This is a genomic window from Streptococcus saliviloxodontae (assembly GCF_016908655.1).
Taxonomy (GTDB): Bacteria; Bacillota; Bacilli; order Lactobacillales; family Streptococcaceae; genus Streptococcus; species Streptococcus saliviloxodontae.
In genome coordinates this window covers 1-57671 of sequence record NZ_JAFBEI010000007.1, presented here as the reverse complement: position 1 = coordinate 57671, position 57671 = coordinate 1, and the positions used below count along the sequence as shown (strand labels likewise).

At 40.2% G+C, this 57671-nt stretch carries 52 protein-coding genes (1 of these 52 running past the window's edge); 12 read left to right on the top strand and 40 right to left on the bottom strand.

Annotated features, from left to right (window positions below; translation table 11 throughout):
* The 7 genes from smc to yycF form a co-directional block, all read right to left on the bottom strand.
* A protein-coding gene (gene smc / locus JOC31_RS02505) for a chromosome segregation protein SMC (protein ID WP_205016639.1) crosses the window boundary here: on the bottom strand, positions 1–2939 show its 5' portion. Its footprint begins 601 nt before the window's first position; 2939 of the gene's 3540 nt are visible here — the first part of the coding sequence; its start codon is at positions 2937–2939; its stop codon lies beyond the left edge, outside the window.
* 56 nt (positions 2940–2995) lie between these two features.
* Positions 2996–3682 carry a ribonuclease III gene (gene rnc, locus JOC31_RS02500; protein ID WP_205016638.1) on the bottom strand — a complete coding sequence of 229 codons (687 nt, stop codon included), beginning with the start codon at positions 3680–3682 and terminating at the stop codon, positions 2996–2998.
* Positions 3683–3808: 126 nt separating this feature from the next.
* Positions 3809–4192, bottom strand: a complete 384-nt coding sequence (locus tag JOC31_RS02495) for a hypothetical protein (RefSeq protein ID WP_205016637.1) — start codon at positions 4190–4192, stop codon at positions 3809–3811.
* Positions 4193–4403: 211 nt separating this feature from the next.
* The gene (gene sufB / locus JOC31_RS02490) at positions 4404–5822 is read right to left on the bottom strand and encodes a Fe-S cluster assembly protein SufB (protein WP_205016636.1); all 1419 of its coding nucleotides are present in this window, start codon (positions 5820–5822) and stop codon (positions 4404–4406) included.
* A gap of 335 nt (positions 5823–6157) precedes the next feature.
* Positions 6158–6967, bottom strand: a complete 810-nt coding sequence (locus tag JOC31_RS02485; protein WP_205016635.1) for an MBL fold metallo-hydrolase — start codon at positions 6965–6967, stop codon at positions 6158–6160.
* Positions 6968–8305 (bottom strand): cell wall metabolism sensor histidine kinase VicK, encoded by a 1338-nt coding sequence (vicK, locus tag JOC31_RS02480; RefSeq protein WP_205016634.1) that lies wholly within the window; start codon positions 8303–8305, stop codon positions 6968–6970.
* Positions 8298–9008, bottom strand: coding sequence for a response regulator YycF (gene yycF / locus JOC31_RS02475; RefSeq protein WP_205016633.1), 711 nt, complete (start codon positions 9006–9008; stop codon positions 8298–8300). Before yycF ends, vicK begins: the two co-directional genes overlap by 8 nt.
* A gap of 210 nt (positions 9009–9218) precedes the next feature.
* On the opposite strand from yycF, the gene JOC31_RS02470 reads away from it, so the two are divergent.
* The 4 genes from JOC31_RS02470 to JOC31_RS02455 are packed head-to-tail and all read left to right on the top strand — an operon-like array spanning position 9219 to position 12228.
* Complete coding sequence (locus tag JOC31_RS02470) at positions 9219–9992, top strand: amino acid ABC transporter ATP-binding protein (RefSeq protein ID WP_205016632.1); 774 nt, start codon at positions 9219–9221, stop codon at positions 9990–9992.
* Between the two features lie 15 nt (positions 9993–10007).
* Positions 10008–10832, top strand: a complete 825-nt coding sequence (locus JOC31_RS02465; protein WP_205016631.1) for a transporter substrate-binding domain-containing protein — start codon at positions 10008–10010, stop codon at positions 10830–10832.
* Positions 10833–10851: 19 nt separating this feature from the next.
* Entirely contained in the window at positions 10852–11562 is a 711-nt protein-coding gene (locus JOC31_RS02460; protein WP_205016630.1) for an amino acid ABC transporter permease, read from the top strand.
* Positions 11563–11577: 15 nt separating this feature from the next.
* Positions 11578–12228, top strand: a complete 651-nt coding sequence (locus tag JOC31_RS02455; RefSeq protein ID WP_205016629.1) for an amino acid ABC transporter permease — start codon at positions 11578–11580, stop codon at positions 12226–12228.
* A gap of 33 nt (positions 12229–12261) precedes the next feature.
* Here JOC31_RS02455 and JOC31_RS02450 read toward each other — a convergent pair whose 3' ends face one another.
* From JOC31_RS02450 to JOC31_RS02430, 5 genes are all read right to left on the bottom strand, one after another.
* Positions 12262–13713, bottom strand: coding sequence for an alpha-amylase (locus tag JOC31_RS02450; protein ID WP_205016628.1), 1452 nt, complete (start codon positions 13711–13713; stop codon positions 12262–12264).
* Between the two features lie 91 nt (positions 13714–13804).
* Positions 13805–14662 carry an SDR family oxidoreductase gene (locus tag JOC31_RS02445; protein ID WP_205016627.1) on the bottom strand — a complete coding sequence of 286 codons (858 nt, stop codon included), beginning with the start codon at positions 14660–14662 and terminating at the stop codon, positions 13805–13807.
* A gap of 118 nt (positions 14663–14780) precedes the next feature.
* Positions 14781–15995: a chloride channel protein gene (locus tag JOC31_RS02440; RefSeq protein ID WP_205016626.1), complete on the bottom strand. Its 1215-nt coding sequence runs from the start codon at positions 15993–15995 to the stop codon at positions 14781–14783.
* 154 nt (positions 15996–16149) lie between these two features.
* The gene (locus JOC31_RS02435; protein ID WP_205016625.1) at positions 16150–17421 is read right to left on the bottom strand and encodes a 2-hydroxycarboxylate transporter family protein; all 1272 of its coding nucleotides are present in this window, start codon (positions 17419–17421) and stop codon (positions 16150–16152) included.
* Positions 17422–17440: 19 nt separating this feature from the next.
* Complete coding sequence (locus JOC31_RS02430) at positions 17441–19063, bottom strand: malolactic enzyme (protein ID WP_205016624.1); 1623 nt, start codon at positions 19061–19063, stop codon at positions 17441–17443.
* A gap of 140 nt (positions 19064–19203) precedes the next feature.
* Here JOC31_RS02430 and JOC31_RS02425 point away from each other — a divergent pair, with 140 nt between their 5' ends.
* Positions 19204–20124: a LysR family transcriptional regulator gene (locus JOC31_RS02425; RefSeq protein ID WP_205016623.1), complete on the top strand. Its 921-nt coding sequence runs from the start codon at positions 19204–19206 to the stop codon at positions 20122–20124.
* A gap of 130 nt (positions 20125–20254) precedes the next feature.
* Here JOC31_RS02425 and JOC31_RS02420 read toward each other — a convergent pair whose 3' ends face one another.
* From JOC31_RS02420 to JOC31_RS02330, 19 genes are all read right to left on the bottom strand, one after another.
* The gene (locus tag JOC31_RS02420) at positions 20255–20869 is read right to left on the bottom strand and encodes a TVP38/TMEM64 family protein (protein ID WP_205016622.1); all 615 of its coding nucleotides are present in this window, start codon (positions 20867–20869) and stop codon (positions 20255–20257) included.
* Between the two features lie 23 nt (positions 20870–20892).
* Positions 20893–21696, bottom strand: coding sequence for a hypothetical protein (locus tag JOC31_RS02415; RefSeq protein WP_205016621.1), 804 nt, complete (start codon positions 21694–21696; stop codon positions 20893–20895).
* A gap of 200 nt (positions 21697–21896) precedes the next feature.
* On the bottom strand, positions 21897–23456 hold the full coding sequence (locus JOC31_RS02410) for a hypothetical protein (RefSeq protein WP_205016620.1): 1560 nt from the start codon (positions 23454–23456) through the stop codon (positions 21897–21899).
* A 547-nt stretch (positions 23457–24003) separates the two neighbouring features.
* The gene (locus tag JOC31_RS02405) at positions 24004–25533 is read right to left on the bottom strand and encodes a sensor histidine kinase (RefSeq protein WP_239551627.1); all 1530 of its coding nucleotides are present in this window, start codon (positions 25531–25533) and stop codon (positions 24004–24006) included.
* 88 nt (positions 25534–25621) lie between these two features.
* Positions 25622–26308 carry a response regulator transcription factor gene (locus tag JOC31_RS02400; RefSeq protein ID WP_205016618.1) on the bottom strand — a complete coding sequence of 229 codons (687 nt, stop codon included), beginning with the start codon at positions 26306–26308 and terminating at the stop codon, positions 25622–25624.
* A gap of 165 nt (positions 26309–26473) precedes the next feature.
* Positions 26474–27127 carry a hypothetical protein gene (locus JOC31_RS02395; RefSeq protein WP_205016617.1) on the bottom strand — a complete coding sequence of 218 codons (654 nt, stop codon included), beginning with the start codon at positions 27125–27127 and terminating at the stop codon, positions 26474–26476.
* An 8-nt stretch (positions 27128–27135) separates the two neighbouring features.
* Entirely contained in the window at positions 27136–28467 is a 1332-nt protein-coding gene (locus JOC31_RS02390; RefSeq protein ID WP_205016616.1) for a DUF3114 domain-containing protein, read from the bottom strand.
* A 150-nt stretch (positions 28468–28617) separates the two neighbouring features.
* Positions 28618–29340 (bottom strand): hypothetical protein, encoded by a 723-nt coding sequence (locus tag JOC31_RS02385; protein WP_205016615.1) that lies wholly within the window; start codon positions 29338–29340, stop codon positions 28618–28620.
* A 114-nt stretch (positions 29341–29454) separates the two neighbouring features.
* Positions 29455–30303, bottom strand: coding sequence for a DUF3114 domain-containing protein (locus tag JOC31_RS02380; RefSeq protein ID WP_205016614.1), 849 nt, complete (start codon positions 30301–30303; stop codon positions 29455–29457).
* Positions 30304–30437: 134 nt separating this feature from the next.
* Positions 30438–31061, bottom strand: a complete 624-nt coding sequence (locus JOC31_RS02375; RefSeq protein WP_205016613.1) for an ABC transporter permease — start codon at positions 31059–31061, stop codon at positions 30438–30440.
* A complete protein-coding gene (locus JOC31_RS02370) occupies positions 31054–31812 on the bottom strand; it encodes an ATP-binding cassette domain-containing protein (protein ID WP_205016641.1) in 759 nt (252 codons plus the stop codon). The genes JOC31_RS02375 and JOC31_RS02370 overlap by 8 nt, the downstream gene beginning before the upstream one ends.
* 70 nt (positions 31813–31882) lie before the next feature.
* Positions 31883–32800, bottom strand: coding sequence for a glycine betaine ABC transporter substrate-binding protein (locus tag JOC31_RS02365; protein WP_205016612.1), 918 nt, complete (start codon positions 32798–32800; stop codon positions 31883–31885).
* Positions 32790–33425 carry an ABC transporter permease gene (locus JOC31_RS02360; RefSeq protein ID WP_205016611.1) on the bottom strand — a complete coding sequence of 212 codons (636 nt, stop codon included), beginning with the start codon at positions 33423–33425 and terminating at the stop codon, positions 32790–32792. Before JOC31_RS02360 ends, JOC31_RS02365 begins: the two co-directional genes overlap by 11 nt.
* 92 nt (positions 33426–33517) lie before the next feature.
* A complete protein-coding gene (locus JOC31_RS02355; protein WP_205016610.1) occupies positions 33518–35020 on the bottom strand; it encodes an aromatic amino acid ammonia-lyase in 1503 nt (500 codons plus the stop codon).
* Positions 35021–35026: 6 nt separating this feature from the next.
* Positions 35027–36133 (bottom strand): DUF917 domain-containing protein, encoded by a 1107-nt coding sequence (locus JOC31_RS02350; protein WP_205016609.1) that lies wholly within the window; start codon positions 36131–36133, stop codon positions 35027–35029.
* 77 nt (positions 36134–36210) lie between these two features.
* Positions 36211–37869 carry a urocanate hydratase gene (locus JOC31_RS02345; protein ID WP_205016608.1) on the bottom strand — a complete coding sequence of 553 codons (1659 nt, stop codon included), beginning with the start codon at positions 37867–37869 and terminating at the stop codon, positions 36211–36213.
* A 249-nt stretch (positions 37870–38118) separates the two neighbouring features.
* On the bottom strand, positions 38119–38919 hold the full coding sequence (locus JOC31_RS02340) for an ABC transporter ATP-binding protein (protein ID WP_205016607.1): 801 nt from the start codon (positions 38917–38919) through the stop codon (positions 38119–38121).
* On the bottom strand, positions 38913–39914 hold the full coding sequence (locus JOC31_RS02335; RefSeq protein WP_205016606.1) for an iron chelate uptake ABC transporter family permease subunit: 1002 nt from the start codon (positions 39912–39914) through the stop codon (positions 38913–38915). Before JOC31_RS02335 ends, JOC31_RS02340 begins: the two co-directional genes overlap by 7 nt.
* Positions 39907–40836: a FecCD family ABC transporter permease gene (locus tag JOC31_RS02330; RefSeq protein ID WP_205016605.1), complete on the bottom strand. Its 930-nt coding sequence runs from the start codon at positions 40834–40836 to the stop codon at positions 39907–39909. The genes JOC31_RS02335 and JOC31_RS02330 overlap by 8 nt, the downstream gene beginning before the upstream one ends.
* A gap of 222 nt (positions 40837–41058) precedes the next feature.
* On the opposite strand from JOC31_RS02330, the gene JOC31_RS02325 reads away from it, so the two are divergent.
* From JOC31_RS02325 to JOC31_RS02315, 3 genes are all read left to right on the top strand, one after another.
* A complete protein-coding gene (locus JOC31_RS02325; RefSeq protein ID WP_205016604.1) occupies positions 41059–42024 on the top strand; it encodes an ABC transporter substrate-binding protein in 966 nt (321 codons plus the stop codon).
* A gap of 414 nt (positions 42025–42438) precedes the next feature.
* Positions 42439–43935 carry an MDR family MFS transporter gene (locus JOC31_RS02320; RefSeq protein WP_205016603.1) on the top strand — a complete coding sequence of 499 codons (1497 nt, stop codon included), beginning with the start codon at positions 42439–42441 and terminating at the stop codon, positions 43933–43935.
* A gap of 1 nt (position 43936) precedes the next feature.
* On the top strand, positions 43937–44650 hold the full coding sequence (locus JOC31_RS02315; protein WP_205016602.1) for a DUF4811 domain-containing protein: 714 nt from the start codon (positions 43937–43939) through the stop codon (positions 44648–44650).
* Between the two features lie 167 nt (positions 44651–44817).
* Here the strand turns inward: JOC31_RS02315 and thrS are convergent, their stop codons facing one another.
* The 6 genes from thrS to ccpA all read right to left on the bottom strand — a co-directional run bounded on the left by thrS (position 44818) and on the right by ccpA (position 51125).
* Complete coding sequence (thrS, locus tag JOC31_RS02310; protein WP_205016601.1) at positions 44818–46764, bottom strand: threonine--tRNA ligase; 1947 nt, start codon at positions 46762–46764, stop codon at positions 44818–44820.
* A gap of 68 nt (positions 46765–46832) precedes the next feature.
* The gene (locus JOC31_RS02305; RefSeq protein WP_205016600.1) at positions 46833–47153 is read right to left on the bottom strand and encodes a nucleoside triphosphate pyrophosphohydrolase family protein; all 321 of its coding nucleotides are present in this window, start codon (positions 47151–47153) and stop codon (positions 46833–46835) included.
* 8 nt (positions 47154–47161) lie between these two features.
* Entirely contained in the window at positions 47162–47326 is a 165-nt protein-coding gene (locus tag JOC31_RS02300; RefSeq protein ID WP_205016599.1) for a hypothetical protein, read from the bottom strand.
* 291 nt (positions 47327–47617) lie between these two features.
* Complete coding sequence (locus JOC31_RS02295; RefSeq protein ID WP_205016598.1) at positions 47618–48949, bottom strand: glycosyltransferase family 4 protein; 1332 nt, start codon at positions 48947–48949, stop codon at positions 47618–47620.
* 1 nt (position 48950) lies between these two features.
* The gene (locus tag JOC31_RS02290) at positions 48951–49949 is read right to left on the bottom strand and encodes an LTA glycolipid anchor biosynthesis glycosyltransferase, IagA/BgsA family (protein ID WP_205016597.1); all 999 of its coding nucleotides are present in this window, start codon (positions 49947–49949) and stop codon (positions 48951–48953) included.
* Between the two features lie 174 nt (positions 49950–50123).
* Positions 50124–51125: a catabolite control protein A gene (gene ccpA, locus JOC31_RS02285; RefSeq protein ID WP_205016640.1), complete on the bottom strand. Its 1002-nt coding sequence runs from the start codon at positions 51123–51125 to the stop codon at positions 50124–50126.
* 432 nt (positions 51126–51557) lie between these two features.
* Here ccpA and JOC31_RS02280 point away from each other — a divergent pair, with 432 nt between their 5' ends.
* The gene (locus JOC31_RS02280) at positions 51558–52646 is read left to right on the top strand and encodes a M24 family metallopeptidase (protein ID WP_205016596.1); all 1089 of its coding nucleotides are present in this window, start codon (positions 51558–51560) and stop codon (positions 52644–52646) included.
* Positions 52647–52696: 50 nt separating this feature from the next.
* A complete protein-coding gene (locus tag JOC31_RS02275; RefSeq protein WP_205016595.1) occupies positions 52697–53281 on the top strand; it encodes a TetR/AcrR family transcriptional regulator in 585 nt (194 codons plus the stop codon).
* A 63-nt stretch (positions 53282–53344) separates the two neighbouring features.
* Here JOC31_RS02275 and JOC31_RS02270 read toward each other — a convergent pair whose 3' ends face one another.
* The 3 genes from JOC31_RS02270 to JOC31_RS02260 form a co-directional block, all read right to left on the bottom strand.
* The gene (locus JOC31_RS02270; protein ID WP_205016594.1) at positions 53345–54079 is read right to left on the bottom strand and encodes a hypothetical protein; all 735 of its coding nucleotides are present in this window, start codon (positions 54077–54079) and stop codon (positions 53345–53347) included.
* Entirely contained in the window at positions 54076–54987 is a 912-nt protein-coding gene (locus tag JOC31_RS02265) for an ABC transporter ATP-binding protein (RefSeq protein ID WP_205016593.1), read from the bottom strand. Before JOC31_RS02265 ends, JOC31_RS02270 begins: the two co-directional genes overlap by 4 nt.
* 417 nt (positions 54988–55404) lie before the next feature.
* Complete coding sequence (locus JOC31_RS02260; RefSeq protein ID WP_205016592.1) at positions 55405–56292, bottom strand: ROK family protein; 888 nt, start codon at positions 56290–56292, stop codon at positions 55405–55407.
* A 129-nt stretch (positions 56293–56421) separates the two neighbouring features.
* On the opposite strand from JOC31_RS02260, the gene JOC31_RS02255 reads away from it, so the two are divergent.
* Positions 56422–57096, top strand: coding sequence for an NAD(P)H-dependent oxidoreductase (locus tag JOC31_RS02255; RefSeq protein WP_205016591.1), 675 nt, complete (start codon positions 56422–56424; stop codon positions 57094–57096).
* A gap of 18 nt (positions 57097–57114) precedes the next feature.
* Positions 57115–57510, top strand: a complete 396-nt coding sequence (gene gloA / locus JOC31_RS02250) for a lactoylglutathione lyase (protein WP_205016590.1) — start codon at positions 57115–57117, stop codon at positions 57508–57510.
* Positions 57511–57671: the final 161 nt, after the last annotated feature.

Below are 57671 nucleotides of genomic sequence, written 5' to 3'. Positions count from 1 at the left end.
ATCGGACCCAACTCTTTTATGGCACGATGCAAGTCTTTCAATCGTAGCTCAGCAGCTGGCAAGTCTGAGATTGCTTGAACCTGATCTAGGGCCTCTTGATAAGACATTCGGTAATCTTCTGATAAGCTCTGAGAGGACTGACGAAGACTATCTGAGACCTGCTCTATCATCGCTTCTAACTGGGCTTGATGACGGATAAAATCATCGTTTTTGGCGCTTAATTTTTGCAGTTGCTCATCAAGGTCATCCAATTGACCATCAATATCCTCGGACTCAAAACGAATGCGAATCACATCCTGCTCACGCGCTAACTTGTCTGATTTTGCTTGGGAAAGCTGTTGCGTTAGAAGCGGAATTTCTTGTTCAAGATGGGCATTGTCATGCCCATCTAAGGCTTGACTCAATAGATCGAGCTGACGACTTATTTCTTTAATTTCCAACTCTTGACGCAAACTATTGGAACTAGTAAACTTCTGCTCGCTCAGCAGTTCACGCTCTGCCAAGCGGGCTTCTGATAAGGCTTCCCTTAATTGGGCAACCTTTTCCTCGATACTATCCTTGTCCGTCTTTATCTGCTCAATTTCTAAGGTCAGCTGCGTCTTTTCCTCATTGATTTGTTGAAGACTAGCCTTGAGCTCTTCCTGACGCTGCTTAGCCTGTTCTTGATCCCACGAAGACTCACTCTGACTTCTCTGAGAAAGCAAGGTTTGGAGGTCTCCTAAACGTTCAGCCAACTGCTGGTAATGCAATTGTGCTTTTTGCTCTAAGAAGCGAGCATCTTCGCCATCTCTTTTTAGCGTTTCAAGGTTGTGACGGCTCTTATCAAGGAGAGTTTTCTTTTCATTCAGAGCTTTTTCTTCAGACAATTGCTGACTTTCTAGCTCTGCTATTTCCAACAGGAGGGCATCTAACTCTGGCTTGATGAACATGGTGTTATCTTGGCGATTGGCACCTCCTGAGAAAGAACCTCCTGGACGCAACTCTGTACCATCCAAGGTCACAAGGCGAACTTGGTAATGCAAAGCGCGCGCTGCTAGGTTAGCATGATCCACTGTATCAAAGATAGCGGTCACCCCCAAGAGATTTTGAAAAATCGTCTCTAGCTCTGGGTTAAAGCGTACTAGGTCACTCGCCATTCCTTGAAAGCCCTGACTTGAAGTCAAGATTGAAAAGTGATGCTCTGATAAACGACGTGGCTTGATTGTTGTCAAAGGCAGAAAAGTTGCACGCCCTTGGCGAGTCTGTTTTAAGTAGGCGATAGCCTTCTTAGCAGCAGACTCATCGGAGACAATGATATTTTGACCACTAGGTCCCAAGGCAATCTCCATAGCTGTCTGGTAACGTCTGTCAAAGGTCACCGACTCACTGACAGCACCAATGATACCGTCCAAAGATTGAGATTCCTGCAAAATCGCCTTGACCCCTGCGTAGAGATTGCTGTGATTCTTTAAGATTGCCTCTAAACTCTGCTGACGTGCTTTTTTCGTCTTGAGAACATCTAAATGATCGAATAACAGATCTTGAGCCTCTCGATAGTCTTTTTCATGTTGCTGTACAGCTTGGAACTCTGACTGATAAGCATCTAGTAAGTCTTTAACCGATTGCTTAGCAGACTCATAGTCTTTGAGAGCTAGCTTAGCCTGCTCTCTTAGCTCTACCACTTCTTCTCTCAGCTGAGCCAACTCTTCTGACTGATTTTCAGACAATTCTTTGGCCTTGGCCATATCTGACCGCAAGGCCGTCAATTGATTGGAAAGGTCAGCTTCTTCCTGCATCAGAGCAACAAAACGGTCTCTCAAGCCTTCAATAATCTGATCAGGGCTACTTGAAAACTGCTCCAGTTGCTCAGTCAAGCTAGCGATACGCGCTTTTTCAACCTCAAGTGACTGTGTCAGGCTCTCTTGCTTTTGCAAACTTTCCTTGTACGTCGCTTCAAGCGTGTCCTTATCATCAGCTAAAGCATTCATACGAGAACGGTTTTCACTAGCTTTTTCCTTAGATTGATTAGCTTGTATCTGACTAATCTGAATACGACTTTCCAAATCTCCAATCAAACTGGTTAAGGCAACTAAGTCTTCTTGATAGACCTGCTGCTCCTGAGCCACTTTTTGACGGCGTGCTTTGAGTTTTTGATTGTCTCTTTCTAAACGTGAGCGGTCCTTATAGTAAGTTGACAGCTCTGATTTAACGCTTTCCAAGTCTTCTGTCAATTCCTGCAACTTAGCCTTATTTCGTTGAATAGTATCTACCAATAAGTCTAAGTGAAGACCACGACGCTCCTTGTCCAACACTTGAAATTGCTTAGCTGTCTCTGCTTGCTTCTCCAAGGGTTTGACCTGCATATCCAACTCATAGATGATATCTTCTAAACGATCCAAGTTATCCTGGGTTTGCTTGAGCTTAGTTTCCGTCTCTTTTTTACGGGTTTTATACTTCAAAACACCTGCAGCTTCTTCAAAAATCGCTCGGCGTTCCTCAGGCTTACTGTTAAAAATTTCCTCGACACGTCCCTGAGAAATGATTGAGAATGAGTCCTTCCCAAGACCTGTATCTAAGAACAGTTCGTGGATATCCTTTAAGCGAACCTTTTTTCCATCTATGAGATAGTCGCTATCGCCATTCCGATAAATGCGTCGCTCCACATGAATTTCCGAACCAGCGTCGCTGATAAAGGCATCTGAATTGTCCAAGGTTACTCTGACTTGAGCAAAATTGAGGGCGTTACGATGCTCTGTTCCTGCAAAAATGACGTCTGGCATCTTACCACCACGCAAACTCTTAGCACTTGACTCTCCCAATGCCCAACGCAGACTCTCTGTTATATTTGATTTTCCTGACCCATTGGGACCAACGACTGCAGTTACCCCTTGGTCAAAAGTCACCTTCGTCTTATCAGCAAAGGATTTAAACCCTTGCATTTCAATTTCTTTTAAAAACATATTTTGATAGAAAAAGAACTGAATCTCACGAGCTCAGTCCAATAAGTACCCTTTCTCTAAGTCAACTGCTCTAAAGCTTTTTTAGCAGCAGCTTGCTCTGCCATTTTTTTCGAACGGCCTTGCCCCTTACTGAGGCTCTGTCCGTCTGCTGTCACTTCAACTTCAAACTGTTTGGCGTGGGCTGGACCTTCTTCATTAACTACCGTATAAACGATAGTAACCTCACCCTTGGTCTGTAGAAGTTCTTGTAGTTGAGTCTTGTAGTCTTTGACTTGCTCGTAACTTCCAGTCTCAACCTTGGGAATCATCACCTGATCCAAAAAGGTCTGTACTGCATCGACATCCTTATCCAATAGCAAGGCACCTAAAAAGGCTTCAAAAAGATCTCCTAGGATGGTCTCACGGGTACGACCACCTGATTTTTCCTCACCTTTACCAAGTTTGATGTACTGGTCAAAGCCACAGTCTTTTGAAAAACCTGCCAAAGACTCTTCTCGTACAATCATCGAACGTAACTTGGACATGTCCCCTTCGGTTTTAGTAGGATATTTGAGATAAAGATATTGCGAAATCAATAATTGCAGAACCGCGTCTCCTAAAAATTCCAAACGCTCATTATGTGAAATTTTTAGGAGGCGATGTTCATTAGCGTAAGACGTGTGAGTAAAGGCAGTTTCCAAAAGACTAAGGTCATCAAAAACAATACCAAAAGATTCTTTTAAGGTGTGTTGTAAGGCTTCCATCTGATACTCTCTTTCTAAAACTATAATAGCCCTTCTATTATAACAAGTTTTGCCCTAAAAACATACTAGAAACCAAATAAAATAGGTAAAATGCACTCAACATTCTACCTATTTATAATCAGTCCTTCACTTTCGCTTTCGTGATGTTCTTTTTCTAGCCCCTATACTTTTCCAAGGTTGGTAAAGTAAAAGAACTCCTACAGCCAAGAAAACAGTCCAAATCAAGTAAGGAGCCAACCCAATTTCTATACCATAAGGTTTTAGCCATTTCATCAAAATATTGAACAAACCATAGATGACTCCAAAAACAAAACACCCCTTACCTTTAAATACCTCGACAAAAGTAAGACAACAAGCAATCCCTAGCGTCCTCAGATAGTCAAAACTATTAATGGTGAAAACTCCCAAATTCTTACCAAACAAGTTAAATCCTAGATAACTAACTAGATCGACAACTGTTAGCACCAAAAAGAGCAATAGAGCATACCTCAACTTTTCCTTTTTTATCATAAACTCCTCCTAATAGGTTGGAAAGATAACATAAATCACTAAAGGACATCAGCTAGTCATTGCCTTCAAAGGAATACTATTTCTCATCCTATTTTTAGTATAGCACAAAAAGATAGCGGTTTTAATTCGCTAAAAATAAACCGTACCCATGAAGTTAGATAATCCATCTAACAACTAGGATACTGCATTATTCTTAACTCAGTTTATTACATTAGCCCACAGAGCCTTCCATTTCATAGCTAATCAAACGATTTAGCTCGACAGCATACTCCATTGGAAGTTCTTTGGTGAAGGGTTCGACAAATCCCATGACAATCATTTCTGTCGCCTGGCTTTCAGTCAATCCACGACTCATCAGATAGTAGAGCTGGTCTTCTGAAATCTTAGAGACCTTTGCCTCATGCTCTAAGGCAACTTTTGACTGGTGAATTTCGTTGAAAGGAATAGTATCTGATTTGGACTGGTCATCCATCAGGATTGTGTCACACTCAATGTGGCTGACAGATTTTTGTGAATTTGGTCCAAAGGTAACCTGCCCTCGATAGTTAACCTCACCACCTCGTCTCGCTAAGGATTTTGAGATGATAGACGAGCTAGTATGCGGTGCGTTGTGAATCATCTTAGCACCTGTATCTTGGATTTGATGTCCGTTGGCAAAAGCGATGGTCAACATGGTTCCACGAGCACCCTCACCATCTAGAATAACTGACGGATACTTCATCGTGGTGTGAGAACCGAGGTTACCATCCAACCATTCTACCGTTGCATTCTTATCTGCCTTAGCACGCTTGGTAACTAAGTTATAAACGTTATTAGACCAGTTTTGAATAGTTGAATAACGCATGGTCGAACCTTCTAAGGCATAAACTTCTACGATAGCAGCGTGAAGACTTGCTGTCGAATAAATCGGTGCGGTACACCCCTCGACATAATGGATGCTAGCACCTTCATCTACGATAATCAGGGTACGCTCAAACTGCCCTGTCTCTTCATGATTCATACGGAAGTAAGTCTGCAAAGGAATCTCACATTGAACCCCTTTAGGGACATAGATAAAGGTTCCTCCTGACCAAAAGGCAGCATTCAAAGCAGACAATTTGTTGTCTCCTGGCGTAACCAATTTGGCAAAGTATTTGCGGAAAAGGTCTGGATGTTCACGCAAAGCCGTGTCAGCATCGGTAAAAATAATCCCTAATTTATCGTATTCTTCCTTGATGTTGTGATAGACTACCTCAGACTCGTACTGCACCACAGCACCAGCTAAATAGTGTTGCTCTGCTTCTGGGATACCGATACGATTGAAGGTCTCTTTTATCTCTTCTGGAACATCATCCCAAGAATGCTCTGCCTTTTCAGAAGCCTTTTGATAGTAGATAATCTCATCAAAATCTAGCTCTGAGAGGTCTGGCCCCCAATCCGGCATAGGCATTTTATGGAAGGTTTCTAAAGCCTTAAGGCGGAAATCAAGCATCCAATCTGGCTCTTCCTTAACGCGAGACAGTTCACGTACCGCCTCTTCTGTCGGTCCTTTACCTGTTGTAAAAATCGGTTGGACATCATCATGAAATCCAAATTTATAATCATCCAAGGTCACATCCTTGGGTTTTACAATAGTATCTTTATCAGACATGATTCTCCTTTTTCTTTGACAATGACTACTACCATTGTAGCATAAAACACCAGTAAGGTCCTAAAAAGTCGCAATTTTTCCACGACAAACGCATGAAACAGTTATTTCCGAATTATAGTACAGTTTAAAATAGATACTTTTACTGTTATTCCTATAGTAAGACGTTCAAAGCATTTTAGATTTTTTTGAAATACCTGAACTTTGAATTGCAGAAAGCTTTATTTTCACTCTAAAAATCTTTCATGCGTTTGTCGTGCAATTTTTCAACAATTTTGCAATTAAAAAAGAGATAAGATAGCCCTAAACCAATCAGGCAAGGTCCTTATCTCACTTTCTTATATGCGGGTTAATGGCGTTGCTGTATCTGGCGAGGTATCATAAACTTTAAAATCTGTTCCGACACCAAAGTCAGCTTGCATCAGCTGGTTTTCCATGGTCATATGAGCCAATTCTTTGATGTTATTTTCCTTACTCAAATGCCCCAGGTAAATTCGCTTGGTTTTATGACCAATCGTACGAATCATCGCACCTGCACCGTCTTCGTTACACAAATGCCCCTTATCTGATAAAATCCGTTGCTTGGTTTTCCATGGATAGGATCCCGCTCGTAGAATTTCGATATCATGATTGGACTCAATCAAATAACCATCTGCATTTTCAATCATTCCAGCCATACGGTCACTGACATAGCCTGTATCCGTCAACATCACAAAGGATTTGCCATCCTTCATAAATCGGTAAAATTGAGGATCTACTGCATCATGGCTAACACCAAAACTCTCAATATCGATATCACCAAACGTCAACATTTTCCCACGTTCAAACACATGCTTTTGAGCATAGTCTAGCTTTCCTAACATGTTCTTGTCATCCATGATTTTCCAGGTATTTTCATTGGCATAAACATCTAGATTGTATTTTCTTGCCAAAACACCAACACCTTTGATGTGATCGACATGTTCATGAGTCACTAAAATTGCATCAAGGTCTTCTGGATCACGATCAATTTCAGCCAAGAGACTGGTGATTTTCTTTCCTGTCAATCCTGCATCAATCAAAATTTTCTTCTCAGGCGTTTCTAGGTAAAAGGAATTACCTGTCGAACCTGATGCTAAAATGCTGTACTTAAAGCCTGTCTCTGTCACTTAGTCATCTCCTTCTTCCCATTCATCTTCTTCAAGCAAGTCTTTTTCATACGGTAAAACAATGGTGAAGGTCGAGCCTTTGCCATAGTCGCTCTTTGCCCAGATAAAGCCTTTGTGCTGTTTGATGATTTCTTTTGCAATAGCTAAGCCCAGACCTGTACCACCTTGGGCACGACTACGAGCTTTATCCACACGGTAAAAACGATCAAAAATCAAAGGCAGGTCTTTCTTAGGAATACCTAGGCCCTCATCTGAAATCGCAATGATAAGCTGACTATCGGTCGTTCTTACACTCACTGTAATCTTACCACCGTCTGGAGAATATTTGATGGCATTATTGATAATATTATCAATAACCTGAGTCATCTTATCGTTATCAATCTCTATCCAGATAGGCACGACAGGATATTCTCGAATAATCTCATAGGTCTTACCAGCCGCTTCGCTCTGCGACTTGATATGATCAAAACGATTAAGAATAAAGGTGATAAAGGCCGTAAAATTGGTCAACTCAACATCCAAATGACTGGTCGCATTGTCGATACGTGACAGGGCCAGAAGATCCGTAATCATCCGCATCATACGATTGGTTTCATCTAGAGACACCTTGATAAAGTTAGGAGCAATATCCTCTTTAAGCGCTCCCTCATCTAATGCTTCCAGATAAGATTTAACAGATGTTAGAGGCGTTCGTAACTCATGGCTGACATTAGAAACAAAGAGACGACGCTCTCGTTCTTCTTTTTCTTGTTCCGTCGTGTCATGAAGGACGGCTACCAATCCTGAAATAAAACCACTCTCACGCTTAATAAGGGCAAAATTGACCCTAAGACTAATCATCTCGCCATACTCATTGACACGATTCAAGCTAATCTCTGGTGTCTTCGTCAAGAGGTCGTAATACGTATAAGAAGTCTCTTCCAAGAGAGACATAACATTGATAGACAAGGCATCGTCATGACTAAGGTTAAGCTGGCTTTGAGCCATGGCATTCATCATAATGATATTTCCACGACGGTCTGTTGCCAAAACCCCATCGCTCATGTAAGAAAGAATCCCTGATAAGCGGTTTTTTTCTTGCTCTAAATTTTCATGGGTCAATCGAAAAACTTCTGACAGGTCATTTAAACTACTCGCAAGCTCGATCAACTCTGCGGAACCCTTGACACCTGTCGTCTCCGTGTAATCTCCTGCCATCAGCGATTTAACCTGTTTATTTAAGGTTCTGATATGATAACTCGTCAAATAATCACGGACAATTAAGATAAGGAAGATAACAACCAAACATAAAAGTAAGATACCAACCAGAAGGTTGGTAGAAATAAAAAGATTAGTCATAAGATTTCATATAGTAACCAACTCCTCGACGGGTCAAGATGTACTCAGGACGACTAGGAGTATCTTCAATTTTTTCACGCAAGCGTCGAATAGTAACGTCGACTGTTCGAACATCACCAAAATAGTCATAACCCCAAACCGTTTCTAGTAAGTGTTCACGTGTCATGACCTGTCCCATGTGAAGAGCGAGGTGATGAAGAAGCTCAAACTCACGATGGGTCAACTCTACCTCTTCTCCATGTTTTTTAGCCACAAAGGCGTCTGGAATAATCTGGAGATTCCCAATCGTCAATTCAGATGAGCCAGCCTGTTGTGACTCTTCTGCCACAGCAGTCTCGATATTTTCTGTACGACGTAGATGCGCCTTGATACGAGCAAGAAGCTCACGATTTGAAAATGGTTTTGTGACGTAGTCATCTGCTCCGATTTCAAGTCCGATAACCTTATCAAACTCGCTATCCTTTGCAGACAACATGATAATAGGTGCGTGGCTAGTTTTACGAATCTCTTTAGCCACTTCTAAACCATCTAACTCCGGCAACATCAAATCAAGAATCACCAAATCAGGCTTTTCAGCTTCAAACTGCTCTAGGGCATCACGGCCATCAAAAGAGGTGACAACATCGTAACCCTCCTTGGTCAAATTGAACTTAATAATATCTGAGATGGGTTTCTCATCATCAACAACTAATATTTTTTTCATATTTTATACCTATTCAAAATTTTCTATTTGTTACAATTATATCAAAATTAAACCTATTTTTAAAATGACAAGTCTGTATCAATGCCGTAACATTAGAAACTGAATTTTCTGACAATTTATTTGACAGTCATATTTATTTATGATATGATACTATTTATTCATGTTAGAAAAACTTACATTTTGGTAAGTATTAGTTTTTAGGAGGTCATCATGGCACTTATTGAATATAAAAATGTAGAAAAATACTATGGAGACTATCATGCACTTCGTAACATTAATCTAGAGATTGAAAAAGGACAAGTTGTGGTTCTTCTTGGTCCTTCTGGTTCAGGTAAATCAACTCTTATCCGAACAATGAATGCACTTGAATCTATCGAAACTGGTAGCTTGGTTGTGAATGGACACGAAATCGTCAATGCTTCTGCCAAAGAGCTTGTTGAACTTCGTAAAGAAGTCGGAATGGTTTTCCAACACTTCAACCTCTATCCTCATAAAACAGTATTTGAAAATGTCACAATGGCACCTATCAAGGTTCTAGGAATGGATCCAAAAGAAGCGGCTGCTATCGCTGAGAAATACTTGACTTACGTTAATATGTGGGATCGTAAAGATTCTTATCCTGGAATGCTTTCTGGGGGACAAAAACAGCGTGTCGCTATCGCTCGCGGACTCGCTATGAAGCCAGAACTTCTACTCTTTGACGAACCAACATCTGCCCTTGATCCTGAAACTATTGGAGATGTTCTTGCCGTTATGCAGAACCTAGCGGCAGAAGGAATGAACATGGTCGTCGTTACTCACGAGATGGGCTTTGCGCGTGAAGTCGCTGACCGCATCATCTTCATGGCTGAAGGTCAAATCTTGGTGGATACAACTGATGTTCACGGTTTCTTTGATAATCCAACTGAACCTCGTGCTCAACAATTCTTGAGTAAGATCATCAACCACACCAGCGAACGTGTTGAAACAAAGAAAAAACACTAAGCTAGGAGGCCTGCTATGAAACAATTGCAACATTTTTTGACCCTTGTGGTCACTATCACTCTCCTTTTTATTGGTTTAGGGCTAAGCTCTAAGGTAAAGGCTGATGATAGTCTAACAACTTCTGCACAAGTTAAAGCTATTCAAAAAGCTGGTGTTCTAAAAGTTGGTGTCAAACAGGACGTTCCAAACTTTGGTTATTACAATGCCGAAACAAATAACTACGAAGGTATGGAAATTGACGTTGCCAAAAAATTGGCTAAGTCACTCGGTGTCAAGGTCGAATTTACAGCTGTTACCGCTCAAACACGTGAAGCATTGATCGATAACGGCCAGTTAGATGTTATCATCGCGACTTATACCATCACCCCTGAACGTCAAAAAAACTACTCTTTCTCTGACCCTTACTATACAGATGAAATTGGTTTCTTAGTTAACAAATCAAGTCAAATCTCTAAGATTTCAGATTTGAACAATCAAACAGTTGGTATCGCCCAAGGGTCATCAACTAAAGGGGCTTTAGAAGAATACGCTAGTGCTCACAAGCTAACCTTCAACTATGTCCAACTCGGTTCATACCCTGAGCTAGCCGTATCACTTTACGCTAAACGTATTGATGCCTTCTCTGTTGACAAATCTATCTTATCAGGATATGTCAGCAACAAAACTGAGATTCTAGATGAAGGTTTTAATACACAAGAATACGGTATTGCTACTAAAAAATCTAACACTGAGCTCACTGCCTATATTAACGAGCAACTGGCTCAATGGAAATCAGATGGTTCATTGCAAAAAATCTACAGCAAGTATGATTTAAAACCAGCTACATCACAGACTAACTAAGGGACAAAAGGAGATTGATATGTTTGTTTTAGCAACAACCGAAACCGTAAGTCCTTACGCTCTCAGCCGTTGGGCTGACTTCTTTGCCAACTTTGGTGAATTTGCAAAGGGCTTTGCTTATACACTTGGAATGTCCATCGGTGCATTGATTCTCTCTTTGATTTTGGGAGTCGTTTTTGCAGCTATGGCATCATCAAAAAACAAACTACTGCAAATTATTTCACGCTGCTATGTTGAGCTTTTCCAAAATACACCGCTTTTGGTTCAATTCGTTTTCGTCTTTTACGGATTAGCCATTATCTCTAACGGTGCTATCATGATCTCAACCTTCTTCACAGCTGTTATCTGTGTTGGCTTTTACCATGGTGCCTACATTGCAGAGGTTATTCGCTCTGGTATCGAGGCTGTTCCGAAAGGGCAAACAGAGGCTGCACTTTCTCAAGGCTTCACTTATAGCCAGACCATGAGCATGATTATTTTGCCACAGGCTATTCGTACGATCTTACCACCAATGACCAATCAAGTCGTGAGCTTGATCAAAAATACCTCAACGGTAGCTATTATCTCTGGTGCTGATATTATGTTCACTGCCAAGGCTTGGGCTTATGATACCACAAACTATATCCCAGCCTTCTTCGGTGCTGCAGTGCTCTACTTCATCATGTGCTTCCCACTAGCATCATGGGCACGTCGCCAAGAAGAAGCTAACAAAAACGCTTATAAACTCTAAGAAAGGAATTTACCCATGTCTGATATTTTTACAGCAGCAAATCTGATCTTTCTATTGAAAGGTCTTTGGGCAACCCTTTATATTTCCTTTATCGTTATCGTCTTATCAACGATTTTCGGAACTATTCTTGGTGTTATGCGTAATGGTAAGAATCCAATTCTACGTTTAATAGCAAGTATTTACATTGAGTTTGTCCGCAACGTTCCAAACTTGCTTTGGATCTTCATCGTCTTTTTGGTCTTCCAAATGAAATCAACGCCAGCAGGTATCACATCCTTTACCATCTTCACAACAGCTGCTCTCGCAGAGATTATCCGTGGCGGTCTTAATGGTATCGATCAAGGTCAAACCGAAGCTGGTCTCTCTCAAGGTTTCACTCAGGTTCAAATTTTCCGCTATATCATCTTCCCTCAGGCCATTCGTAAAATGTTACCAGCCATCATTTCACAGTTCGTTACAGTTATCAAGGATACCTCTTTCCTTTACTCTGTTATCGCACTTCAAGAACTCTTTGGGAAGAGTCAAATCCTTATGGGTAAATATTTTGAACCTACTCAAGTTTTCACCTTGTATGGATTGATTGCTCTTATCTATTTCATCATCAACTTTGCTATCTCAAGCTACTCACGCCACTTGGCTAAGAGCTGGGAACAAGCTGCAGAATAAAAAGTAAGCTGAGTTCAAACTCAGCTTACTTTTTTATTCTTTAGGAATCCATGCACTCACTGACTTGCTCGCTACAGTGAAACGTCCGTAGCCTGTCTCATCAATGACAACTGGATCTTCTTCTGGATTGAGAGCATTTATAAAGCTTGTCCCAGACCAGTCTTGACCAACATACATGGTCTTCTCTGTGGCTGTGCCATTCGTCAAAAGAACTGCTAAGGCTGTCTGATGCTCCTCACTGCCCAAGCGCGTCCAACCGATGCAGTCAGCTTGATCCAGATAATCTTCTTGCGGGCCATAGGCATGTAACAGACGCAAGTCTAAAAGACTATCCATCTCTTTTTGAAAGCTAGGATTACCGTAGCGCCCCTTAACCCCGTAGTAATCTCCGTAAAATAGGCAAGGTAGGCCTTCTTGACGAAGGAGTATCAAGGCATAGGCTGCTGGCTTGAACCAGTCTGCTACTGCTGACTCTAGCGCCTGCCCACGTTGTGTATCGTGGTTGTCAACAAAAGTTACGGCTGAATCAGGATAGTTCTTGGCGAGACTTCCGTCAAATAAGGTTGTTAAATCATACTGGTCATCTTGGCTGGCTTCAAAGAGATTATGGTGGAGCTTGACATCTACCAAATCATAGATAAAATCCGTTTTTTCCAGATAATCTTCATTAGAGACCTCATCATCATTCCAAAATTCAGCAAAGACATAAAAATCAGCACCGTATTTCTCATGAATATCACGGATGAAATTACGCATAAAGAAGGAATCAATATGCTTGACCGCATCCAGTCGAAAACCTGTAATACCTGTCGTCTCAATAAACCAATCAGCCCAGTCATAGATGTTTTTTACAACCTCTGGGTGTTTGAAATCAAGGTCAGCATACATTAGGTAATCATAGTTCCCATTTTCATCATCAACCAAATCAGCAGCTGCCCAACCCTTGTTGTCACCCTGAATCTGATAAATCCCAGACTTGCCAGTCTTAGCATCAAAGTCCGTTCCAGTAAAATGATACCAGTGCCACTTGAAGTCATTATAGGTATTATGGCGACCAGGAAAATCAAATCCCGTCCAACCTTCAATATCAAAAGGCTCTGAAACCATCTTCGTACGATCTTCTGGATCCACCTCAACAACTGTGAAGGTCTCCTTATGGTCGGCTGCTGCCTTATGGTTGAGAATCACGTCTGCCATAGGCATAATGCCGTTCCTCTTGAGCTCAGCGATAGCGGCTAGGTAGTCTTCTTTGGTACCGTACTTGGTCCTCACTGTCCCTTTTTGATCAAATTCTCCCAAGTCAAAAAGATCATAGATGCCATAGCCAACATCTGCTGAAGAAACCCCTTTGAAGGCTGGTGGCATCCAAACCTTGGTGATCCCCTTATCAGCGAGTCTTTTAGCATCGTCTGCCAGACGAGTCCAGTGCTTACCATCGTTTGGCAAGTACCATTCAAAATATTGCATGAGCGTTTCGTTTGTCATAGTACCATCCTTTATCTTTTATCTTAACCTTTAACACCAATAGTTTAGCAGAAAAAAAAGAATTACGCAAACGTTTGCGTAATTCTTTTTTCTATCCGATGATTTCTTTTAAGGATTCCACTAAATCAAGCGGTGCGTGACCTAGAAGAGCCTCAAAGTCACTGTGAGACACTTCTAGCTGGTGATTGGCAATATCATCTTGGATACCTGCAACAATCGCTTGAACAGGCTCTGGCAAACCTGCTTGAGCCAATGATTGACGGTACTCTTGACTGCTGATCCCACGAGCTTCTACTTCTTTTCCAAGGATTGTGCTTAGCGCTTTTGCCAAATCAGCATAAGTATGCAAGTCTCCAGCCAGTTCATATACGGCATTGCTATCAAAGTCCCCTGTCAAGGCATTTGCTGCCGCATAGCCATACTCACGACGAAGGGCCCAGCCAACTTTTCCTGATCCACCAGCATGATAGAAGAAACCATCTTTTTGAGCAGAAGCGATGATATCTGCTTCATTTTCGATATACCAGTCGTTACGAAGAATCTTGTAGCTGATACCAGATGCTTTAATCAAGGCTTCAGTAACGATATGGTCTGGTGCCAAGATGGCACTTGACTTATCACCATTTGAAATACTGGTGTAAACAAGGGCTGAAACACCTGCTTCTTTAGCTGCTGCAAGGACATTTCGGTGCTGTTGTTCACGTGTCACTTCTTGACCTGGTGCAGATGAGACAAACATCAAGCGGTCAATTCCTTTAAAATTTTCCACCAACTTCGCCTGGTCAGAGAAATCCCCAACACGTACCTCATAACCCGCTTGAGCAAACGCCTGCCCTTTTTCTTGACTACGTACCAAGACAGCAATATCTTCCTTAGCGACGGTTTCTGATACTTTTTCCAAAATAGCTGAGCCCAATTGACCAGTGACACCTGTGATTAAATAAGTCATATTGTTTACCTCGTTGTTTCCTTTATTTTTACAATAGTTATCATATCACTGTTAGTTACTTTTTGAAAGTAGACACTTTAAAGTGCCTTAGTTGCTTTTAAAATAGTAATGTGATTTATCAATCTTTAAAGAGATATCTTTTGATAAAAAAATCGTGATAAGATTTTGCCAAAGCAACTGTAAACCCTAAGAGAGGATAGGCGCTCAGCCCTTGCCCTGCAAAACCAATAACTAAAAACATGGCACTGATCGGCGCTTGTATGCTTGTTGATAGGAAAATCAAGGCACCCAGAACCATTGCAGACTCCGTCATAGCTGGCAAAAAAGGACTAATCAAGAGATAGGCTAAGGCAAGCCCCAAAGCAAAAGAAGGAGTTAACGTCCCACCGTAGGCGCCTGAACGCAGAACTAAAACCACCATAACCGACTTGATAACAGTAAGGAAGAAAACCTTATCCCAGGGCTGACCAGCAATGATACGAGTCGCCATTGCCTCACCATTGCCTAAAATTTCAGGAAAGGCATTTGCTACCAAAGCAAGTAAGGTAAAGGTCAATGGGAGTCCCAAAAGGAGACCTTTGGTCTTAATCTTCTTTTGCTCAGCCTTCTTAGTCCACTCTTTGAAAACATAGGCAATAGGCGTTATTAGGATAACTAAAAGCACAGCCAACAGCAGGTTTTGCCAATCAGTAGATAGTGTCTGCAGTGAGTAAATAGCTTGATTCGAGATGACAGGTCGAGCGATTTGGCTCGCCAAGCCAGTGCTAAGAAGTAGAAAAATCACATTTTTGGTCCTTAAAGCTATTCCTAGAGTTTCAAAGGCAAAAAAGGTACTAGCAAGAGGGACTTGATAGATAGCTGCAAGCCCCGCTGCTGCTCCGCTTGCTACGAGGAGACTCCTATCCTCAGCTGATAGCTTGAAGTGACTAGCCAGATGGCTAGCTGATAAGGCACCAAGCTCTCTAGGAGCTGCCTCTTTTCCGATAGGAGATCCAAGAGATACACTGACGACCTGAGTCAAGATATGTAAGATATGTCTAAGTATAGGCGGGCTTGCTTCTTTTTCCTCTTTAGGAAATAGCTGTGCTTTGATGCTTATGAGAGCACCCTTCTTTTGAAGTTGGTACCAGATAACTGCCATAGCAAAACCAGTTATAATTAAACTAAGCGATAGGTAGGGCTGACTAACCTGACTAAGACCGACCAAGTCATGACTATGATAGACAAGCCACTGCGCATAGTCTAAAAGAAAGTGAAAACCTATACCAGCTAAACCTGTGATGCTAGCTACAATCAAAAGGGCCACAATAACAAGGCATTGCTTATAAAACATAGAATCTCCTTTAAGGTAGTCTAAATCCAGTATAGACAAACACCTGATTAGCGTCAAGATAAAAAGCCACTCCCAGCCTTAACATCGGGATGTATTATCCAGATTGTCAAAAGTGACGAGTAGCTTTTATTAATAATAATTCTACTAAATAGAATTAGCCAAAGAATTGAATGAGGATACCACCGAGTATCAGCACGATCGCACCACCGAGACGATTAGCCATTTGAGCAAAGGCAATCATCTCCATACGGTCTGCTGCTGAAAGGACTGCGATATTTCCTGTACCACCCATTGAGTTGTTAATCATACCAGCACCAATAGCGGTTTCGACTGGGTACATACCAAGAGCACGACCAAGAATCCAGCTAGCAAGCCCCATTGAAACAACAGAAGTCAAGCTAAGAAGTACAAATTGCCATGTCATCGCTTGCGCTAATGAAGACAAATCAATCATAGCAAGTCCGATACCTGCCAAAACAGCATGTGTTAGGTTTGTCATAACCACTTGGTTAAACATAACAACTGTTTCTTCCAAAGCTTTTGGAACAGTATTTGTTGCCTTAAGAATAAAGACAAGGATAATCATAAAGGCATAGCTGTGTACCTTTGGAATGAAGGCATTGAGGATAACCCCAACAAGAAAGAGCATGAAAGCAAACATAAGACCAACACCAATCTTGGTAGCATCAAGGTTTACTTTAGCTTTTTCCAAATCTTCTTTATTGACAGGAATCAAGACACCATTACCATTGTATTTGGTCTTAGCAAAACCACGCGCCAAGATGATACCACCAATAATGGCAAAGATGTTTCCTAGCGTTGTCGCAGGTGCTAACTGTGACAAGATACTACCTGCATCCGTGTGAAGGCCCGCAGCATAGATTTTAGAAAGTGGAACAATACCTGCTCCCATACCACCAGCCATCTGAGCAAAGGAAATGTACATAACAGAATGTCCAAATCCTTGACCTAGAAGAGCACCAACAGCTCCAGTTACAAAGAAACCAATTACCATTGTCACAAGAGACACTGGGATAAATTTAGCCGATGCCTTAACCAAGAGATTACGGTTCATACCAAGAATCGAACCACAAATCAAAGCAGCAATGTAAAAGTCTAGAAAGCCCCAATCACTCATGAAATCAGACGTAGCTGAAACAATATCTTTTGGAACCAGTCCTGTTGCCGCTAAAATAGCTGCTGCTAGCAAAGTGAAAACTGAGCCACCACCAAGGTAAGTATTCCAAAAAGGTAGCTTTTCACCGATAAAATAGAAGAGATGCCCCAAAACAACCAACATGAAAGTAATCCCTAACATGTTGAGCGGTAATTTCCCCATCGCAATGGTAAGACAAAGAACCACCACAAAGGCTAGATAAAGCGGAAGAGAAACACCTGAAATTTTGATGTCAGTTAATTTTTTCATTTAGAAAGCCGTCCTCTTCTTAGTACTCTGGATACCATTTAAGATCACGAACAGCTTTAGCCATATCTTTTTCTTCAGCTTGGGCTAAACCTTGTTCTTGTGCTTTCTTAGCAACTGCTTCTGCCACTTTGATAGAAACATCAGCAACGTATTTGAACGGTGGAAGGACAGGCGCACCTGGTTGTCCTGGATTAACGATACCTGACAATGAGTGAGCAGCTGCACCAATCATTTCATCTGTCAAAAGTGATGCTTCTGACGCCAACATACCTAAACCAAGACCTGGGTAGATAAGGGCATTGTTAGCTTGACCGATTTCATAGTCAACACCCTTGTATGAAATAGTTCCTGAAGGAACACCAGTAGCAACAAAGGCTTTACCATCTGACCATTCGATAACTTGTTGAGCAGTTGCTTCCAATTTCTTAGTTGGGTTAGAGATTGGGAAGATAACTGGACGTTCAGTATTTGCACACATTGCTTCAACAACTTCTTTAGTGAAGGCACCTGCATTTGTAGAAGTACCTACAAGAATAGTTGGTTTAACTGCTTTGATAACTTCAAGAAGGCTGGTCATATCACCAGCATTTTCGAAATCTGCACGTTTTTTAGCAAATGGTTTTTGAGCTGGAGTAAGGTCTTCCATATCATCAAACAAAAGACCTTGTTTGTCGATCATAAAGAAGTGCTTGTAAGCTTCTTCTGAAGAAAGACCTTCTGAAACCATTTCAGCATGAACACGGTCAGCGATTCCTGCACCAGCAGAACCACCACCATAGCAAAGGTAAACTTGGTCAGTCAATTTTTCACCAGTGATATCCATAGCACCAAAGATACCACCAAGAACAACGATACCAGTACCTTGGATATCATCATTGAAAGTTGGGATTTCTTTTTTGTAACGGTTCAAGATATCAGCAGCTGTTGAACGACCGAAGTCTTCCCAGTGAAGGTACAATTTAGGGAATAAGTTTTCAGCAGTTTGAACGAATTGATCGATGAAGGCATCGTATTTTTCACCGCGAACACGCTCGTGACGGTTACCTAAATACATTGGGTTGTTGAGAAGTTCTTCACGGTTTGTACCAGCGTCGATAACAAGTGGCATAACACATGATGGATCAATACCTGCAGCAGCTGTATAGACCATCAATTTACCAACTGAGATGTCAACCCCTTGCACACCCCAGTCACCGATACCAAGAATACCTTCAGCATCAGTAGCAACAATCAAACGGATATCACGATCGCCAGCTGCGTTTTTCAAGGTTTCTTCGATATTTTCTGGGTGGTTGATGTCTAGGTAAGCAGCGTACTGTGGGTCAACGTATAATTCTGAATATTCTTCGATAGTTTCAGCGATAACTGGATCATAAACGATTGGATTGAATTCCACAATATGTTGGTTAAAGAGGTAGTAGAAAAGCGTACGGTTTGTATTGAAAATTTCCATCAAGAAATGACGTTTTTCAAGATTAGATGGTTTACGCAAGAAATGTTGGTAAGCTTGTTCAGCTTGTTCTTCAATTGTTTGAACGTAAGGTGGCAAAATACCAACCAAACCAAGTTCTTTACGTTCTTCCATTGTAAAGGCTGTTCCTTTATTTAGAAAAGGGTTATTTAAAACTTCATGTGCACGCATTATCGTGACCTCCAAATAAATTTTTTATTACAGTAGGCATTATAGTCCTTATAAATTCTTATAGTCAACTTCCCTTATTATCATAAAAAAAACTTATAAGGGTATTCAAATTATGTTAGAATACTAAAAAAGGAGACATTATGAACCTTAAAGACTTTGAATACTTTTTCCAACTCTCCCAACTAAACTCTTATACTGCTGTAGCTCAGCATTTTGGTGTGAGTCAACCCACTATAACCTATGCCATCAAACGACTAGAAGAGCAGTTTAATACGTCTTTAATCATTAAAGACCCTTCTCATCGAACGGTCGTCTTAACACACGAAGGGCTTATTTTAGCAACTCATATTGAACATATCTTGATGGAGCTATCCGTTACCAGAAAAGAAATTCAACGTGCGTCCCAAAAAATAACGACTATCGGTTTTCCACCTATTATCCGTGCTCGGATTATCTCAAAACTCCTCACTAAACATAAAGACATCTCCTTTCTAAGACAGTTCAATCTTCATACTGAAGGATCGAAGTCGCTTCTGCAAGAACTTATTCAAGGCGAAATTGATTTTAGCTTTATCGGTAGCCGAACGGCGCTGTCTCATCCTGATTTGACCATAGTACCGCTTTATAAACGTGAATTTTATATTATTGTCTCTGAAAAACACCCGTTAGCCAAACGTAAGGAAATTTCTTTCAAGGATATTTTGAACGAAGATTTTATTATGCTCAATTCAGGTCACACACATTCAGACGTTTTCAACCATCTCAATGCACGTTATCACAATCAAGCTCGTGTCATTTTTGAATTAAACGAAGTCTCTCTAGTAGGACAGCTAGTTAAGGAGAATATCGGCATTACTCTTCTGACGGATTTTGTCCTCTTTACAGATACTGATGGACTTGTCAAAATTCCATTTATTGAGCAAGAAAAGCAATACTTTCATGTTAGCTACGCCTATCCCACTCATGCGATACTCAATCAAGATATCCAACAGCTCATCTCGCTGCTGACAGATATCAAAGACGAGACAATAAGTGAAACACAATCCACCACTGAGTTTTAACATCATAAAAAACACCTATTAACTATTCCTATACCAAAGGCTAGATCAGCTTGTCTAACTTTTCGTACAGGTTAGTTAATAGGTGTTTATTAGTTTTGAGTCTTCATACTTAGCTGTTCTTTTTGAGTTCTTATGAAAACAGTCTGAGAAGATAGGTTAATCCCTGACAGCTCAGTAGGGTATAGAGGTAGAGGGTTGCTGGTTTTGTAAGGATAAAGATCCAAACAAAGCGTTTCAAAGACATTTTAGAGAGTCCTGCTACCATGCAAAGGAAATCATCTGGAAAACCTGGAAGGGCAAAAGCAGCTGCTAAAAACCAGGCGAAGAAGCGTCCATCTTTACGATCCAGATAAGCTATATACTTATCATAAGTCGCATCTGACACAAAGGCTTTGGCAAAGGAACTACCATATCGCCTAGCAAGTCCAAAGGCTAAGAGGGAGCCAATAAAGATACCAATGACATTATAACTAAAGCCAAGTAGAGGACCAAAGATAATATGCCCAATGACTGAAGTCATGCCTCCTGGAATAATAGGATAGATAACTTGTACCACCTGTAAGGCGATAAATAGCAAGGGACCTAGTACACCGAGTCCTTGTATCAAACCTTGCATCTGACCACCAACGGCTAAAATTTGCGGGTGAGCTCTCAAATAAAAGAAGGCAAAGAGAGATAGAAGCAAACCTAGGAAAGTCAAACTTCTAATCACATGTTTTTGGTCCGTTACTTGTCTAGTCATCATCCTGTCCTCCCTATTTTTTGCTCTTAGCCCCACTGATTGTCATCTTCTGAATCCTTCCAAGACCCGTGACCTCCTAATACCTCTTCTAACATACTATCAGTCACTTTATTATCTTTAAGGGTTGTTGAAACAGCATTTTGGGCTGTCGTCAACTCTGTCTCAAGCTTACTTGCTTGACTGACATAGCTTTCATAGGCTGTTGAGTAGTTTGCTTTAAGAAACTTCATTTGATCAATATCCTTGATTAGACTTGATTTTTCATCATCAGATAGGTTGGATTGACTGATTTCCTGTTTCAAATCAGTTAGGTCATCCTGCTCTAAATCCTCCAAGTTTTGACTCGGTTGTTCGTCTAGTTTTGCCCATAGACTGCTGTGGCTATCTAGGAGTTTGCTATAGTCAGATTCCAATTGTTCAAAGGAGTTCTTATAAAGAGATTCAAGTTGGGTTTTGAGCTTATCTGCTTCGGTAATCTTATCCTTTGCTTTTTCCAAGGCTGCTTGGAAGGTCTTTTTATCTGCAGTCGATAGAGCTGATTGATCAATGGCAGTCTTCCACTCGTCATAGGTCATAAGAGCCTGTGCTCCTTCAGACCAGTCATTATCTTGATCTTTTTCTTTTTTATCGTCTACTTGTCTAAAGTCTCCTTCAAAGCGTGACTCTATGGCTTGTTCGATTCCTTCATGTCCTAATTTGACACCAACTGCTACTCCAGCTCCTCCAACTAGCAAGACACCTGCACCGATGAGAAGGGTCTTCTTCCAGTTACTTGTTAGGCTTGATGTCGCTTGTGATAAACGGCGTTTTAGATTTTCTTTTTGAGACATCTATTTTCCTCTTGTTTCTTTATTAATGATGGTATTAGTATAAGCTATTCTCTCAGCTAATACTCCGTCAATCTCAGGAAAAGCTGTGGCAATTCTGTGGCAAACTTTGTGGCAAATTGTCGCTCTCTGATACTCTGAGTGATTTTTAAAAGCTACAAAAAAGTTCTGATAGTCCTAAAAGGTACTACCAGAACGATTGCTTATTTGAATGATAGAGTTTTACCTTTTCTCACGCTCTGCCATTTTTCAAAAGCCAACTCAAGACCAGCAACGCTAAATGGAATCAAAAGGTACACGTACGGTGAAGTATACTGACTCTTTGTTTCCCACAGCAAATGAAAGACTACGCCCGCTGCCAAGTAGATAAAAGGATAGAGGTAAAAGGCAGTATCCTTACCTTTTTTATAGCCAATCATAAAGAAGAAGGCTCCTGCATAGATGATGAGCAAGATTGCATGGGTCAGCTGGTAAAGCAGACGATACAGCCACCTACCGTGATAGAGACTGGCCGCAAAATGATTTCCCAGAGGCTGCTTCCAAAAGCGGCTAGGTCCAGACCAGATTGACTCAAAGGTCGCTTCCGTCCAAGTCGATAAAAATTTATCCTTAAAGAACCGCCACGTGTAATCAGGGTTCTTGACGAAGTAAGATAAGCTCTCTGAGAGGCTATCCTTGGCATCCTCTTCAATAGCCTTATAATTGCCGTGTTTTTCAAAATAGATATTTCGAACATAATGGTTGTACCAACCGGGTTGCCGTCTCGCATTGCCATCATCTTGCAAGCCCATAGCTAACCAAGTAACCTTTGGCGTCCCAACTAACTCTTGCTGTGATAGGTGCTCATAGTATCCCAACGTCGCCTTGTTCATTCCCCAACCAAAGCCGATAATGACTAAGCCCAAAGCTAAAGGCCTTAATTTTTTCTGTTTGAGGCTGTCCAAGAGGAGAATCAAGACTAAACTCAAAATTAGTAGAATATAGTTGTTTCGAATCCAATAAGCTATTCCCAAACTAATGACGCTAGCTATAGCAAGTAAAAGACTTGGTTTTTGGCGATAGCGACAAAGACAGTAAACTCCCAACAGTCCAAAAAATAAGCCGTAAATCAAACCATACACAAATAGGATATTAAAAAATTGGGGTAAAAAGGCGAAGCTAACCAAAATTGTGTAACGTGTCGTAGACTCTTTTTTAAAGAGTTGATCTGTCACGCGCCAAGTTAAAAAATTAATCCCAATAATGCTAATAAGGTTCAAACAAAAGAACACCACCATGCTCGGAATAGGTATCACCATCATAACCAGACGCTCAAAACTGACCAAGCCCAGCTGATGTGGGTAGCGATAAAGGTAAGCACCAGGCGATAAGGACTTCAAATTTCCCGAATTAATCTCAACAGCAGACCGAAAAACTGTTGCCGCGTCATCTCGCGTCCGATCTGTTGTCATCATGATTAAGGCCAAGCCGACAATAATATAAGCCAGAGTCATTACACAAAAGACTTGTTTTGGACTCAGTCTATTGAGGAAAGGACGGCAAAGGTAAAAGAGACCCGCCAAGGCTATCAGGGTCACAAATACCCAGATTTTAATCGGTAAAATCTCAGCCCATTCGTTCTGATCAATATAAACAATGGTCTGCACCGTTAAGGTAGATAACAACAAAACTGCCATCAGAAGCAAGGCACCCCATCTGATGAGCCAAGTCAAACTGCCATAACACTTAGACCAGACTCCCTCTAGTCTTTCTTTTAAAAGCATCTTCTAAATCGATAATCCTTCCTAAATGATACAAAGCCCGTCAAAAACGATTGAATTTTAGGAAATCAACGCAGGGTGCTTGCACACAAGGCGATTTATCTAAATTCCAAGTTTTTAGGGCGTGTTCAAATAACCATGATACAAAGCCCGTCAAAAACGATTGAATTTTAGGAAATCAACGCAGGGTGCTTGCGCACAAGGCGATTTATCTAAATTCCAAGTTTTTAGGGCGTGTTCAAATAAACATAATACAAAGCCGTTAAACGAGCCAAGCAAAAATAGGAGTTTGAATGTAGAATCACAAGACTCCAATGAAAACTATCTTTTTTGCAAATCTCGTAGACTGTGTTCAAATCCTATGATACAAAGAGACGATTCGGTTTTCCGAAAATTTTCGTAAAGAAATAGGAAACTAACGCCGTGTCGAAAGACACTAGGAAGGTCATCTTTTCTTCTAGAAAATTAGTCCCGTGTCCAAATAAACATGATACAAAGCCCATCAAAAAGTCTCTAAGGCGAGAAGACCTTAGACTTCCTTCTCATAGCTCTATGGTCTCTTGTTCTGCTTAAAGGGAAGCGTCATCACAAAGCTAGTCCATTCGTCATCTGAACTAAGGTTGATACTACCGTGATGACGCTCAACAATATCCTTGGTCATGGCCAAACCAATTCCAAAGTTTCCACCACTTCCCTTGTAAAAACGTTCAAAGAGATGTTCTTGGTCCTCTGGGGAAATAGCAGGGCCGTTATTACTAATTGTAATCTGTAAGTTTTCTCCCTGAGACTTGGTTTCAATCACAATGCAATCTTTAGCATAGCGTACCGCATTAGACAAAATATTCATCAGCGCTCGCTCGATAAGTCGCTCATCTGCCAAAATTTCGACAAAATCATCTTCAAAGCTATGCTCAAAATGAATTCCTTTTTCGTCAGCCTTGTTCTTCAAACGCCAAGTCTGGTCATAGAGTATTTCAGGAACACTGATACGCGCCAAATCCAAATGAGACTGGGTGGATTCCATCTTGGAAATCGTCAGAATGTCATCAACCAGCTCTGCCATTTTTTGACTCTCATCATAGATAACCGAAGCTGCTTGCTTCTCATCCTTGATAACCCCTTCCTTGATTCCTTCTGCATAGCCCTGAATAGACATCAGCGGTGTTCTCAACTCATGACTAGAGTTTTGAAAGAAGATTTGCTGGCTACGCTGATTGGCATCAATCATATCACTCATCTGTTTGACTGTCGCCGAGACGGCCTTGAATTCCTGATAAGGAAGGTCAGGTGCTGTAATTGCTTCCTCACGATTGCCCAGACGGGTAATATAGTCTGTTAAACTCAAAAAAGCCTTGTCTGTCTTGCGTGACGTAAGGTAGATAGAAATGCTGGCTCCCAGACCAATCACTAAAAAGATAATTAACAAGGTGATGTTAATCCAAGTATCCATACTCTCAACAGGAGTCACATTCGCAAAAACAAAGATGTAATAGGTTTTTGCAGTCTCACCTTCACCTGCTTCTCTAACAAAATACTGGTCCAACACCCCTTTATAGGTCCCCATATCGACAGCATACGAATAACCATCAATCATAACTTTGGTCATCTGGCTACCATCAGAAAGCTTAATCCCATCTTCCAAGACGCTACTAGCTGTGGATGATGAACTTAAAGCTGTTGAAGAGCTAGAGCTTACACTAGTCTCTTCCTGATCATCGTGATCGTCAAAATCATCGTCATCATCTTGATCATCCTCATCATCAAAAAATCCCCAAGAATCCGTATGACGGTAAAAATAATTCGTGATGGTTCGCGAGATAGTCTTGTCTGAGAAATCATCCATGCTACTCGACAAATACTTGGTCTCAAAATCCTCATCGACAATAACATAGGTGGTCTCAAAAATGTTTGGTTGAGACCGCTCACTAGTTGCCGAAACACCAGAATAAAGACGGTTAAAAATCGAAAATTGATTTTGAATCGCTGTGCTGGTCTGCTCCTCTATAAAGTAGGACAGGGCTAAATTAAAGATTAACAAGATGGTCGCAAAGGACAGAAAGATAATTGATAGGGGTTGCAAAAAAAGAGTTGTCCTAAGGCTAGACCGTCTGATACGTCTGATTTTCTTTAGACATCTTGACCAGAGCTGATACGGGTAGAGAGCTACTTTAAGCTTTTTTAGCCAGTTTGAACCCATATCCCCAGACCGTTTCAATAAGGACATCGCTTTCTACCTCTCTTAGTTTTTTGCGCAGACGTTTGATGGTATCATCCGTCACCCGTGTCTCGACATCTGTCTCATACCCCCAAACATCTTCTAGTAGCTGTTCTCTTGAGACAGCTTGATTTTTTTGCATCATCAGTACACGAAGCAACTCGAACTCAGTATTGGTCAACTTAATCGGCTTATCTTTAAAATGAGCCGTACGCTCTTTTTCCGACAATTCCAGATCGTCAAATACCAATTTTTCAGTTCCTTCACTATTTTTAAAACCAGGCTGACGCGTCAAAATCGCTTTGACACGCAAGGTTAATTTAATCGGCGAAAAAGGTTTCGTAAAGTAATCATCTGCACCAGCTGAAAAGCCCTGCACAAAATCTCTATCACTATCACGCGCCGTCAAGAGGATAATGGGTACATCTGAACGCTTACGAATGGCTTGGGCAGTCCCAAAACCATCTGTTCCAGGCATCATGACATCTAAGATGACCACATCCGCCTCTTCCTCCATAAAGCGTAGCAAGAGTTGGTCACCTGTCTCAAAAATCTCGACCGTCATGCCCTCATCTCTCAAAAAAGAAGCAATCAGTTCTCGAATGTTTTTTTCATCATCTGCCACATATACCTTTGCCATAAAGGCCTCCTTCACTTGATTATTAGTGTTCATAAAGACTCTACTGTCTTAAAATCTTAGTCCCTTTTATACTATCATAAATACCGCAAAAAAGTGGCTATCCATTACAGAATGCCACAAAATTGCCTTATTTCATTGGTGAAAAATTGTGGCAAATCCTAGGAACTATGACTTACTGGACTCAGGTTGATACTGGGCTAAAAAACTACTGAGATTGTTTGGTAAAGTCTGAGAGGAAGGGCTAACAATCTCAACTTCCGTTGTTCCCGTATCTGTCAAACTACCATCTGCATTCAAGCTAAATTGAGACGAGTGATATTGATAGTAGTTTCCTGATTTAGACAACTGAGGAACCTTGAGGTAATCTTTAGCTAGATTAGGCGTCTCTATTTGCTCACGAAAATGCTTGGCTTTATAGGTTTTGGTATCTGAAAAAATCATTTTGACTTCGCGCGTCGTCAAGAGATAGTAATCATCACCATCCTTGCGGTAGCTTCCTTCACCAAACCAAATCGTTGGATAAACAGCGTCACTTTCTGCGTCTTCTCTAGCTTCCTCTAGCTCCGATGAGGTGTACTCTTCGGCATAGTAATAGACAAAATGACTCTCATCAACTAATTTTATGACCTGACCAAAATCGTAAGATTTGCCAACCTCTAACTTGCTAACCTTTTCTTTCGTTTCTTGACTGACACTGCTAGCAAAATCTTGGGCAGATGACGTCCAATACCAGTCTGTCTCAATAAAATAGGCATCGTATAGGTAATAACCAATCCCACCAAATAGAACCAAGGCTAGTAGTAAGCTCGTCTTTTTCATCAAAGGCTTCATTTTCGGTACCTCTCAATCAGTTTTTTAAAGGACTTTGCACTCTCCTTGACCAAGCTAGCTGCACTTTTACCATCACGCGAAAAATTCCCCTCTTTATTGAAATAGGAATTTTCCCAAAGGAGACGATCATTTTCTTGCCAAATATACTTAAGCTTGTTAGGTGCCTTATAGTGATAGGACAGACTACCCAGATCCTTGCGAAAAGAGGGATCATTTGGAGCAACTGGCTTAACATCCAAGCGACGATGAGTTGCATCGTTGGCATCAGCATAGTTAAAGCTAGCACCGTTAACGATCCCAACTTCTGTGTCTAAGTCAGGATCTATTTCATTTAGAAACTGTCCCTGGCTATTGATGATAAACTCAGTGTGGAAATCCATCACAATCTTGATACTAGATGACATGGTGTAGTCTGGATAAACGACAATATCACGCCCAAACTGACTGGCTTCAAGAGCAATCTTATTATGAAGGCGTGACGATTCGGTCAAATCAAAGCTAGCATCATAGTCATACCGATCTATGCCGATCACTTCACCGATAGTATCTTTTTCATCCTTGGTCGCTAGATAACGTGCCAAGGCATCTTTATCAGATTGAGAGGACTTGCCATAGTTCTGACGCACCCACTGAGCCTGCTGGGCTGATATGACATAGCGAAACTGATGCGTCTTTCTCGCTATATCGGTCTCTTCTGATAAGGTCTTCTTCGGAAAGGCAGTCTGCACCACTTGAGAAAAGCTATCCCAGAAAGAACTGGCTGGATCCAAATCATCTGAAAAGCGAGCAATCAACTGGCGCGTCTCCTCCTGTTTACCAGACAAATCTGACGGCAAACCGACCAATTGATAAACTAAGGCGAGAGCTTGTCGAGCATCTGTAGAACTCAACTGATCCGCTTGAGCAAACCATAGGGCTTGAAAGGTTTGACTCCCAAATATTTGACTCTTTTCATAAGTCTGGTCACTGACAGCTTTCAACTGCGATAGATTGCCTTTACTTGATAGCTCTTCAAAAAAACCATAGGCAATGGCATCATCTGTCCACCCCTGTGTCTGTAATTGTTTAATAAGATTTTTTAAATGTTCTGTTAAGGACTCCTGCTGAGCTTGTGTTAAGGACTTGTCGACCTTCTTCAGATAGCTCGATAGTGCCTCTGTCAAGGCATCACTTCCCAGAGCACTTGCTACTTTTTGCCTTACCTGAGGGGCTACCTGTTTGCTACTAGCTGAGCTTGTCGTACTTTCATCTGCTAATACCTGACTTGGTAGGACTTGAGTCAGTAAAAGTCCTCCTATAAAAAGGACCCAAAAACTATTTTTCTTCATATATGTAGTTTACCATATCAGACAGTCTCAAACAAAACCATTTTACTCAGTTCTAAGTCCCTCGTAAGACAGAAATAGCCTAGACCAAATTGTCTAGACTATAATGCTAATAGAACTGATTAAAAGGAGGGGAATCTATCTTATGAAATCTTATTTGCTACTCTCTTGGTTGTTGGCATAGACCGTTTCCCATTGACTGTCAGAAACCTTGTACTTTTTGAAAATCGCTTCTTTGGCATCTTTAGCCGTTTGGTAATCTTTTTCTAGACTTGCTACAGATGATTCAAAGGCTTTTAGTTGGCTCGCATAAGTTTTTTCGACTTCTGCTGCCTCATTGGCATCCTTAACAAGAGCTACTTTTTCCTTATCATTTAAGGCTGTTGAAGCATTGATTTCTGAGATTAGAGTCTTTGTAGCTTCTTCAGTTGTTGGCTCTTTGTCAGTTTCAGTCGTGTCTGAGCTGTCTGACGATTTGCTGGTTTCATCTTGAGCAGTATAGAATTTTTCCCAAGTGCTTTCATTGTCTGCGTAGGCTGCTTCTGAGGCTTTGTAGTAATCACTGAGCTGACTATCTTCTTTAGCTTCGATTTCTTTGTCCAACTTATCGAGAGTAGCATCATATTTAGCTGCTTTCTTAACTGCAGTGGTGAAGTTAGTCTTTTCAGCGTCAGTCAAACTGCTTTTTGGAATTAAAGTCAAGAGTTCTTTCGTTTCTTGAGCGTGTGTCCACTCTGTTTCTTTACTTGTTTCTGTTGTTATTTGAGTAGTTGTTGATTGATCAGCCGAAACGATGCTCGTAGCAGAGGCTGCCATTCCCAATGTTACTGTCGCTAATAAAAGTGTTGTTTTTAGTGAAAAGAATTTTGTTTTCATGTGTGTCACATTCCCATCTTAATAGTGATGGCCTTTCTTTGTTATGACCTTATTATAGCCTAGGCTAGATTGTCATGTTCGGTCATTATTAGGAAAAATTGTGGCAAAATTGAATCACTCATTGTGGCAGTTTTTTTGCTGTTTGACTAATCGTCTAAATCGCTTTCGCTCTGATTTGATAGCCTGCGCCAGCGATTGTCCACCAACAGCATATAAACCTCGCTTATTGTAGAGACTATTTTCTAAACGCCAGTGGAAAAAGCCAGCCTTAGCGCTAGCATAACCCTTAGTCGCCCGACGCCGACACAAGGGGTCATGTGGCCCGACAGGATGAACATCCAGATCTTGATGGCGATACCAACGCCCGTAGTTAAAACTAGCAGTGTTGATCCTCCCAGCCTGACTATTAGAACCAGGCTCTAGCAGACTCAGTAACTCTCCCTGACTAGACAAGATAAACTCGCTATGGTAGTGCAATATAATCTTAATGTTCACACGTTCCAGCTGGTCTGGAAAAGAACCATCTGACCGCCGTCGCTTATTGTGAAAAGCTCCTAAATCCCATGTCCAAAAACGGTGCTGAGCGAGATAACTTGCTAGAGCTTGCCCATCAGTCATACCGTCTTTTCGGTAATGGCGCCTGACATAATCAGCTTGCTGGGCAGAAATCACATAGCGGAGCTGATGAACTTGTCGTTCTAAAAGCCCTTCTTGACTGCTAGTCTGCACTGGAAAGGCAAGGTTGACCACATCAGCTAATTCTCGCCAAAACGGATCATGAGGAGCCAGATAATCATCAAAAGCTGCTAAAAGCTGCGCTGTCTGTCTAGACTCCCCAGTCACCTCTTCTGGCATCCCAATAAGGTTCATAAAATCCACTAAAAGCTCCCTTGCAGAGACATGATTTAATTGCACCAATTCTCGCTTCCAATACAAACGAAAGCTATCATCACCTATTTTCATGAGATTATTATAACACACTAGCAACTTCGTCAACCACCAAGAAGAGCCCTAAAAGTCGAGTAGCCTCACACATCATAAAAAGCCCTAGACACCATAGTATTCTCGGACTTTAACAAACAGTAGCATTACAACAGCTACTTTCCTTCTGGACGACAGAGTTCTTCTATTAAATAGATGATAAAATTAGTCAAAATGCTCAAACCTATTGTAAGCAAAATACCCCAAATGAGTTTAGGCATACTCAAAGTACGCAACCCATCAAATAGGATAACTCCCAAACCTCCTCCATTAATCGTTGAAGCAATCGTTGCAATAGCAATAATAGATGTTGCTGCCAAACGAAGCCCTGAAAAAAGAGAGGCCTGAGCAAGAGGAAGCTCCACCTTAAATAGCAACTGCCGTTTACTCATCCCCATACCCATTGCTGCTTCAACAATACTGCTGTCTACCTGAGTTAAACCTGCTATAAATGTTCTAACCAGTATATACTGCGCATAAATAACAAGAACAATAATGGCTGTAGTGGTTCCCAGCCCAGTTAGTGGAATCAAAAGTGCAAACAGAGCAAAAGAAGGAATAGCGTAAAGCAACGATAACACATAGACCGAAACTTGCCTCAAGTAGGGATTAAACCATAACAATACAGATACTACCATCGCTAATAGTAAGGCAATGACTAAGGCAGTGCCTGATAAGATTATATGCTCCAGTGTTGCACTAATCAGCTTATCTGCAGAAGTTTGAAGGTAATCAATCATGCACAAACCTCCAAATATCTTCTTGATTTTTTGCTGTTTCAATTAGCTTGTTAACAAAGGGACTAGCTGGATTTTGGATAATCTCCTTAGGTTTAGCAAACTGGACAATTTTCCCCTCATCCATAATCAACACGCGAGTACCTAATCGAAAAGCCTCGTAGAAATCGTGGGTAATAAAAATAAATGTTTTATCATTTAACCGATGATGAATAGTCAATAACTCTTCTTGCAAATCAGCACGTGTGATAGCATCAATTGCTCCAAACGGTTCATCAAAGAGCATTACATTAGGATCAGCCGCTAAGGCTCGCGCTACTCCGATTCGTTGTTGCTGGCCCCCAGATAGTTTACTTGGATAACGTTTCGCATAAGTTTCCTCTGGTAATTTTACTAAGGATAGCAATTCTGAGGTTCGCTGGCGGATTCTTTCCTTGTCCCATCCTAGTAACTTAGGTACTGTAGCAATATTATCAGCCACCGTCAAGTGAGGAAAAAGCCCTATCTGTTGCACTACATAACCAATCTGACGTCTTAAAGCTACCGCATCTAGTTTTGCTATATCTTTCCCGTCAAAAAGTATACTACCTTTGGTCGGCTCAATCAATCGGTTGAGCATTTTAAGGGTTGTTGTTTTTCCTGATCCTGATGTTCCTAGGATAGTGATAAACTCTCCTTGATCAATTGTTAGACTGATATCGTCAACTACTGTTTTGTTCTGATAACTCTTACTGACATGTTCAAACTTGATTATGTGATTTGCCATCTTGTCTTCCTTTTTTCTATTACTCAAAGATAACTTCGTTTATCTGCTATTTTAAATACTATTTAATACTGTCATAATAGGACTTCGCAACTGCTGTGTAATCTTCACCATCAACATCAACTTTAGCATTAAGTTTAGTAACTACCTCAGTTGTCAAACTAGCTGTTACCTTATTAAGAATAGCCTTGATATCTGGATAGCGCTTTAGTAAGTCATCTCTGACTATCGGAGCTAAATTATAAGGAGGCCAAAATTGTTTATCATCTTTTAGCAAGGTATAGTTATCTGTATTCACCAACTGTCCTTCAGTCGTATAGGCTGGTGTTACATCCGCCTCATTATTTTCTAGCACTGTGTATTTGAGACTATTATCATAAACTGCAGAAGACTTCCAATTAAAAGCTCCGTAGGTAGCTTCTAGACCTGACAACCCATCTTCACGCTGGTCAAACTCTCCCTGAGAAGCAAAGCGTAAGGCAGAGGCATTGGCTTGTAAATCTGATATCGTCGCAATCCCCAAGTTTTTGGCTACCTCTGTACGAATCACCAAGCCTTGACTATCGTTGGCTTCTGCATAGTCTAACCAAGTCAGATTAAATTTTTTCTGATAGTCCTTCTTCACTGTTTCGTAAACCTTCTTAGGATCTGTCTGCATCCTCTCTCCTAAGACCGAAAGTAGACCAGTACCTGTGTATTCAGGATAGAGATCAATGTCATCATTAACAATAGCTTGATGAATCAAAGAACTAGAAATATTCGAGATGCGTTTAACAGTATATCCTTTATCTTCTAGAGCAAGAGCATATACCTCTGAAACAACTAGATTCTCAGTAAAATCTTTTGAGCCTATACGGATCGTTTTCGAAGACTGAGTCTTTACTGATGCTGTTTTATGGTTTCCATACCAAAGGAAACCAACCACTAAAATAGCAACAATCCCTAACAAGATAGCTAAAGTAAGCTTTTTATTTTTCATAATAGTTAACCCCACTAATCCCTAAATCAAAAACAAGCATACATAAAAAAGATAACAAGGCAACAGAACCGCCACCAATCACTAACAAGTCATAACGGTAAAGACCTAGCCCTGTAAAAATTAATGTTCCAAGACCACCTCCACCAATATAGGTCGCCAATGTTGCACTAGCTATAATTTCAACCAAAGCAAGCTTAGTACCAGTAAGAATATAAGGAATTGCCAGAGGGAACATCACATTTTTTAAAAGTTCTTTATTTGTCATCCCTAGACCAATTCCTGTCTCTATCAAATCTTTAGGAATCTCTGAAAAACCTAAAATAGTATTTAATAAGATTGGAGGAACAGCTAAAAAAACTAATGCAATCAGTGCTGGCCAAGTCCCTACACCGATCAAAGGAATAAAGAAAAAAAGTACACCTAAACTAGGAATAACACGTAATCCCTGTGATAACAAGAGAGCTAATTGCTTCAAAAGTGAATGACGATAACACATATAACCAAGCGGTAATCCAATTAATAAGGCAAAAAATAGTGCAGACAAACTCAAACTGATGTGTTGCCAAAGATAGAACCAGTAAGTGTTACTATTTTCGGCAAAATACTGAACAATTTCTTTAATCATATACCTCTTCTCCTAATCTTCCAATGGTTGGGGATAACAAGATGACTAATCAACTGATAGATGAGCCATCTTCTGAATAACGACTATTACCCTTATTTTTCTTTATCAAAAAGACTATGAATACACATTTGACTAATCTTCCTTGATATACCTCCTAAAACAGCATAAAGCTGATGCTGGTCTTCTAACGTTCCATACTGATCGAAAATTAAATGAAATACCTTACGCGTTAATTTACCTAAAGGAGGTTCGGTTGGAAAACGAAGAGCAATCGCTTGAGTCGCATAGAGTAATTCTATCGTCAATAAATCATACAATTTTTCTGTAATAACCTCCAACTCCTGAATAATGAGGGGGAGGTTAGTTTGTCTATCCTCCATTTCTCCTGCTAGAGGGTAGGAGACATTCGATAAAATTTGACAGGCATGATGGATCTCTACATCTAAAGTCATAGCTGTTTTTTGCAAGGCTTGCAATCCAAAAAACTGGCTATCATCAGCAGTAAGAAAGCGTGATAGACCTGTAAAATCTGGATTTCCCAATTTAATCATACGTTGAACAGAAGCGTTTGATACATGACTCAAGGCAACATTTAACATCTCAATAGCCAGAGTAACATTTAATGTTTCAAAATGAGGTGTTGACAGAATACGCCCCGTCGTGATATCCACCATAGGATTGTCATCTGAAGATTCCCATTCATCATAGAGCTGCTTTTTAACATAAGATAGACTATCATAAGCTGCACCATGAATTAGGGTGACATTTCGAAAACTCAGAGGGTCTTGAACCCCTGAACTGTTTTTCTCAAAAAGGTAACTCCCCTCAAGCACACACTTGACATGTCTGTAACTGCATTGATGTCCCGATAAAGCTTTATTTCTAACAACACTATCATCTAAGGGAGTCGTGTTTCCATCTAAAGCTTCTAGTGACATCCCGTAAGCCAGATCATACCACTTTAGAATTCGCTCAAGTTTTGGAACAAGCAATGCCAACCTTGCAAAGGATGCAGCATTTGAACTAATGACAGAAAGACCATCTTTAGCTCCAAAATGAATCGGTTTTAATCCCAAGCTTTCAAAGACTTCTTTGGCAGTGTAGCGTTTCCCTTGATAATCTACTAACCCCTCACCTAATAAAGCCAATCCAATATAGGATAGTATGCCAATATCTCCTTCTCCTATTGAGCCTTTTCCATTGACAACAGGGGTAATCCCCAAATTTAAAAAATCAACTAGACGCTCAGCAATCGCTACCTGAACTCCAGAATAGCCTTTAACCATATTGTTTAAATGAATCAGCATGGTAGCTCTTACTTCTTCAATGGTCAATTCTGGTTCGATACCCACACAATGAGCATATATTAACTGACGATTAAAATGATCAATATCATTTATCGGAATACGACGATCCTTGTTTTTTCCAACTCCAGTGTTTAACCCATAAATCGCTTGATCTCCTGTTAAAGCCTCTAGAACAACTTGACGAGCTGTAGTCATTCGTTCAAAAGAGTCCTGGGAAATGCTAACAATCTCTCCCTTGACAACACGTTGGACATCTTCAATGCTAAGTTCATATCCTGTTAATTCCATCTGCTACTACTTTCCAAAACTATAACGATAAAGCTCTATTCCAAGAGAATCTTCAACTTCTGGATAAACAGTCGGATCTGTTACACCCGAACTAAGTGGAAAATGATGTTTATCTATCTTAGTCAATGTGACTTCCTGTCCAACCTCAACTTCATTATTACTAAGGGCATGAGCATCCTCAGATCTAAACAGAGTAATGACGTCTGGATAAGTTGATAATCGCTCTCCTTTGTCATTTTCAACGGCCATATACTCATTTTGAACATGAATGTAAAGAAAATCTGTTCCTGTATCAACGACGATTTTTCCAATATCAAACGCTTCATCCGTATAAACAATTTCTTTTTCCACTACCTTACCTTTACCAAGAATCTCTCCTTGTGTTGATGCTATTATGGCATCAACTACAGTTGCTGCCCCCTCAGTGTTATTCTTTAGTATGGTATATCCCAAATTAATGGCTCGTGACAAACCACCCAACACAGCGTTTTCTTTAATATACTTTGCTGTTAACGGATGACGAGCTGCTGCTATAAAGCCACCAGATAAATCCGAAGCAATTCTTAATATCTTAGAAGTATAGGCTGCTGTTCCTTCAACCACCAATTCAATGTGTCGCCCTGTTTCCCAACGTCCACCAGAGACAGCTTGGATAGTCTGATAAGAAAGGTCATTAGCAACTCCCATATTACCCATTTTTCCAGTAGGATGAGCTCTGATATCTCCTGTAGCATCTACAACAGCCAATCCTAAAGCAGCAGCTGCTAACCATCCATTTGTAGAACTTGATTTTCCATTTTGTGGTGTCATAATGCCTTTAATTTTCTCAGGATTAGGATGTTTTTCGATAAGCAATTCAACTGCCCTAATGTAGTCTTTTCCTAACATTTGCCAATCAGTTGTTCCTCCAGGCGCACCTATTGCTGTCTGTGTAATAATTAGATCATCTTCATCCAGTTCATCAATACTAATCAACTTAACAGGTGATAAAGTTACCGCAGCAGTTCCCATCTCTAAACCATGTTCATAGAAGCCGCCACCTCCACTAGCATAGACAGAACCTCCCAAACAAGCAGCCAAAACATCTTCTTTTGTTAAATAGCGAATTGTCATTTAAAACCCTTTCCATTTTATATTTAGTATTCAAAACATTGACTAAAATGTTTTATTTATCAAGGCAACAGACTTTCCTAATATCCTACTTCCCCAAAGTCATTAGTATTAATTCTTCTAATTCCTTTTTTCTCAACTTCATCCAAAGAATCCTCATAACCTGCATCTGCATACCTCAACACACCTAGACTAGTATCATTGGTCAAAGATAGAGATAATCGCTCTGCTGCTTCTGCACTACCATCGGCTACAATAGTTAATCCTGCGCTCTGCATAAAGCCCGCGTAACCTCCACCACCAGAGTGAATAGCAACAAGATCTGCTTTAGAAGAAGTTGCTAACAAAGCATTAAGCAAAGGCCAGTCAGCAATAGCATCTGAGCCATCTTTGAGAGATTCTGTCATGATATTAGGATGTGCCATCGCCCCAGCATCTAAATGATCTCGAGTGAAGGCTACAGGCGCCGAAATAATTCCTTTTGCCACTAAGTCATTGACAGCTAAAGCTAAGGCAGTTCTCTCCTCATGACCTAACCAACCAATTCTAGCTGGTAGTCCCTGAAAAGGAACTTGTGTTTTTGCTAATGAAATCCACTCTGAAATTATCGAATTATCAGCAAAATGCTCCAAGATATAATCGTCAATGATTGTAATATCATCTGGGTTTCCTGATAAAGCTATCCATCGAAATGGTCCAATAGCACGCTCAAACAAAGGTCTCAAAAAAGCTTCGGTGAAAATTGGAATGTCAAATGCATTTTCAACACCAAAACGTCTCGCTTGTGTTCTGATGTTATTACCGTTATCAAAAACCTTAGAACCTCTTTGTTGAAAAGCTAAAATACTGCGCACTTCTTTCGCTAGTGATTGACCAGCATCTTGCTCAAGTTGAGCAGGATTTTGTGTTCGCACCTCTTTTACCTTATCTAAACTATATCCTTCTGGAACATACCCATAGAGCAAGTCGTGCGCTGCAGTTTGATCACTCACAATATCTGGTACCAATCCCTTGTCTAAAATCTGCTGATACACTGTTGCGGCATTACCAATTAAGGCAACGGATATAGGCTTTTTAGAGTTCTTACCTTCTTCAATCCAATCGAGTGCCTTATCTAAATTATCAGTTTTTTTATCCACATAGCCAATCGATAGCCTTTTATCAATATTTTCCTCATTGACATCTACTACAAGAATACTCGCACCAGCAAATTTACCAGCTAAAGGTTGAGATCCTCCCATACCTCCCATACCAGCTGTTAAAATCCACTTACTAGATAAATCGTTATCATAGTAAAGCTGAGCAATAGATTTAAAAATTTGGTAAGTTCCTTGTAAAACTCCCTGAGAACCAATGTATTGCCAATCTCCTGCTGTTAATCCACCCCATGCAATCAGATTTTTCTCGTAAAGCTCATAAAAGTGTTCAGGGGTTGCCCACTTTCCGACTAAATTTCCATTAGCCATAATGACTAAAGGAGCGCTAGAATGTGTTTTTACAATACCGATAGGCTTACCAGATTGAATAATCAAAGTCTCATCTTCCTCTAGAACTTTGAGACTATCAACTATTGCTCGGTAAGAACCCCAATCACGTGCTGCCTTTCCAAGTGACCCATAAACCACCAAATTATCTGGATCTTCACCATTTTCTAAAACATTTTCCAATAAACGAAGTAAGGCTTCCTGTCTCCATCCTTTGGTACGTAATTGATTTCCACGTTGTGCTTTTATTGTCATCTTTTCCCCTTTCTATCATCCATACTCCAAAATATTAATCCTGACGATAATCTCATCTTATCATCAACGACTCTATTTGCATAAGCTTAATATTTTATGGTCGGCTATAAATTTTCTTTATACCAAAAGCAGATTGACAAGATTAACTATATACCCCGCTCCAAAATACAGATACCAAAAAAGCAACCGCTAGTAAAAACACTAGCGATTGCTTACTTATCCCAAACCTAAAGAAAACGATTGTCTGAGTTAGGTAATTCTATCCCATTGATCCGTTTTTCTAAAATCGTAACACATGACTTGCTGACTATCACGGATAGGGCAGATTGTTGCACAGATTGAAAAAACATCCAGCAGCATCTGATCTGTAAAGACTTCTGAGGGCTTACCCGTCTGATAGACTTTCCCTTGATGAAGTGCCACGACCTGATCAGAATATTTTGATACCAGTGGTAGTTCGTGCAAAACAATAACGATCGTCTTCCCTTGCTCAACTTGCAATTTTTTCAAGAGTTCAATGAACTCAATTTGATGATTAACGTCAAGATAAGAGGTCGGCTCGTCTAAGAAAATATAATCGGTATCCTGTGCTAAGACCATCGCCAAAAAAGCACGTTGAAGCTGACCGCCACTCAATGATAAAACTGACTGGTCCGCAAAGTCTGACAAGCCAACCCAGTCCAAGGCTTTTGCCACCAAGTCTTTATCAGTCTGACTAAGTGGTAGAAAAAGTTTCTTACTATGATAACGCCCCAGCGATACAAAATCTACAACGGATATATCTTCGATCACCTTGGGCGACTGAGGAAGAAAAGCGATGCGCTTTGTCCTCTCTTTAGACTTGAGGCTTTTGAGGTCCTGACCATCTAAAAAGGTCTGACCTTTTTTCACAGGAATGATGCCCAACATAGCCTTAAGTAGACTGGATTTGCCACAGCCGTTAGGCCCGATAAGAGAGATAAACTGCCCTTCTTCTAACCTCAAGGAAATTTGATCTAATACCTTTCTTGTCCCATAGGACAAATCAAGATTTGAAACCGTTATTACCATTGTCTCCCCCTCCTTTGTAATAAAACGACTAAGAATCCCAAGCCACCAAATAGTGATAGGAAAAGATTAGTTGGCAGAATTGTCTCAAAGAGTTGATGGGCTAGAACATCACTCATCAAAACACTGGCCGCCATAAAAAGAATACTCGTCAACAAGTGCACCCCAAACTGTCTCGCATAATAAGGTCGAAAGACATGAATAGCTGTAAAAGCAACAAAGGGAAAATTAGCTCCCAAAATCAAACTCAGAGCAATGCACAGCGACATCAATCCGAAGAAAACGACATGATAAACCTTCAATGATAAGCCCAGGCTCTGCGCCAACTCACGATCCTGTTGCAATAGCCTAAAGGGCCTTAAAAGACCTAAGAATACTAGCAAGGCTAAAATGGACAAGAGAAGAATCCAGACGCTTAGGGATAATGACAATTGATCAAAATTTCCTCTCATCAATAGAGCAATAATATCCTTAGCCTCACCAGAGTAGGTTTTCAGGTAGGTCAAAATCATCTGAAAAAAAGCATTAACGCCAATTCCTAGCAATAACAACAGATTACCATCTAACTCACTAGTACCAGTCATGGCAAAACGATACATCATCAAAGAAAAGAGCAAAACGCTCAAGCCCGATAGACTCACAATCCCCCAATAGGGCATGCCTCTAAAAAAGGGAATATAGAGATAGGACAGGGCTAACACAGTCATGGCAATTGTTGAAAAGCCTAAGGCACTGGGATCTGCTAAGTCATTCTTTGAAATGGCCTGCAAGATCAACGTCGCTATAACCAATAAGATAGCCACTGCACAACTGGCTAGTATGGCTGGTAGGCGCAGCTGATTGAAAATAAAAAGCGCCGATGATTGACCTGCCAAAAGATCAAAAAAGAAATCCAAAGATAAGTGACGATCCTTGATGCTAACTTTTAGAAAAAGGGACAGGCAAAAATAGGTAACAACCAGTACAAAAGGATAGAGAAATTCTGATTTTTTAGACATGTCTTCCTCCATTTCGTTTTAGTAGCCAAAAGAAAAATGGGAGACCAAGTAAGCTAATCACAAATGATATTGGGGTCTCATAAGGGTAACGAATCAATTTAGCCAAGATATCTGCTACTAAGAGCAGAATAACACCAAAGAGACTGGTCATCATAAATTGAGAAACAACACCTTTGATTTTCAACAGACCTACCAAATTTGGGACAATCAAGCCAACAAAGCCCAGCTTTCCAACAAGGGACACCGCTACAGCACTCAAGCAAGTCGCTAGCAAGAAAGCAATGATTTTCAAGCGATACACTGGCATCCCCAGACCTTTTAAGACCTCTTCTTCTAAGTAAAATCCCTCCAACTGAGGCAAGAGATAAACCAAAAATGGCACCACTAATAGACAGGTTCCAAGCATTAGCCAAACATCTAACCAAGTCGCATCTGTTACACTACCGACAAAATAGAGACTAACTTCTTGAAAAAAACTCATCTGATAGGCAAATAAATTAGCCAAAGAACCAATCACATTTCCAACAACAATCCCAATCAGTACCAGACGCGTTTTTAAAAAACCACCAGGCACTAAGGCTGCGATGCCATAAACTACCGCTAGACTCAATAGAGAAAATCCTATCGAGAAAACAGCTAAAAGCAAACTAGACGAAATGCCTAGAAATTTAGCAAGAACCAAGCCCAAAACAGCACCGTCAACCAAGCCCAGCATGGATGGTGATGCTAGATTGTTTTGTGAAACCTTCTGCATCAAAAATCCTGAAACAGAGACTGCAAATCCTGTCAACAAGGTTAATAGCAAGCGTGGAAGACGCAACTGATACACCAACTGACTAGCTGAGGACTCCTTAAGCATGAGCCCATCTATAAGCACTCCTAATTTTAGACTACTTGAGCCAATGAGGAGAGAAAAAAACATTAGAATGATTATCGATAAAATCGAACTTATATAGTAATATTTACGAATAACGATTACTCCTTTCCGAATAATATACTAGCACAAAGCGCTCATTTGGTCAAAATCATTCGGATATTGACCATTTTCTCATTTTAGGTTATATTAAGATAGTAAGCCCTTTCTCACAGAGATAACAACCTTATTTAAAAAGGAAAAGCTTACAATAAAACAAAGGAGAATGTGATGAAAAAATCTCACTTCATATATATTTGCTTAGTTCTGTTGGTGCTCATCGGAGCCCTCTTTGTATTTGCTAGACGTAGTCAAGAGACGAAAACAACACAGACATCAACTGCTAGCAGCCACTTTACCAGCAAGACAATCACGCATGATTTTGGGACAACCAAACTCGATAAAGAGCCAAAAAAGATTGTTATTCTCAACAATCTCTACGGTGAAATCCTTCTTCCTCTAGGAATTACCCCTGTTGGAGCAACAACGGCTCAGGTTGGAAGCCAAGAATTCTCAACACTCTTTAAGAAAACCTTTAAAAAAGCAGAGGTCGTTTCTGTCGGTTGGCAAAAGACGCCTGATCTTGAGAAAATCGCAGAGCTAGAACCTGATGTGATCTTGATGACCGTGCATCAGCAAGACCTCTATGATAAACTCAACCAGATTGCCCCTACCATTGGCTATCAGATCAACACTGAGAGCAACTGGGATTTTCGTGATACTGCCTTGAAAGTGGCTGATATTTTCGATAAAAAAGATCAGATGCAAAAGGCCATCGACGAGCTAGACCAAAAACAAGCCAAGTTTGCTCAAAAAGTAAAAGCAACCTACGGCAACCAAAGGTTGATGTACGTCCGTGTAACTGAAAAAGATATCCGCTACTACGGTTATGGACGCTTCGGATTCCTTTACGAAACCTACGGTTTCAATCGTGCTGAAAGCTTCAATCCATCTGATATGTATCAGTTAATTGATAGCGAAAAATTATTGCAACTCAACCCTGATCTTCTCATTGTTCAAGCAGACTCAGAAGACTTGCTCAAAACTAAGCTCAAAGAATCTAGCGTTTGGGGTCAACTCAAGGCAGTCCAAAACAAAAAAGTTATCTATGCCGACTACTCAACCTATATGTTAGGTTTCGGATTAATGTCTCAAGACGCTATTATGAGTCAAATAGAAAAAGAATGGCTTGACTAGCAAACACCTTTCTTAAAACTGGTAGACACTTTGATTTTGTCTGCCAGTTTTTTATTTCTTGCTTAAATAACCTACTATAGTCTATAGACTTATCTAGCCGCTCAATCAGCCTCCAGATAAATGACCAACTCTCCTAACTTCAGACGATATCAGTCGCAAATAAGCTAGTCTTTAAACTTTTTAAGGTTAAGTTCTTTGAAAGCCTTTACCTTAAGAAAAAATATTTGACAAATATAGGCATTCGTACCAAAGTATATATAGTTACCTATGTAATTATAACAACTGGTCCTTTTTGAAAGGATTATCGCTAAACCGACACCTGCCGATCTAGTATGACCCGAGAAAAATCTTCTAGCTGTTAATAATTATCGGAACAAAAATGACTATCTTAGATAGTAAAAAGATCGGAGAACTATGACTACTCAAAACTACGATATTCATGGCAAGCCGTATAATCGGACTGCACTGCTTATCCTCTTGTTGATTGCAACCTTTGCTGGGATGCTAAACCAAACCAGTCTTGGTACAGCTATACCAACATTAATGAAAAGTTTCGATATTTCCTTATCGACTGCACAGCAAGCAACCACTTTCTTCCTATTAGCAAATGGGATTATGATTCCCGTATCAGCCTTTTTAGCCACGCGCTTTTCAACAAAATGGCTCTACTTTGTCTCTTACGGCATCCTTATTGTAGGGCTATTTTTAGACGTTTTTGCACCGACAGATAACTGGGGTATTTTCCTTATTGGTCGTATTGTCCAAGCATGTTCTGTCGGTATTACCATGCCTTTGATGCAGGTAGTTATCGTTAACATCTTCCCTGCGGAGCAACGCGGTACTGCCATGGGCTTAAATGGATTAGTTGTCGGTCTTGCACCAGCAATCGGTCCAACACTGGCAGGATGGGTCTTGAAACAAGACTTTGTTCTATTTGATACTAACCTTGAATGGCGTGCTATCTTTATCCTTCCTCTTGCTATCTTGATTGTTTCTTTCTTGTTGATTCCATTTATCCTCAAGGATGTTATCAAAAATGAGGATGTTAAGCTTGATATTCTATCTCTTATCCTCTCAGTTTTAGGTTTTGGATCTTTCCTTTGGGGATTCACTAACGTTGCCACTTACGGTTGGGGAGACTGGGGCTATGTTATCACTCCTATCTTGATTGGGGTTGCCATTATCTCATTATTTGTCTGGAGACAATTGAAACTTGACGAACCTTTCTTAGATGTTCGTGTCTTCAAAGTCAAACAATTCTCTGTGACAACTATCGCTATTTCCCTATCAATGATGGCTATGATGGGGGTTGAGATGATGTTACCAACCTACCTTCAAAATGTCCACGGTCTTTCTGCACTTGATGCTGGTCTTGTGCTACTGCCTGGAGCTCTAATGATGGAGATTGTCAGCCCAATCGCTGGTCGTGTCTACGATAAAGTCGGTGCGCGTCGTCTTACCATGATTGGATTTATCATCCTTGGCTTAGGAACGATTCCTTTTGCGTTTCTGACAGCAAAAACAGCTGACCATTTCATCACTCTCTTGTATGCCGTTCGTATGTTTGGTATCGCTATGGTAATGATGCCATTGACAGCCAGTGCCATGAGTGCCCTTCCTAAACATGAAATCACCCACGGTACTGCTGCCAATAATACTGCTAGACAGGTTGCGTCAGCCATTGTTGTCGCACTTCTATCAAGTGTCACTCAAAACGTTATTAATACAAATAAACCAACTAAAGCATTGTTAGACAAGAACCCTCTAGATTATGCTTCAAAAATGATCAATGCTAGCCTTGATGGTTTCCATGTATCATTTGCAATTGGCTTCTCATTTGCTGTGTTAGGTGTTATTGCAGCCTATTTCTTACACAAAGGCAAAGTAATCGAAGAAAGAGAGGAGTTCTAAAATGATTGTCCTTATTATTTCATTAGCCACAATCTTAACATTTGTTACTTGGATGCTCATTGATCGTGCTATCATCCGAGTTCCCCTAGGAATCCTATCCCTTCTTATTCTTGCTGGTTCTATTTGGCAATTGACTGACCACTTCGTTAACCATACTGGCATGAAAATCACTACAAAAACAAGCACTAAAACCATTTACACTGCTGGTGATACTAGTGCAACCTACGGTGTTCTCATCACTAAAGAAATCGGAACTGATTCTGGAAACTATGTTCTTGTCTATCGTGATAAAACGACAGACACTGATAGCAGTGCCCACTTCATTCCTGATACAGACAATCCTGTAGAAGCTTCTAAAGTTACAACAAACTATCAACTCACTGATAGTAAAAATGCGACGGTCACTACCGTAACCAAACGTTACACTTGGGATTCTGATTTAGCAGAATGGCTCTATGGCTTCGCTGGAGAAGAAGGTGAGGTCGTCTCAAAAACCATTACAGCTAAAGTCCCTGAGAAAACATGGTTAGTCTTAACAGACAAACAAGCTGAAAAGTTAAAAACATTGATTCCACAAATCCAAGCCAAGGCTAAAGCTCAGGCAGCTGCAAATCCAACTGCTACCGCAGCCCTTCAAGCTCTTGCTAAAACAAACCCTGAACTCTATGCTGAACAGCAAATTAAAATGATTAAATCAGCACTTAATATCAAATAATACGAAGCAAAAAACTTACTCCTTTATGGTCAGTCCTTGACTAAAATGAGTAAGTTTTTTGATTAGCTAACCTGAGACCAAATGCTTCAGTCAATAAGTATCTTTTGTAAATGATAAGTAAAAAAGCTGAGAATAAGATCTCAGCTTTTCACTTATCAGCTTATGGATTAGTCTTCATCCACTCGTGACTTACGGGCAATATCTGCTAGAATATCTGCTACAAAGGCATCAAGAGCCTTAGTCTCAGTCGCCTTACTTCCATAACGACGAACGTTAACAGCACGATCTTCCATTTCTTTGTCACCCACGATCAATTGATATGGAATTTTTTGTGTTTGAGCTGCACGAATCTTGTACTGCATTTTCTCGTTACGGTCATCCACTTCGGCACGGATACCACGATCTTTAAGGGCTTTAGCCACTTCCCAAGCATAGTCAATGTGAGCTTCGTTTGAGATTGGGATAACAGACACTTGTTGTGGTGCCAACCAAGTTGGGAAGGCTCCCTTGTAGTTCTCAATCAAGATCGCTGTAAAGCGTTCCATAGTTGAAATGACACCACGGTGAATCATGACTGGACGGTGTTCCTCACCATCTGCACCGATGTATTTAAGGTCAAAACGTTCTGGAAGAAGGAAGTCAAGTTGGATTGTTGACAAGGTTTCTTCATTTCCAAGAGCTGTTTTCACTTGGATATCAAGTTTTGGACCATAGAAGGCTGCTTCGCCTTCAGCTTCAAAGTACTCAGCACCCATTTCATCAAGGGCCGCTTTCAACATGCTTTGAGCATTTTCCCACATCTCGTCATTATCATAATATTTTTCCTTATCTTCAGGATCACGATAAGACAGGCGGAAACGGTAGTCGTTTAGATTGAAATCAGCATAAACATCAATAATCAACTGAAGGGCTTTTTGGAATTCCTCTTGGATTTGCTCTGGTGTAACAAAGAGGTGACCATCGTTCAATGACATCTCACGTACACGTTGAAGACCTGTAAGAGCACCTGATTTTTCATAACGGTGCATCATACCAATCTCAGCGATACGAATCGGAAGCTCGCGATATGAATGCACATGGTGTTTGAAGACTTGAATGTGGTGTGGGCAGTTCATCGGACGAAGAACAAACTCTTCTCCATCACCCATATCCATAGTTGGGAACATATCTTCTGAATAGTGCTCCCAGTGACCAGAAGTCTTGTAAAGTTCAACAGATGCTACTGGTGGTGTGTAAACATGTTGGTAACCTGACGCCAACTCTTTATCAACGATATAACGTTCCAACTCACGACGAATGGTTGCACCATTTGGTAACCAGAATGGCAAACCTTGACCAACTTCTTGTGAAATCATAAAGAGGTCAAGCTCTTTACCAAGTTTACGGTGGTCACGTTCTTTTGCCTCTTCACGACGTTGAAGATAAGCTTTAAGATCTTTTTTATCAAACCAAGCCGTACCATAAACACGTTGCATCATGGCATTATCGCTATTTCCACGCCAGTAAGCACCAGCTACGTTAAGTAGGTGGAAGACTTGGATACGACCAGTTGATGGCACGTGTGGGCCACGACAAAGGTCAACGTACTCACCCTGACGATAGATAGTAAGTCCACCCTCATCTTCTGAGTGTTCTTCGATCAACTCAAGTTTGTATGGGTCGTTTTTAAAAATCTCACGCGCTTGGTCTTTAGTTACTTCTTCACGAATAGATGGGAAGTTTTCTTTGACGATTTTCTTCATTTCTTCTTCGATACGAGGAAGATCTTCATTTGAAATTTGACCTGCTTGGTTATCTGTATCATAGTAGAAACCATCTTCGATAGCAGGACCAACTCCTAAGTGAATATCTGGGAAAAGACGGCGAGCCGCTTGTGCAAAAAGGTGAGCTGCTGAGTGACGAAGAACAGGAAGAGCATCTTCGTGATCAGGAGTCACGATTTCGATGCTACCATCTTCAGTAATAGCACGTGTTGTATCAATAAGCTTGCCGTTGAATTTACCAGCCAAAGCTTTTTTAGCAAGGGATTTACTGATTGACTCAGCAATCTCAACAGTTGTTACGCCAGATTGGTACTCACGAACAGCACCATCAGGAAAAGTAATAGTAATCATAAGTTAGACATTAAGGACAGTCGCTTGAGCAAATACGAGCCGCCCTTACTTCCTTTCTATATCATATATTATATTTCAATTTTCAACTGACTTTCCTTTTGAGAAAGAAAAGTCTCCATTTCTGCCTGGATATCCACATCCAGACGCTGGGAGATTTCCAGCAACCACCAGATATTCTCAGCTAATTTTTGCTCCAAAGTATAGGGCGTCTCATCATAATAACGACCTTGCTTAGTCATGACTAAACGATTGAGATTGCCAATATCATTGGAAAGAGCAAGGAGGTCTTCTTCAAGCGACCATTCCTTACCGTGATGCTTAACTTCTAAGCCATGATAGACCTGTCGAATTGCCTGACTTCTTTGTAAGAGTTGGTCCGATAATAACATTGTCTTCCTCACTTTTTAACAGCAGATCCTAAAAGGACTCCTGCTACAATACCGATTCCTAACCAAGAGTAACCAAACCAGATCCCCCACAAACTCAGTAAAATTCCTAGGACAAGACCAATCATCAAACCTTCCAATAAAAACGTTTCACGCGATTTCTTATCTTTTGCCATATCCATTACCTTCTCTAAGTTAAACAAAAAATTGCGACATCCTAAAAGGACGTCGCAACGTGGTTCCACCTTAATTTATCTACAGTAAAAAAACCATAGACCTCTATCAGCTATATCGTAGCAACCGTTTTATGTTTTCATAAAAACTCGGGAGGAGTATCTTTGGATAGGTTTACGTCTTTGCAGCAACCAGACGCTCTCTGAAAAACCAGACACCTCAAACATGTCTCCAGTAAGTATTATAGCACGATTTTTTAATTTTTCAAGACAAGATGTCTATTTTAATGTGACTTAATCAAAGAAGTCTCGAAGACTATCCACCAAGCGTTTTGGAGTCTTTAGCATACGCACTGAGGTTTTGGCTGTCCCTTTAACCACTCGAGACGGAGCACTCATGGTCTGACGCATTACGGTGATGTGCGTATATTTTCGCTTGCTATCTCTGAAAAAAGAAGATCTCTCAACCTTATAATCCTTGGAAATAATCAAATCAAGGTAAAGTTCATAAACAGACTTACCAAACTGCTCTGCTGAGATACTATAGAGTTTGTCATCGAGTTGCATTTGACTCATTTGAGGCGTTGTAGTAATTGCCTTAATAATCGTCTCTGCCAACTGCTCCTCGTCATAGTACAAACACCCAAACATAGGCTGGTCAATAAGATCATCAAGATAGGGGTTGCCATGCGCAATGACAGGGGTTCCACTAGCTAGACTCTCTGTATAAGTAAGCCCTTGTGTCTCACTTGTGGACGCTGAAATAAAGAAATCTGCTGCCTTATAATAGAGAGCCGTCTGAGACTGCTCCACCATCCCCGTAAATCGCACAGAGTCTTCAATCCCCAGATCTCTCACCTGATCTTTTAAGTCAGGTAAATAAGGACCATCCCCAACAACGACTAAGGTAAGGTCGGGCGTCTCTTTTAAAACCTGTGGCAAAGCCTTCAAAACAGCTTGAATATTTTTTTCATAAGAGATACGTGACAGACTCAGTAGCATCGTATCCGATTCCTTGATGCCCAAGTCAGCCCTTAAACGCATGACATCTTCTTTGGTTAAATCTGGACGCAGGTACTGATTGAGTTCAATTCCAGTTGGGATAATTCTTTTTTGAATCATCACTTGATAGCCATCAAGAATATTTTGGACGATACGACTAGGACAGATCACCGCATCATAATTTCTCAAATAGTCTTTAACAAAGTACTTGACCATACTTGGTTTGATCAAACGCCCCTTGGCAATATAATGAACATAATCTTCATAATGCGTATGGTAAGTATGTACAATCGGAATACCCAACTCACGTGCAATCATATAACCAAAAGTCCCCATTACAAATTCTGTATGGGTGTGAATGATATCCAGGTGATGTTCTTTTACAATCTGATAAGCAGTATTCAAACCTGAATACACCATACGACGATCCGTAAAGGCGATAAAAGGAACGCTTGGTAAACGAACAATGGTCGGGTCTTCATCCACCTTGATATTTTTTTCAGTAGCTGTAAAGATAAAAACCTCATGACCTGCCTTTTCAAGCTCTTCTTTCAAAGTGCGAATACTGGTGGCAACACCTGAGACCTGTGGAAAATAAGTATCTGTAAAAAATCCAATCTTCATACTACAACTCCATAACCTTTTGATAGGCAGTCGCTAGCTGTTTTGCTACCAACTCAATACGGCGACTTTCCGCCACCTTGTAGGCTGCCTCACATTTGTTACGCTGACCTGATAGAACCCTGTTTAAGGCTGCAACAAAACCATCTATGTCACTAGCAAAATCAACCGCATCTTCACCAATCCATCCCTCATAGACAGGAATATCTCTGAGAACCACCTGTTGATGACTGGCTAGTGCTTCTAAAACAACGATACCTTCTGTTTCTTCAAAACTCGGAAAGAAAAAGGCATCTGCTCCGCTCATAGCTCCTTCATAGATATCACCCTTGATATAGCCTGGGAAAATTACATTTTGGGGATGATTCTTTTCGACCAAACGTCTCACTTTGGATGGAATAAGCCATTTATTGATTTGGCCAAACCAGATAAAGGTAACATCAGGCATCTGTTCTGCCACTTTGACAAAATCCTCGATACCTTTTCGTCTAAAAAATAGCCCAGCTGAAATAACAACCTTTTGCTCAGCACTTAGCTTGAAATACTCTCTAAAAGCAACTTCCTTAGCTTTATCAGGAGTGTATTTTGGCAACTCGATTCCATTTGACACTGGAAAAATGGGACAAGTGATACCATAAGATTGTATCAATTGTTTGGAATACTCTGTCGGTGTGATGATGGCATCTGCTGCACGATAAAAATGCATTAAATACCATTTGAAAAGTGGTGCTATCTGATTTGAAAAAAGAAAAGAATTTCTAAAATCTTCTTTGGTCGAATGACCGTGCATAATGACTTTCTTTCCTGCTTTCTTAGCTGTTTTCAAAAGATGCCAACTCATCAAACCATAAGTATTTATATGAACAAGGTCATAATCATCATGTTCATCAGTCGTATAAGGGATTCCTTGTAACTCTAAGGCCTTTTGCTGATGCTTAATAGCACGACCAATCCCTGATTTACTGATAGCCTTTTCACCTTCTAAATACAGTAAAACTTTCATACCTAACATTATAGCCTATTTGAAGATTTTTTTCACTTAAAATCTCTAACTACCGCACAAAATCAGCAAATTCATTAGTTTCCTAAAGTCAAAAAAGAATGGCTAGATAAACTAACCATTCTTTCTCATTGCGGAAGTATCGTTTCCTTACTTCTAGTAAGTACTAGAGGATTACTAGCGGCTTGAGTCACGTTTAGTAATACCGTGATTCAAAATAATCTCTTTTTCTTCCAACTCTTCCTTGTTCATGATCTTAGTCAACATACGCATACTAACTGCTCCAAGGTCATAGATAGGTTGGCTGATTGAGCTCAAGTTTGGTCGCGTATACTTCGTGATTGGTGAGTCATTACTTGTAATGATTTCAAAGTCTTCAGGTACTGACTTACCTGCTGCAAAGAGACCATTTAATAAACCAGCTGCCAATTCATCTTCAGCGACATAAGCAGCAGTCGCCCCTGAATTAAGCACGCGCTCTGCCAAATCAAAACCATCTTGATAACGGTATTTAGCTTCGAAAACAAGCCCTTCATTGAAGGTTAAACCATTTGCTGCTAAACCTTCTTTATAACCTGCTAAACGAATCTTACCATTGATTTCATCAATAAGTGGACCTGAGACAAAGGCGATTTTATCATGATTTTTTGACAAATCTGCAACAACATCTGAAACTGCCTGAGTAAAATCAATGTTAACACTAGGTAGCTGATGTTCAAGGTCAACTGTTCCTGCAAGGACAACTGGAGTACGTGAACGTGAAAATTCTGCACGAATCTTCTCTGTCAAGTGATGTCCCATAAAGATGATACCATCCACTTGCTTCGCAAATAAAGTATTGACAACACCGACTTCTTTGTCATCATCTTCATCGCTAGAAGCCAAAACAATGTTGTACTTGTACATGGCTGCAATATCATCAATCCCTTTAGCTAGGATAGAGAAATAGCTATTTGCAATATTTGGGATGACCACTCCAACAGTCGTTGTTTTCTTACTTGCCAAGCCACGTGCTACGGCATTTGGTCGATAATCCAGTCGATCAATGACTTCGAGAACTTTTTTACGAGTGTTTTCTTTAACATTTTTATTCCCATTGACAACTCGACTAACAGTAGCCATTGAGACACCTGCCTCACGTGCTACATCATAAATAGTAATCGTATCATCAGTATTCATTCTTATCATCATCCTTTCTTTTGTAAATTACGCTTTCACTGTTATTCTACCATTATTTGAAATCCCTTTCAAGTAATTACCCCCCTTTAACCTAAAAAGATGAAAGGGATTTCTGATAATCGTCAGCATTTTTTAGGCTAACTTTCCTCAATTTCCGTTCATTAAGAGAAATGATAAGCCAAACATTCCTTTTTGAGCCCAAAATAGAAAAAGATTAGCCTTCAACCACTTATAACAATCGTTTCTCAATAATTTCAGAATCTTATCAGAAAAGAGCGTTTTGCTCTTGCTTTTTCGTCATTTTTTTGAAAGAATAGTCCTTGTTAGCTATGATAGGTTTCAAAGCTTTGCTAAATTCACACCTATCATCAGTCACAAGGAGGCTTTAGAGTTGCTACAAGTCTTTCTATCCCAATATAAGGAGTTTTTGCCATGTCTAAACTTAGCACGATTCGTCATTTTTTACATCAAAACCAAGCTAAAATTGCTATCTTCTCAGACCCTGTAACCATCAACTACCTCACTGGCTTTTACTGTGATCCTCATGAGCGCCAGCTATTTCTCTTTGTTTACGAAGACCGTGAGCCTCTCCTCTTTGTCCCAGCCCTAGAGGTAGCTCGTGCTAGTGCTCAAGTGGATTTCCCCGTTTTTGGCTATGTTGATTCTGAAAACCCATGGCAAAAAATCAAAGAAGGTTTGCCTAGCATTGACAGCGACTTTGTTTATGCTGAGTTCAACCATCTTAATGTGACCAAATTCCAAGGTCTCCAATCCGTCTTCAGTGGACAATTTAAAAATCTGACGCCAACAATCGAGACCATGCGTTTAATCAAATCTCAAGATGAAATTGACAAGATGTTGGTCGCTGGTAAATGGGCTGATGTGGCTGTTCAGATTGGGTTTGATCATATCAAAAAAGGCAATACTGAAACAGATATCATTGCACAGATTGAGTTTGAACTCAAAAAACAAGGGGTCAGCCATATGTCCTTTGAGACCATGGTCTTGACAGGCAATAACGCTGCAAATCCTCACGGCATTCCTGGAACGAATCCTGTCGAAGACAATGCCCTACTCCTCTTTGACCTTGGAGTACTCTACAACGGCTATACTAGTGATATGACCCGTACAGTTGCTGTCGGTCAACCGAACCAATTCCAAAAAGACATCTATAACCTTTGCTTGGAAGCTCAGCTGACTGCTCAAGAATTTATCAAGCCAGGTGTGACAGCTAGCGAAGTTGATGCTGCTGCCCGTCAGGTTATCGAAAAAGCGGGCTACGGTGAGTATTTCAACCACCGTCTAGGACATGGTCTTGGTATGGACGTCCACGAATTTCCATCCATCATGGCTGGCAATGACCTTGTCATCCAAGAAGGCATGTGCTTCTCTGTCGAGCCAGGTATCTATATTCCTGGAAAAGTCGGTGTCCGCATCGAAGACTGCGGTTATGTTACCAAGTCAGGCTTCGAAGTCTTTACCAAAACACCAAAAGAGTTACAATATTTTAGTCTTGACTAAGGTCATACCTTTTCATCACCCCACAAATATAAAAACAGAGGTAATACTCAATGGTAATTGGCACTCACGATGCTATCATAAATGCCACTTTACGGTTGCTATCTAATGGAACAAAAGCCAATGATTTAACTTTAACTAATATAGCAAAAGAAGCACACCTTAGCCGACAAGCTATTTATAATAAACATTTTTCTAATGTCGAGAGCATATTTCAAGAAATTAGGAATGGCGTAGATGAATCTATTTTTGATACATTTGAAATAGCTCTAGCTGAACAAAAATATACCAAAAATATTTACGAAATTATTGCTGATAGTTTAATTCCAAATATATATCATAAAAGGGATTGGATAAAAATAATGTACTCTAGTTCGGATTTTTTTAATTGGAAAGAGTATTTAAAAGGAAGATATATCCATCTCATATTAAGTCAGTATTCAAATCAAATCATGACTAAAAGTACCTATTTTAGCGATGAGCAAATGGTAGGAATGACTTGTGACTATATCATGTCAATTCTGTCAGAGTGGCTTTCCGATGATTTTCCGATTCTCCCGAAAGAGTTTAAAAAAGAGTTTTTAACAATAATGACCAACTCCCCATTTGAACTAATCAACGTAAAAAACGAAGAGTGATTTTAACAAAAAACAAAAAGGATTATTACAGTTACAATAATCCTTTTTATTTTACTTTCAATATCAGTGCTGTTTCACAGGTTTGAACCAAATCAGACTGAGAGAAATTAGTATTATCAAGAACGACGAGATTAATTTCATTGATAAGTCCTTTATCTCTAAATTATTCAATATATTATTTGGGGTTAACAATGTAAACGGAGACCAATGACCCAAAAATCTCAACTGCTCTATCAAACTGGAAAACAAAATCAAAACTTCAAGTATCATCGCTGATACAAAAGGAGTTAGATAACATGAAATGGCATTGCCCAAAAGCGTAAAACAAACAAATGATAAACTTTGAATCGTTAGTGCAAGTAAGGTTTTTTCAAAATTCATAGTACTATACATCGCCCATGTCGTATAAAGTGCTAGTATCCCTCCAAAACATATAGAGATCAGATTAATTATAGCACTTGTTAAAACTTTTGATAGGAGTACCTTACCTCCTCTTTTCATTCTTGTTTGGTAAAATAATTTTTCAGATTCTACTCTGCCTAATTGACATTCTGAAGAAGTTAGGTAAATAGCCGTGAACAAACAAATTTGCGATGTTATTTTAAAATAAGAACTAAGTATATCACGCCAGTGAACTTCTTGGAGCATCACTTTTGCACCTGTCGTTCCCAATGTATTGATAATATCCTTCGCATAATAGGTACTGAGTGTGGCAACTAACGAACAAATACTTATAATAAAAAAGAGAAAGAAGGCCTTGCGACTTCTTATCCAATGATAAAAATCATATCTCATCATAATTTATCTCCTTCACTACTTTTAACCGCACGATAAAATGCCTCGTAAAGATTAAATTCTCTATTGTTACAAGATTTTACATAAATCGCTAGATTTTCATCAATTGAAGCTAACACTTTGGGAAAGTCTGAGTGAGAGAAATATAGTCTATTATCACTATGCTCCTCTTTGGGATTAAATACTTCGATATTATTTTGTTTAAGTAACTCAATGAAACGTTGCACCTCTACTGCACTAAAAAGTTCAATAAATGATAACTCTTCTTGACCCAAAAACTCTATTAAACTACCTGAATATAGTAAGTTTCCTCTATTGATAACAAATAATTTATCTGCAACTTTTTGGACATCTGCTAGATTATGGGTTGAAATAACAACTGTAGTTTGTTTTGAGATACCTTTTATAATATCAAGAATTTCCTCTCTTCCGAAAGGGTCCAATGCACTTGTAGGCTCATCTAAGAATAACAACTCTGGTTTTAATATCAAAGAAGCTGCGATTCCTAATCGTTGTTTCATACCTCTTGAAAAAGATGAAGCAACCTTATTCTCATATCCATTCAATCCAACTACTGATAATAAATTCATTACCGTATCTTTACTTGGTTTTGGAAGTTCAGAAATCCAAGCGGAATAATACAATACCTCTTTTGCACTTAAATCATCTGGAAATTCCGGTGTATCTGGGCAATAAGCTATTTTAGTATTATAAGTTTCGATAATTCCACTAATAGGTTTTGTTAATTGTAATACTGAATGAATAAGTGTCGTTTTTCCTGCACCATTTTGTCCAATCAACCCTATCACACCATCATTTTGGGATATACTTAAAGAAATAGTCTTTAAGGCAGTAAATTTTCCAAAAGAAACAGAAAGATTCTCTACCCTTAATAATTTCTTTTCTTTCATAGCTATTTCTCTCTTCCAATTAACAAATAAATAATTCCACCAAAAGGAAGACTCACACAAGATACAATAATCCAGACCCACCAGGGGAAATAGCGTGTATTCTTATGAGACAGAATATCAATTATTAGAAATAAAATATATAGTAGCAATAACAAAATAAGCGGTAACATCATATAAATGCTCATCGTAAACTCCTTTTAGGGATTTTATTATATTTACAAAGCTATCTTATCACTTAATAACATAAAAAAAAGGGCGAAATAATTGACAAGATGTCAACTTTATTTATTGATAATCTTGATTTCTTCCGAGTTAAAACATATTCTTCTTTACATACTGTCAATATTTAATATAGATTATTCCAGTTGATTAAGATAAACATGTCTTCACCTGTGGTAAACTGTCCATTTATAATAATTACCCCACCAAATGATAAGCTGCACCGATAAGATTAGCTCCATTTTTGTGCTGACAGATAGCAATAGCTGGTCGATTAACAACCCTGAAAAAGATCGGTTGTTCACTTTCTAGTTTGGCGATCTGTCTCTCTAGTTCTTCCAGTAGGATAGCTTGACTAGAAATACCACCTCCTAGAACAACCTTATCCAAATCCAAAATTGCCTGAACGTTATTGATATAGATGGCTAAGTAGCGACAATAACTTTCAAAGATAGGATAGACGCGGCTATCTTTTTGATTGAGGTGGTCAAAGACCTTTCTACCATCCGTCTCGTCCTCAAGCTCTAGAATTCTGGCACAATGGCGAATCATATTGACCGCTGAGACTTGTGTCCCTGCAAACTCAAACTCCTCCAGTGCATCCTGTTTGGGAGGTACCATAAAGGTCAATTCCCCTGCCTGAAAGTTTGAGCCCTGATAAACCTGTCCATGCAAAATAATACCGCCACCAAGACCTGAGCCAAGGACCATGGCAAGACCATTTTGACACCCCTTTAGCTGTCCAGTGGCATATTCCGCAAGGGCTGCTGCTTTGCCATCATTTATAGCTGAAACAGGTAGGTGGTAGTGCTCACTCACATAGTCACGGTAAGCAAAACCATCTAAGTAAGTCAAAAGACCACCTTTATAGAGAACACCTTTTGCATCATCCACTGTCCCTGGAAATGAAAAAGCTATTCCTGAAATCTCACTCAAATGAGGTCTTATTATCTGATCAATCAATTCGAGACAGCTTGCCATGTCCTTGGGAGAGGGATAGGCATCAAATACCTGAGCGAGTTCAAACGCTTCCGAAACCAGAGCAGACTTCACCTGAGTCCCACCAAAATCAATCGCTAAAATCATGTCGCTTCTCCTAAGTTTTTTCTCTATCTTATCATATTTCACCTCTTTTTTCTTCCCTATTCTAAGACGATTAATGGTGGAAATTTTAGCCTTATCATGATAAGATAACTCTTAGAAAGTGAGGTTTTCATGACACAATCTATTTCTAAAGAAGCTATCCGTGCTGCCTACGACCATCGTATGGCAGTCCGTGTTTACAATGATGAAGACATTAGTCGCGACGATATGGACTTTATTCTGGATACGGCTTGGCTCAGCCCATCTTCAGTTGGATTAGAAGGCTGGCGTTTTGTGGTTCTAGACCGTCGTCACATTGAGCAGCTCCGCGATTCTCTCAAACCTATCTCATGGGGAGCTGGTCCTCAACTCGATACCGCTAGCCACTTTGTCCTTCTCTTGGCTGAAAAAAATGCCCGCTACGACAGCCAAGTCATCAAGGAGAGTCTTGTTCGCCGAGGCATTTCAGAAGAAGATATCCCTGCTCGTCTTGGGCTTTACAAGGACTTTCAGGAAAGAGACCAAAAAATCGCTGACAACCCACGCGCCCTCTGGGACTGGACTGCCAAACAGACCTATATCGCCATGGGAAATATGATGACAACGGCTGCTATGATTGGGATTGATACTTGTCCGATTGAGGGATTTGACTACGATAAGGTCAACGCTGTCTTATCTGAAGCTCAGATCATTGATCCAGAAAAAGAAGGAATCGCAAGCATGGTTTCCTTCGGTTATCGTCTCAAAGACCCTAAACACCCACGTTCTCGTAAACCTCGCCAAGAAGTCATTACTTGGTTGGATTAATTTTTGAAAGGAAATACCATGAAATTTTTGCACACTTGTATCCGCGTTCAAAATCTTGAACAGTCTATCCAGTTCTATCAAGAAGCTCTAGGATTTAAGGAAGTTCGCCGTAGCGATTTTCCAGAAGCTAAGTTTACCTTAGTTTATCTCGCATTTGAAGAAGATCCTAGCTATGAGCTTGAGTTGACCTACAACTATGACCACGACCCTTATGATCTTGGTAATGGCTACGCTCATATCGCCGTAGGCGTTGATGATCTTGAAGCTCACCACCAAGCACACGAAAAAGCTGGTTACACCGTTACCAAACTGATGGGACTCCCAAATCAAGCACCCATGTACTACTTCATCACAGACCCAGATGGTTACAAAATCGAAGTCATTCGCTTGAAGCAATTTTTGAATCAAGATTAACTCTCGTGAACTGAGAAGACCAGACTCTTAACTATCAGCAAAGACGCTAAAAAGCTCCTAAGCCTCTGAACTGCACCCCAAAAGTTAGACACAAAATCTAACGAATGGGGTGTTTTTTGATGAAATTAACGTATGAAGATAAATTAACAATATACGAGCTT

Coding starts and splice junctions, on each gene's coding strand:
- JOC31_RS02265 (WP_205016593.1), bottom strand. CDS start 54,987: ATGAAAGAAAAGAAATTATTAAGGGTAGAGAATCTTTCTGTTTCTTTT.
- JOC31_RS02295 (WP_205016598.1), bottom strand. CDS start 48,949: ATGAAGATTGGATTTTTTACAGATACTTATTTTCCACAGGTCTCAGGT.
- thrS (WP_205016601.1), bottom strand. CDS start 46,764: ATGATTACTATTACTTTTCCTGATGGTGCTGTTCGTGAGTACCAATCT.
- JOC31_RS02390 (WP_205016616.1), bottom strand. CDS start 28,467: ATGAAGAAAAATAGTTTTTGGGTCCTTTTTATAGGAGGACTTTTACTG.
- JOC31_RS02410 (WP_205016620.1), bottom strand. CDS start 23,456: ATGCTTTTAAAAGAAAGACTAGAGGGAGTCTGGTCTAAGTGTTATGGC.
- JOC31_RS02465 (WP_205016631.1), top strand. CDS start 10,008: ATGAAACAATTGCAACATTTTTTGACCCTTGTGGTCACTATCACTCTC.
- JOC31_RS02435 (WP_205016625.1), bottom strand. CDS start 17,421: ATGAAAAAATTAACTGACATCAAAATTTCAGGTGTTTCTCTTCCGCTT.
- JOC31_RS02415 (WP_205016621.1), bottom strand. CDS start 21,696: ATGTCTCAAAAAGAAAATCTAAAACGCCGTTTATCACAAGCGACATCA.
- JOC31_RS02335 (WP_205016606.1), bottom strand. CDS start 39,914: ATGTCTAAAAAATCAGAATTTCTCTATCCTTTTGTACTGGTTGTTACC.
- JOC31_RS02430 (WP_205016624.1), bottom strand. CDS start 19,063: ATGCGTGCACATGAAGTTTTAAATAACCCTTTTCTAAATAAAGGAACA.
- JOC31_RS02385 (WP_205016615.1), bottom strand. CDS start 29,340: ATGAAAACAAAATTCTTTTCACTAAAAACAACACTTTTATTAGCGACA.
- JOC31_RS02345 (WP_205016608.1), bottom strand. CDS start 37,869: ATGACAATAAAAGCACAACGTGGAAATCAATTACGTACCAAAGGATGG.
- JOC31_RS02320 (WP_205016603.1), top strand. CDS start 42,439: ATGACTACTCAAAACTACGATATTCATGGCAAGCCGTATAATCGGACT.
- JOC31_RS02400 (WP_205016618.1), bottom strand. CDS start 26,308: ATGGCAAAGGTATATGTGGCAGATGATGAAAAAAACATTCGAGAACTG.
- JOC31_RS02360 (WP_205016611.1), bottom strand. CDS start 33,425: ATGATTAAAGAAATTGTTCAGTATTTTGCCGAAAATAGTAACACTTAC.
- JOC31_RS02340 (WP_205016607.1), bottom strand. CDS start 38,919: ATGGTAATAACGGTTTCAAATCTTGATTTGTCCTATGGGACAAGAAAG.
- JOC31_RS02395 (WP_205016617.1), bottom strand. CDS start 27,127: ATGAAAAAGACGAGCTTACTACTAGCCTTGGTTCTATTTGGTGGGATT.
- JOC31_RS02260 (WP_205016592.1), bottom strand. CDS start 56,292: ATGATTTTAGCGATTGATTTTGGTGGGACTCAGGTGAAGTCTGCTCTG.
- JOC31_RS02305 (WP_205016600.1), bottom strand. CDS start 47,153: ATGTTATTATCGGACCAACTCTTACAAAGAAGTCAGGCAATTCGACAG.
- JOC31_RS02470 (WP_205016632.1), top strand. CDS start 9,219: ATGGCACTTATTGAATATAAAAATGTAGAAAAATACTATGGAGACTAT.
- JOC31_RS02495 (WP_205016637.1), bottom strand. CDS start 4,192: ATGATAAAAAAGGAAAAGTTGAGGTATGCTCTATTGCTCTTTTTGGTG.
- rnc (WP_205016638.1), bottom strand. CDS start 3,682: ATGGAAGCCTTACAACACACCTTAAAAGAATCTTTTGGTATTGTTTTT.
- JOC31_RS02290 (WP_205016597.1), bottom strand. CDS start 49,949: ATGAAAGTTTTACTGTATTTAGAAGGTGAAAAGGCTATCAGTAAATCA.
- JOC31_RS02445 (WP_205016627.1), bottom strand. CDS start 14,662: ATGACTTATTTAATCACAGGTGTCACTGGTCAATTGGGCTCAGCTATT.
- sufB (WP_205016636.1), bottom strand. CDS start 5,822: ATGTCTGATAAAGATACTATTGTAAAACCCAAGGATGTGACCTTGGAT.
- ccpA (WP_205016640.1), bottom strand. CDS start 51,125: ATGAATACTGATGATACGATTACTATTTATGATGTAGCACGTGAGGCA.
- JOC31_RS02255 (WP_205016591.1), top strand. CDS start 56,422: ATGACACAATCTATTTCTAAAGAAGCTATCCGTGCTGCCTACGACCAT.
- JOC31_RS02460 (WP_205016630.1), top strand. CDS start 10,852: ATGTTTGTTTTAGCAACAACCGAAACCGTAAGTCCTTACGCTCTCAGC.
- JOC31_RS02315 (WP_205016602.1), top strand. CDS start 43,937: ATGATTGTCCTTATTATTTCATTAGCCACAATCTTAACATTTGTTACT.
- gloA (WP_205016590.1), top strand. CDS start 57,115: ATGAAATTTTTGCACACTTGTATCCGCGTTCAAAATCTTGAACAGTCT.
- JOC31_RS02425 (WP_205016623.1), top strand. CDS start 19,204: ATGAACCTTAAAGACTTTGAATACTTTTTCCAACTCTCCCAACTAAAC.
- JOC31_RS02375 (WP_205016613.1), bottom strand. CDS start 31,061: ATGATTGATTACCTTCAAACTTCTGCAGATAAGCTGATTAGTGCAACA.
- yycF (WP_205016633.1), bottom strand. CDS start 9,008: ATGAAAAAAATATTAGTTGTTGATGATGAGAAACCCATCTCAGATATT.
- JOC31_RS02455 (WP_205016629.1), top strand. CDS start 11,578: ATGTCTGATATTTTTACAGCAGCAAATCTGATCTTTCTATTGAAAGGT.
- JOC31_RS02355 (WP_205016610.1), bottom strand. CDS start 35,020: ATGGAATTAACAGGATATGAACTTAGCATTGAAGATGTCCAACGTGTT.
- JOC31_RS02270 (WP_205016594.1), bottom strand. CDS start 54,079: ATGATGAGATATGATTTTTATCATTGGATAAGAAGTCGCAAGGCCTTC.
- JOC31_RS02275 (WP_205016595.1), top strand. CDS start 52,697: ATGGTAATTGGCACTCACGATGCTATCATAAATGCCACTTTACGGTTG.
- JOC31_RS02365 (WP_205016612.1), bottom strand. CDS start 32,800: ATGAAAAATAAAAAGCTTACTTTAGCTATCTTGTTAGGGATTGTTGCT.
- vicK (WP_205016634.1), bottom strand. CDS start 8,305: ATGACTAATCTTTTTATTTCTACCAACCTTCTGGTTGGTATCTTACTT.
- JOC31_RS02350 (WP_205016609.1), bottom strand. CDS start 36,133: ATGACAATTCGCTATTTAACAAAAGAAGATGTTTTGGCTGCTTGTTTG.
- JOC31_RS02330 (WP_205016605.1), bottom strand. CDS start 40,836: ATGTTTTTTTCTCTCCTCATTGGCTCAAGTAGTCTAAAATTAGGAGTG.
- JOC31_RS02380 (WP_205016614.1), bottom strand. CDS start 30,303: ATGAAAATAGGTGATGATAGCTTTCGTTTGTATTGGAAGCGAGAATTG.
- JOC31_RS02280 (WP_205016596.1), top strand. CDS start 51,558: ATGTCTAAACTTAGCACGATTCGTCATTTTTTACATCAAAACCAAGCT.
- JOC31_RS02440 (WP_205016626.1), bottom strand. CDS start 15,995: ATGTTTTATAAGCAATGCCTTGTTATTGTGGCCCTTTTGATTGTAGCT.
- JOC31_RS02325 (WP_205016604.1), top strand. CDS start 41,059: ATGAAAAAATCTCACTTCATATATATTTGCTTAGTTCTGTTGGTGCTC.
- JOC31_RS02420 (WP_205016622.1), bottom strand. CDS start 20,869: ATGATGACTAGACAAGTAACGGACCAAAAACATGTGATTAGAAGTTTG.
- JOC31_RS02450 (WP_205016628.1), bottom strand. CDS start 13,713: ATGACAAACGAAACGCTCATGCAATATTTTGAATGGTACTTGCCAAAC.
- JOC31_RS02300 (WP_205016599.1), bottom strand. CDS start 47,326: ATGGCAAAAGATAAGAAATCGCGTGAAACGTTTTTATTGGAAGGTTTG.